We start from the raw sequence: 56,523 nt of genomic DNA, 5'->3' as shown, positions 1-56,523 counted from the left end.
GCCGCCGGCGCGACCGAGCGGCTGGTCGAATTGCTGCAGTCCAGTGACGCGGTGCAGGACCCGGCCGATCCCCTGCCGGCCCCCGCCGCCCGCCGCGGCGAGATCGCCTTCGACGGGGTCACCTTCAGCTACCCCGCGCGCCCCGAACAGAGGGCTCTGGACGGCGTCGACCTGACGGTGCACCCCGGCGAGACGGTGGCGCTGGTCGGGCCCTCGGGGGCGGGCAAGACGACGATCATCCAGCTTCTCCTGCGGTTCTACGATCCCGACGGCGGCGCGGTGCGCCTTGACGGAACCGACCTGCGCGCGATGGCCCGCGCCGATTTCCGCCGGCATATCGCCCTCGTGCCGCAGGACCCTGTGATCTTTGCCGAGACCGCGCGCGAGAACATCCGCTTCGGCCGCCCCGAGGCCACCGACGCCGAGGTCGAGGCCGCGGCCCGCGCCGCCGCCGCCGACGACTTCCTGCAGGCCCTGCCGCAGGGGTACGACAGCTATGTCGGCGAACGCGGCGTGATGCTCTCGGGCGGGCAGAAACAGCGCATCGCCATCGCCCGCGCCATCCTGCGTGACGCGCCGGTGCTGTTGCTGGACGAGGCCACCAGCGCGCTGGACGCCGAAAGCGAACGCGCGGTGCAGCACGCCGTCGATACCCTGTCGCGGGATCGCACAACGCTGATCGTCGCCCACCGGCTCGCCACGGTAAAGAAGGCCGACCGCATCGTCGTCTTTGAGGCCGGGCGCATCGTCGCCCAGGGCACGCATGACCAGCTGGTGGCCCAGGACGGGCTGTACGCGCGGCTGGCCCGGCTGCAATTCACCGAGGGCATGGCGGCCGAGTGAACCGCTCAGGCGGCCAGCAGCCAGAGCGCCACACCGATCAGCAGCAGGCCAAAGCCGAAATTCAGGATCCTGGCGGAAGTGTCCTTGCGGAACCAGCGCCCCAGCACGTCGCCCGCCAGCGTCCAGACCATGAACGCTACGAAATTGTTGAGCGTGAAGACCGAGGTGATGAGCAGCGTCGCGCCGGGGACATCGGCCGTTAGGGGCGCGAACTGCGTGAACATCAACACGATGATGACATAGGCCTTGGGGTTCAGCACAAGCAGCAGCGCACCGTCCCACAGGCTGGCCGGGCGGGCATCGCCCGCGCCCTCCAGCGCCCCGGCCCGCAAGAAGCGTAGCGCCAGCCAGCCAACATAGACGGCCCCGGCCCATTGCAGCGCCCGCGCCAGATCCGGCGCAGTGGCCAGGGTGCCGATCAGCCCGAGGCCGATGGCCAGCGTCACCAGCCACGTCGCAAGGTGGTAGCCGAGAAAGGCGGGCAGGGTGGCCCGAACCCCGAAGCGCGCGCCGTTGGCCGCGAAGAACAGGTTTCCGGGTCCCGGGCTGTAGGCCAGCGGGAAAAGAAACAGCACAAGGGCAACGGTCAGTTCGGTCATGGCGCGTCTCCTGCGCCGGAGCATGCGCCGGCGGTTCGCCCCGAGCGACCCGGAACATGCGCATAGCGCGGGCGCGAATTTCGCCGCGTCACTCTTGCGTTGTCGCGGCGGCGCGCTCATCCTTTCTGCCAACCGATCACGGGCCGGACGCGGGTTCGGCGGTCTTTCAGGGAGGAGACGACCATGAGCTTTGCCTCGATGGCCGATCGCGACGCGATCGAACAGGAAATGCCGTGGGAGGCGCGCGACGTGCCGGTGACGCTCTATGAGTTGCTGTCACGCACCGAGGCCGCGCACGGCCGGCGCAACGCCTTCACCTTCCAGATGTTTTCCGACCCCAAGGCGCCCGCCGAGACGCTGACTTGGACCGGGCTCAAGGACCGGGTCAGCCAAGCGGCGAACATGTTCCGCGGCCTCGGCGTGGGCGAGGACGATGTCGTCGCCTTCCTTCTGCCCAACTGCACCGAGGCGGCGCTGACCTACCTCGGCGGGGCCGTCGCGGGCATCGTCAACCCGATCAACCCGCTGCTCGAGCCCGAGCAGATCGCCGCCATCCTGCGCGAGACCGACGCCAAGATCCTGGTCACGCTGAGGGCCTTTCCCAAGACCGACGTCGCCCAGAAAGCTGCCGAGGCCGTGGCCCTCGCGCCCAACGTGGAAACCGTGCTCGAGGTCGACCTTCTGCGCTACATCACCGGGCTGAAGAAATTCATCGTCCCGCTGGTGCGGCCCAAGAACCCGGCCAGTCACAAGGCCAGGGTCATCGACTTCAACACCGAGCTGGACCGCCACGCGCCGGTCCTGGCCTTTGACGACAGCCGCGCCGATCGCGTCGCCGCCTATTTCCACACCGGCGGCACAACCGGCATGCCCAAGGTCGCCCAGCACCGCTATTCGGGGATCATCTACAACGCCTGGCTGGGCGAGCGCTTGCTGTTCACAGAGACGGACGTGCAGATGACGCCGCTGCCGATGTTCCACGTCTTCGCGACGACCGTCTCGCTGGGGGCCTCGCTGAGTTCGGGCGCGCATATCGTCTTTCCCACGCCGCAGGGCTATCGCGGCGACGGGGTCTTCGACAACCTCTGGAAGCTGATCGAACGCTACAACGCGACCTTCCTGATCGGGGTGCCCACGGCGCTCTCGGCGATGATGCAGCGCAAGGTGGACGCGGACATATCCTCGCTTCAGCTGGTGTTCTGCGGCTCCTCGCCGCTGCCGCTGGAACTGTACCGCCGCTTCGAGGAGGCCGCTGACGTGACCATCTGCGAGGGCTACGGCCTGACCGAGGCGACCTGCCTGGTGTCGATCAACCCGCCCGACGGGGAAAAGCGCGTCGGCTCCATCGGGCTGCCGTTTCCCCATTCGGACGTGCGCATCCTCAACCATACCTCGGACGGGCCGGCCGAGGCCCGCGTCAACGAGATCGGCGAGATCTGCGTCGACAGCCCCGGCGTCTACGAGGGCAAGACCTATACCCAGACCGAGAAGAACAACGGCCTGTTCCACCACGACCGCTATCTGCGCACCGGTGATCTGGGCCGCATCGACGAGGACGGCTATCTCTGGATCACGGGCCGCGCCAAGGACCTGATCATTCGTGGCGGCCACAACATCGACCCCGCCGAGATCGAGGAGGCCCTGGCCGGGCACGAGGCCGTGGCCTTTGCCGCCGCCATCGGCCAGCCCGATGCCCACGCCGGCGAACTGCCCTGTGCCTATGTCGAGCTGGTCGAGGGGGCAGAGGTCACCGAGGCCGAGCTGATGCTGTTCGCCAACGAGCGTATCCACGAGCGCGCCGCCCACATCAAGCACCTGGACATCCTGCCGGAACTGCCCAAGACGGCCGTCGGCAAGACCCTCAAGAACGAGCTGCGCAAGCTGGCCATCGCGCGGGTCTACGGCGCGGCGCTGGCGGCGGCCGAGGTTGCCGCCGAGGTGGCCGAGGTGGAAGAGGACAAGAAACTGGGCTTGGTGTGTTACCTGCGCAAGACCGGCACCGTCACCGACGCGGACGTCCAGACGGCGCTGGGCGCCTATACCCGGCCCTGGGCCTGGGCCGGGTGAGAGCACGGCGGGCCGGTTCGGCAAAACGGGCATGCACGTCGATAACCATCACAGGCTGGGACGGACCTTGACGGGCGCGGACAGGCGACGACGAGTCTTCTACTTTCGGGCGACTGGGTGGTTGTCCGCAAAACGTCCGGCAAACGCCACACCGAAGGCCCTGCGGTCACGGGGACGGGCCGCCGCTGTGCACCTTCGGACTGACTGCGCCCCCGACCGCCGGGCGGCGCTCAGGCCCGGGTCCCGGCGAAACGTTCCTGCCACGCGTCGCGCTGGTCGTCGGTGATCTTGCCGAAAAGGTTGTCGGGCACTGTGAAGACGTGGCCGGCCTCGAGCACCGTCAGCGCCGCGGGCAGATCATCGGGCCAGGCGGCATCGGGGGTGTTCAGCGCCCGCAGCATGGTCGCCGACGCCCCGGGGATGAACGGGGCCGAGAGCACGGCGTAAAGCCGGATCAGGTTCAGCGCCAGGCGGATCTGCATGGCGGCCCTGTCCGGGTCCTCCTTGACGGTGGCCCAGGGCGCGGCCTCTTGCAGGTATTCGTTGCCCACGGCCCAGATGGCGCGCAGCTCGGCGGCCGCCTTGCGCACCTCGATCGCGTCCATCTGCGCCTCGTAGCTGCGCACCCGGGCGCTCAGGTCGGCGATCAGGGCCTCTTCGGGGGCGCCCGGCGCGCCGCCCGCGGGCACCGCCTCGCCGAATTTCGAGCGGCAGAACTTTGTCACGCGGCTGACGAAATTGCCCAGCACGTCGGCAAGGTCCTTGTTGACGCCGGACTGGAAGCTTTCCCAGGTGAACTCGGCATCCGCCGATTCCGGCGCGTGGGACAGCAGCCACCAGCGCCAGTAATCTGCCGGCAGGATCTCCAGCGCCTGGTCCATGAACACCCCGCGCCCGCGCGAGGTGCTGAACTGCCCGCCGTCGTAATTCAGGTAATTGAACGACTTGATGTAATCGACCAGCTTCCACGGCTCGCCCGAGCCGAGGATCGTCGCCGGAAAGGACAGCGTGTGGAAGGGCACGTTGTCCTTGCCCATGAACTGGGTGTAGGTCACCTCCTCCGCGCCCTTGTCCGTGCGCCACCAGCGCTCCCAATCCGCGCCCTTGCCGGCCTCGACCCATTCGCGGCCGCAGGCGATGTATTCGATGGGCGCGTCGAACCAGACGTAGAAGACCTTGCCCTCCATGCCCGGCCACGGCTCATCCCCGCGCTGAACCGGGATGCCCCAGTCCAGATCGCGGGTGATGCCGCGGTCCTGCAGCCCGTCGCCGTCGTTGAGCCATTTCTTCGCGATCGAGGTGGTCAGCACCGGCCAGCCCTCGCGGGTGTCGATCCACTCCTCCAGACGATCCTTGAGCCGCGACTGGCACAGGTAGAGGTGCTTGGTGGTGCGCATCTCCAGATCAGTGGCGCCCGAAATCGTCGAGCGCGCGTCGATCAGCTCCACCGGGTCCAGTTGCTTGGTGCAGTTGTCGCACTGGTCGCCGCGGGCGGAGTCGAACCCGCAGTTGGGACAGGTCCCCTCAATGTAGCGGTCGGGCAGGAAGCGGCCGTCGGCGGGGGAATACATCTGCGTCTCGCTGACCTCGCGGATCAGCCCGGCCTCGTCGAGCTTTTTGGCGAAATGCTGGGTCAGGCGGTGGTTGGCCTGCGAGGACGACCGTCCGAAATGGTCGAAAGACAGGCCGAAGCCGGCGGCGATATCGCTTTGCACCTGCCACATCTCGGCGCAGTAATCGGCCACCGGCTTGCCGGCCTTGGCCGCGGCCAGTTCGGCCGGGGTGCCGTGTTCGTCGGTTGCGCAGAGAAACAGCACCTCGTGGCCGCGCCCGCGCTGGTAGCGCGCGAAAAGGTCGGCCGGAAGCTGGCTGCCCACCAGGTTGCCGAGGTGCTTGATCCCGTTGATGTAGGGAATCGCCGAGGTGATGAGGTGCCGGGCCATGGGGTCTGCCTGTTGCTGGATTTGCCGCCGGTGTAATCGCTCCGGGCGCGAAGGACCAGAGGCCGGCTGGCGGCTCACCGACGCCTTATCGGGCGTGTGCCCCCTTGTTGCTGCCGGTCAGGCGGTTATCGTCGCGCCCAACAGACAGCAAAGGGGTTGGCGCATGAACAGGCTGGAACTGGGCCGCACGGGGATCGAGGTCAGCGACTGGTGCCTGGGCACCATGACCTTCGGGGCGCAGACCCCGCAGGAGGATGCCTTCGCGCAGATGGACATGGCGCTCGAGGCGGGAATCGACTTTTTCGACACCGCCGAGATGTATCCCGTCAACCCGGTGCGCCGGGAAACCGTGGGGCAGGGCGAGGAAATGATCGGCCGCTGGTTCGCCGACACCGGCAAGCGCGACCACGTCGTTCTGGCCACCAAGGCGGGCGGCGACAGCCGCATGATCCGCGACGGCGAGGGCTACGGCCCCGGCAACATCGAGGCGTTGATCGACGCCTCGCTGCGCCGCCTGGGCACCGACTGGATCGACCTCTACCAGTTGCACTGGCCGATGCGCGGCTCCTACATGTTTCGCCAGAACTGGACCTACGATCCCTCGGGACAGGACCGCCAGCAGACAATGGACCACATGGCCGGCGTGCTGGAGGGGCTGGAACGCGCCCGCACGGCCGGCAAGATCCGCGCCTTCGGCATGTCCAACGAAAGCGCCTGGGGCTGCACCCGCTGGATCGACATGGCCGACAGGGTCGGCGCGCCGCGCATGGCCAGCGTGCAGAACGAATATTCGCTGCTCTGCCGGCTTTACGACACCGACATGGCCGAGATGGCGGTTAACGAGGACGTCACCCTGCTGTCCTATTCGCCGCTGGCCGCGGGGCTTCTGACGGGAAAATACCAGGGCGACGTGACGCCGCCCGGATCGCGCCGGGACGGGGCCAACACCAGCCTGGGCGGGCGCATGACACCGCGCGCGCTGCCGGCGGTGCAGGCCTACCTCGACGTGGCGGAAAAACACGGGCTGGACCCGGTGCACATGGCCCTGGCCTGGCAGCGCAGGCGGCCCTTCCCCGTTTCGGTGATCGTCGGGGCGACGACGCGGGCGCAACTCGTGCACCTGCTGGCGGGCGACGCGGTGACCCTGTCGGACGCGGTGCTGGAGGATATCGACGCCGCCCATCGCGCTCATCCCATGCCCTACTGAGGCGACATCTGCCGCCCGGCGGGCTACCATGGCGGGCGAGTCGGGCAAGAAACGGAGGTGCGCGATGCGCGGTGCAGTCACGGTGGTGGCAGGGTGTCTTGCGCTGGGTGCCTGCGACGAGGCGGCCCTGCAAAACGGCGCCGGGGTGCGCGAATACATGGTGCTCGGCGGCGGCATGAGCTTCGAGCAGTGCCGCGCCCGCGGTGGTCTGATCATCCGCGACCGCGGCAGCCTCATGGTGGCTTGCGACCCCAGCGTGCGGGGCGAACCGGCACCGCCGGACGAATTCGACCATCCCGACAGCTCGGTGCCCCAGCCCGCCGGTGGCGAGACGGGCGACGCGACAGGGTGATCACGCGGCCTGCGTGGCCCCGTCGCCGGTCAGCTCCGTCCAGGCGGCATACTGCGTCAGGAAGACCTTGCCGCCCAGCTCGTCGAGGAAATGCGACCGGCGCAGGCGGTCCATCACCGGGCCCTTGACCTCGGTCAGGTGCAGCCGGATGCCCAGATCCTTGAGGCGGGTGTTGATCGCCTCGAGGCTTTCCAGCGCGGACATGTCCACCTCGTTGATCGCGGTGCACTGCAGGATCACGTCCGACAGCGCGTCATCCCCGGCCACGCGGTCGTAGAGGTAATCCTCGAGGAACCGCGCATTGGCGAAATAGAGACTTTCGTCCACGCGAAGGGTAATGACGCGCGGATGTGTCTCGACCTGGTGACGGCGGATGTTGCGGAAATGCTCGGTCCCCGCGACGCGGCCCACCTCGGCCACATGGGGTTTCGAGGTCTTGTAGAGATGCAGCGCGATAGACAGGACCACGCCCGCGGTCACGCCGGTTTCGACGCCGAACCCGAGGGTCAGCAGGATGGTGGCCAGCACCGCGGCGAAATCGGCGCGCGAATAGGTCCAGGCGCGCTTGAGGATGCCCAGGTCGACAAGGCTGAGCACCGCGACGATGATCGTGGCCGCCAGCGTGGCCTTGGGCAGGAAGTGGATCAGGGGGGTCAGCGCCACCGCGGCGATGGCCAGCCCCACGGCGGTAAAGGCCCCGGCCGCGGGTGTCTCGGCCCCCGCGTCGAAATTCACGACCGACCGGGCGAAGCCGCCGGTGACGGGATAGCCGCCGGTAAAGGCCGCGCCGATGTTGGCCGCGCCCAGCCCGATCAATTCCTGGTCGGGGTCGATGCGTTGGCGCTTCTTGGCGGCCAGGGTCTGGGCGACGGAAATCGACTCGACGAACCCGATGATCGAGATCAGCAGCGCGGGCAGGAACAGCGCGCGGATCAGCTCCATCGAGGTGTCGGGCAGGGTGAAGGGCGGCAGCGCCTGCGGCACCGCACCGACGATCTGCACACCGGCGTTGTCGAGCCGAAACACCCCGGCCAGCAGGGTGGTGACGACCACGGCGGCGACCGGCCCGGCCTTTGTCAGGATGTCGGCGAGCCGCGGGCCGAGGCCCGCGCGCAGCAGCAGCGGTTTCAGGCCCTTGCGCACCCAGAACAGGAACGCGGTGGCCGCCGCGCCGATCGCCAGGGTGATCCAGCTGATCTGCGACAGGTTGTGGAACAGGCTTTCCAGAAGATGCGGCAGGGTATGGCCCGAGGCGTCGATGCCGAGGATGCTCGACAATTGGCTGGTGGCGATTAAGATGCCGCTGGCGGTGATGAACCCCGCGATCACCGGGTGCGACAGGAAGTTGGCGAGGAACCCCAGCCGCAGCACCCCCAGGGTCAGCAGCATCGCGCCGGACAGCCCCGCCAGCGTCAGCGCCGCGGCGGCATAGCCGGCGGTGCCCTGCTCGGCGACCTCGCCGATGGCGGCGGCGGTCATCAGCGACACGACGGCGACCGGCCCCACGGCCAGCGCGCGGCTGGTGCCGAAAACGGAATAGAGCATGATCGGCACGATCGAGGCGTAGATCCCCGCCTCGGGCGGCAGCCCGGCCAGCAGCGCATAGGCCAGCGACTGCGGGATCAGCATGATGGTGACGATCACCGCCGCCACCATGTCGTTGGACAGGGCGGTGCGGTCATAGGTGCGACCCCAGGTCAGGATCGGCAGGTATCTGGACAATGCGCGCATCACGCGGGACCTTTGCAATTGGACACCGGGCCGACAGGGCAGGGGCGCCTGCCAGCCCGCGGAGCCGGCGAAACCGGCGCCCGGCGGGGGCTGGGATCAGCTGGCGCTGACCTTCTCGGGGCGGGCCATCCATTCGCGGCCCCGCAGCATGGCACGCCAGTAGACAGGCGGCAGCACCTGTTCCTTGAGAAGCCAGGCCAGGCGCGATGGTTTCTGCCCGTTGATCAGCCACTTGGGAAAGGACGGTTGCAGAGCCCCGCCATAGCCGAACTCGGCCAGGACGATCTTGCCCTTTTCCACTGTCAGCGGGCAGGAGCCGTAGCCGTTGTACTGCACCTGCGGCCCGCGCCCGTCGATGTCGGCCACGAGGTTGTCGGCCACCACCGGGGCCTGCATCCGGGCGGCGGCGGCGGTCTTGGCGTTGGGGGCGTTCATCACGTCGCCCAGCGCCCAGATGTTGTCGAACGCCTTGTGGCGCAGGGTGGCCTGGTCCACGTCGACCCAGCCGGCGGCATCGGCCAGCGGTGAGACCTTGATGAAATCCGGCGCGGTCTGCGGCGGCGTGACGTGCATCATGTCGAAATCGACGGTGACTTCGCGCCCCTCCGCCTCCGGCGGGCTGACCTTGAAGGTCGCCTGTTTGGCGGGGCCGTCAACCGCGATCAGGTTGTGGTGGAAATTGAGGGTCGCGCCGTAGCGTTCGACGTAGCTTTCCAGGGCCGGCACGTAGTCCTTGACCCCGAAGAGCACGCCGCCGGCATTCATGAACTGGATGTCGATCTTGTCCAGAACGCCCATTTCCTCCCAGTTGTTGGCCGACAGATACATCGCCTTCTGCGGCGCGCCGGCGCACTTGATCGGCATGGGCGGCTGGGTGAAGAGCGCGCGGCCCTGTTTCAGGCCCTTGACCAGTTCCCAGGTGTAGGGGGCCAGGTCGTAGCGGTAGTTCGAGGTCACGCCGTTCTTGCCGAGCGTCTCCACCAGCCCGTCCACGGCGCCCCAGTCGAGCTTCAGCCCCGGGGCCACGATCAGCCGGTCGTATTTCACCACACGGCAGCCATCGAGGACCACGGCGTTGTCCTTGGGCTCGAAGGCCGCGACGGCGGACTTGAGCCAATGCACGCCCTTGGGGATCAGGCTGCCCATGGTCTTGGCAGTGGTCGCGGCATCGAAGACGCCGCCGCCGACCATGGTCCAGCCGGGCTGATAGTAATGGATGTCGGCGGGGTCGATCAGCGCGATCTCCAGCCCCTGCCGGCGCTGCAGGATCGAGGCCGCCGCGGCGATGCCCGCCGCGCCGCCGCCGACGATCACCACGTCGTACTTGGCATCCCCCGTATCGGTGGGCGTCTTGCCGCCGTTGACGATGCGGCGCACCACCCCGGCCATGTCATAGCCCGCGGCCTTGGTCCTGGACAGGATCTCGCTAGGGTCCAGCCGGTTGGCGCTGGCCAGCGACCACAGTGTCGCCGAGCGGGTGCCGGTCCGGCAATAGGCCAGGACCGGCCCGGGCAGTTCTGTCAGCGCGGCCTCGAACGCCGAGGCGTCTTCGTCGCTGACCTTGCCGGCGACGATGGGCAGGTAGCGCGCCTCGAGGCCGGCCTTGTTTGCGGCCGCCTCAATCTCCTCGAAGGTGGGCTGGTCGGCCGCCTCGCCGTCGGGGCGGTTGCAGATGACGGCGCGATAGCCCGCCTCCCTGATCGCCGTCAGGTCATCGGGGCAGACCTGCGGGCTGGCGGTGACCGCCTCGGTGATGGTGTTGAATTGCATTGTCGTCTCCTGTGCTCTCGGGGGCGGGGTCGCGGGGCTCACAGCCCGTTGACCGGCACCTTGAGCATCGGGTTGCCGTCCTTGTCGGTCGGGATCTCGCCCGCGCGCATGTTCACCTGCAGCGAGGGGATGATCAGCTTGGGCATGCCCAACTGCGCGTCGCGCTCGGTGCGGAACTTGACGAAATCCTCTTTCGTCTTGCCGCCGCCGACGTGGATGTTGTTGGCCTTCTCTTCGCCCACGGTGGTTTCCCAGGCGATGTCGCGGCCACCCGGGCCGTAGTCGTGGCACATGAACAGGCGCATCTCGTCGGGCAGGGCGAGGACCTTCTGGATGCTGTCATAGAGCGTGGCCGCGTCGCCGCCGGGAAAATCCGCCCGAGCCGAGCCGCCGTCGGGCATGAACAGCGTGTCGCCGACGAAGGCCGCATCGCCCATGACATGCACCATGCAGGCCGGGGTGTGGCCGGGCGTGTACATGGCGAAGACGGGCATGTTGCCGACCATGTAGGTGTCGCCGTCCTCGAACAGGGCGTCGAACTGGCTGCCGTCGCGCTGGAACTCGGTGCCCTCGTTGAAGACCTTTCCGAAGGTGTCCTGCACGACCATGATCTTGGCGCCGATGCCGATCTTGCCGCCGATCTTTTCCTGGATGTAGGGCGCGGCGGAGAGGTGGTCGGCGTGGACGTGGGTCTCGATGATCCACTCAAGCTGCAGGTCCTGGGCCTCGATCTGGCGGATCAGTTCGTCGGCGTGATCGTAGGTGATGCGCCCGGCGGCATAGTCGATGTCCATGACGCTGTCGACGATCGCCGCGCTGTTCGAGGTCGGGTCCTTGACGATATAGGAAATCGTGTTGGTGGCGTCGTCGAAGAACGCCTGGACCTCGGGCTTGATGTCGGTGTTGACGGGATAGTGGGTCATGTCCTGTTCCTTTGGGTCGGGGTCAGGCCGCGGCCGAGCCGGCGCGGCGCGCGGTCAGGGTCTGGGTGGCCTTCGCGGTGAAGATGCCGGCGATCAGCGCGGCGGTGAATGTCAGAACGGCCGGGTTGAGCGTGCCGACGGCGGGCAGGGCGCCACCGGGGCAGAAGCCCGCGATCCCCCAGCCGACGCCGAAGGTGGCCGAGCCGGCTATCAGGCGGGTGTCCAGCTTGCGGTTCTGCGGCACGTGAAACGCCGTTCCCATCAGCGGCTTGCCCGCCGGGCGCGCCACCACCAGCCAGTAGCCCGGCGCGGCCACCAGGATGGCCCCGCCCATCACGAAGATGAGCGACGGGTCCCAGGTGCCGAAAACGTCGAAGAAGTTCAGAACCTTGGCGGGGTTGGCCATGCCGGACATCATGATGCCGATGCCGAAGATCAGGCCGATAAGGTAGGTCGAGACGATGCGCATCATGAGCTTAGACTCCGATTACGTGACGGACCACGTAGACCGTGATCGCGGTGAAGATCATGAAGGTGACGGTCGCGGCGATCGAGCGCGGCGAAAAGCGCGCCATGCCGCAGACGCCGTGGCCGCTGGTGCAGCCCGCGCCGTAGGTGACCCCGATGCCGACGATGAAGCCGCCGAGGACCATCATCAGCGTGCTCACCGGCACCTGGATGGTCGGCTGCTGGCCGGTCACCAGCGTCATCAGGGCGGGGGCCGTCACCATGCCGGCCAGCAGCGCCGCGCGCCAGGACCAGTCCGAGGCCGAGGCCGGTTGCAGGAACCCGGCCAGAACGCCCGTGGCGCCCAGGATGCGGCCCAGGGTCAGCATCAAAAGCACGGTCGAACTGCCGATCAGCAGCCCGCCGAACAGCGACAGGAAGGGTGTGAATTCCGTGGTCATCGGTCTGTCGGTTCCCCAGCGGGGGCGGCGCCGTTGCAGCGGCGCGCGCCCGGTTTCGTGTTGCAGGTTTCCGCAGCACGGTCGGCTGCTTGGAGCAATACATATGTAAAAAACTTAATATGTGCAAGTGTTGTGATGTATTCCCCGCTGCGAAACGGCGTCGGGTTCGCCAGGCCCCCGTTTTCGCTTGATAAAAATCAGATCGGGTTGCGGTAGCGCATGCGCCGGACCGACCCGGTCTTGGACCGCATGAGAATCGTCTCGGTGGTCAGGCTGTCGGGTTCGCGCTGGATGCCGGGCAGAAGCGAGCCGTCGGTTACGCCCGTGGCCGCGAAGATCACGTCGCCGGTGACCATGTCGTCGCGGCTGTAGACCCGGTCGAGGTCGGTGATCCCGGCGGTGTCGGCGCGCGCGCGTTCGGCCGCATCACGGAACACCAGCTGGCCGTACATCTGCCCGCCCATGCATTTCAGCGCGGCGGCCGCCAGAACGCCCTCGGGCGCGCCGCCCTGACCCATGTAGAGGTCGATTCCCGTGGCCGGCTCGGCGCAGTGCATCACCCCGGCGACGTCGCCGTCGGTGATCAGCCGCACCGCCGCGCCGGTGCCGCGCAGTTCGGCGATCATGTCCACGTGGCGCGGGCGTTCGAGCACGCAGACGGTGATGTCCTTGCTCTCACAGCCCTTGGCCGCGGCCAATGCTGCGACCCTCTCGGCCGGCGACATGGCCAGGGTGACCACGCCGGGCGCGTAGCCCGGCCCCACCGCCAGCTTGTCCATGTAGGTGTCGGGCGCGTGCAAAAGCGTCCCGCGTGAGGCCATGGCGATCACCGTCAGCGCATTAGGCATGTCCTTGGCCGTCAGGGTCGTGCCCTCCAGCGGGTCCAGCGCGATGTCCACGTGCGGGCCCTGGCCGTTGCCGACCTCTTCGCCGATGAAGAGCATCGGCGCCTCGTCACGCTCGCCCTCGCCGATGACGACGGTGCCCTGGATGTCGAGCATGTTGAGCTGGTCGCGCATGGCGTTGACGGCGGCCTCGTCGGCGGCTTTCTCGTCGCCGCGGCCGATCCAGTCGGCGCTGGCGATGGCGGCCTGTTCGGCGACCCGGGCCAGGCCCAGCGACAGCATGCGGTCATTGAAATCGGTGGGCAGGGACATCGGCACGGGTCCTTTCGGGAAATGGCATTAGCTGCCGCCTAGCGTGCCCCGGCCGACCTCACAAGCCTGTGCGCGCTAACAGCCGGGCCCGCAGCGGCCCCCGTGCCTAAAAGCTGTCCAGCCTGTCCTGGATCACCGAGATGGCCTGCCCCAGGTGCGCCCCGTCGGCAATGGCGTGGTGCACCTCGGCGGTGAAGGCGCAGGTACTGCGCCCGTTCTCGTCGGTCACGAATTTTCCCCAACTCAGGCGGGGGATGCAATCCTGCGCGTCGGGCATGGCATTGGTCAGCCCGGTGAAATCCACCCAGGGCAGGCAGGACAGGTAAAGCAGGTCGTCGCGTTCACCGGTGTTGGGCACGCGCGCGGCCCCTTCGCGGACCGCCGCGATCTCGGCCGCGGCGGCGGCGTCGAAGGCGGACCAATCGTCGGTGAAGTCGATGTAGCCGAAGCGGAAGCTGCCATCGGGCAGGGCGATGGTGGGCGAGAGCGTCAGCCGATCATGTTCGACCACCGTGTCCGCCCCGCGAAAGCGGGTGCGCAGGTCCGGCACCGCGTGGAACCCGGCCGAAAGCGCGTAAAGGCAGGCCCGGAAGGGCGAAATGCCGTCGGCCTTGCGCGCCATCAGGTGGGTCACGTCCAGCCGCGCCGTCAGGGCGAAATGCGGCCGTTCGTAGCCGCGAAACAGGCGAAAGGCCCCGGCCCGGGGCCAGATCGCGAGGTCGATCACCCGCTCGGCCATGGCCTCAGACCTCCTCGATGCGGATGGCGACGGGGTCGGCCAGTACCACGTCGGTTTCGCGTACCGCGGCAAGCGCGGTGTTCAGGTCGGCGCGGGTGGTCTTGTGGGTGACGATCAGCACCGGGGCCGAGGTGTCCTGATGGCCGTACTGGCGCATCCGGTCGATGGACACACCCGCATCCCCGAGGATCGCGGTGATCTTGGCCAGCGCGCCGGGCTTGTCGATCAGTTGCAGGCGCAGGTAATAGGCCGCCGGAACGGTGGAATTGGCGGGCCGTGCCGCGGCCAGCGTCCCCGCTGGCTGGCCGAAGACCGGCAGCCGCAGCCCCCGCGCGATATCCATCACGTCGCCCATGACGGCACTGGCGGTCGGGCCCTCGCCCGCGCCGGGACCGCGCAGCACGATCTGCTCGACCGCGTCGCCTTCGAGGACGACCATGTTGGTGCCCCCTTCCAGCTGGCCGAGCGGCGAGGCCGCGGGCACCAGGCAGGGCGACATGCGCTGTTCAAGCCCGCGCCCGGTCATCTGCGCCACGCCCAGCAGCTTGATGCGATAGCCCATGTCGGCGGCCTGGCGGATGTCCTCGATGGTGATGGCGCCGATGCCCTCCAGCTCGACCGCGTCGAAGTCGCAGCGCGTGCCGAAGGCCAGCGCGGCCAGGATCGCCAGCTTGTGGCCGGCGTCGATGCCGCCCACGTCAAGCTCGGGGTCGGCCTCCAGAAAGCCCAGGGCGTCGGCCTCGGCAAAGGCCTCCTCGTAGGTCAGGCCCGCGTCCTGCATCCGGGTCAGGATGTAGTTGCAGGTGCCGTTCATCACGCCCATGACGCGGGTCATGCCGTTGCCCGCCAGCCCCTCCATCAGGGTCTTGACGACGGGGATGCCGCCGGCCACGGCCCCTTCGAAGCGCAGGGCGCAGCCGTTGGCCTCGGCCCGGTCGGCCAGGGCCTGTCCGTGATGGGCCAGCATCGCCTTGTTGGCAGTGACCACATGCTTGCCGGCGGCCAGCGCGGCCTCGGTCGCGGCCTTGGCCGGCCCGTCCGAGCCGCCCATGAGTTCGACGAGGACATCCACGTCGTCGCGCCGGGCCAGCGCGACCGGGTCGTCCTCCCAGTCGTAGGGCGACAGGTTGACGCCCCGGTCCTTGTCGCGGGTGCGCGCCGAGATGGCCACGATCTCGATCGGGCGCCCAGCGCGCGCCTCTAGCAGTTTCGCCTGCTGGCGCAGGATGCGCACCACGCCGACGCCGACGGTTCCGAGGCCTGCGATCCCGAGGCGGAGAGGGCTGGTCATCTGGGCGGTCCTTCGCTGTGATCCTGCGCGCCTGTTAGCCCGGATGGGCGGCTACTGCAACGCGGGCGCGCGCCGCTGCAGGCGAGCGCGGTCGGCCGGATCGATCACCGGTGCCTGGCGCAGGCGCGCCGCCCGCGCGGTCAGCGCCGTCAGTCGCGCGGCCAGGGCTGCCGTCGGGTCCGGCCCGGTCCGTGCCGCGGTGTCCAGCGCCGCCGCCCGGGCCAGTGTATCGTCCAGCGGCGCGAGCGCGGGGCCGTCCCCGACCGGTGCCCGGTCAGCAGGCAGGTCCAGGTCGGGAAAGGGGGCACAGGCGGCAAGCCCGCCCAGCAGGACAAGGATCATCAGGCGCATCATACTGACAATAGGGCCGGGCCGGCACCGGGGGCAAGCCGCCCGGGCCGGTTTGTCCACGGCGACGGCGTGCCCTGTCACGGCTCGCACCGGGGGATCTCGCCCTGCTGCGGCGGAGCGCGGGCCTCTGAGGGCTTTCCGCTGCCGTCCGCGCGCGCTATGCCAGCGCCAGCAACAGGAGGCCGCCGTGACCGAAGATGCCCCCATCGCCGTGCTGCGCGCGGCCCCCGGCCGCCGGGTCTTTGCCGTGGCCGTGTTGCTGGCGCTGGCGGGGCTTCTGATCGTGTCGGCCGTGACGCGGCCGCCGGCACCGGGCTGGCAGGCCGTCCTCGTGGTCTTTGCCGGCCTGGCTCTGCTGGGGGCCGAGGCCCTGCGCCGCGCGACGCGGCCGGCCCTGCACCTGCACGCGGATGCGCTGCGCGACAGCAACGGCACCCTGCTGGCCCGGCTGGAGGACGTCACCCGGGTCGAGCGCGGCGCCTTCGCCTTCAAGCCCTCGAACGGCTTCGTGCTGCACTTGCGCGCGCGCCAGCCACGGGCCTGGCAGCCGGGGCTGTGGTGGCGCATGGGCAAGCGGCTCGGCGTGGGCGGCACGGTCTCGGCGGGGGCGTCGCGGGTCATGGCCGACCAGATCGCACTGCGCCTTGCCCAACGCGGCGACTGACACGGCGCACGGCCCGTTCCGGGCAGGGCGCGGTCGGACCCGCCGTCGGGCGGTCAGAAGCAGGACACCGCGCCGTTGTCGCTGCCGTTGCTGCTCCATTTCAGCTGGGCCGAAAAGCGCGGCGATGAGACGACCATGTCCTCGAACCACATCGCCAGGTCACCCCCGGCCGAGAAGATCGGCTCGTGCGCGACGCGTGTCTCGACCATGATAAGGGCCTCGCCGGCGGGCAGGTCCGGTATGCGCTCGGCGGCGACATAGCCGTCCAGGCCCGCGTCGGTCAGGGCGTTCTGACCCCCCCGCGCCTGCGACCAGCAGACATAATACTCCTCGTCGTCGGGGTCCCAGCCGATCACGCTTACACGCAGGTCGGTGTCATGGTTCGAGTCGGTGACGAAGCGGTGCAGCTTCCACATGCTGTCCATGTAAGTCTCGGTGACGTAGTCGCCGCCACGCCGGCTCAGGGCGTCCGAGACCGTATAGGCCGCCTTGACGTTGATCGACTGCGCGCGGAAGGCCTGGAAGAAAACCCAGGTGCCCAGCACGGCGAAGAACAGCAGGGGCAGCACGAATACCGCCTCCACGACGACGCTTCCCGCCTCATTCCGCCTGTGCCGACGCAGCCTTGATGCAATACGACTGATCATGGGTCAACGCGGCTCCATGACGAAGGCGGAGGTCGCGTAGAGCCGGTAGTGCTGATCGTCATACATCCGCGACAGGGTCCAGCCGAGGGCGAAGTCGGGCAGCATCGGTTCGAACTTTCCGCAGGCCCGGAGCAGCATCAGGTGGTTCTGGTTCCCGTTCTCGAAGTTGCGCGCCGGCTCGAAGGGTTCGCTCAGGTTCGCGCAGGACGCCTGGGCGGGCGGATCGGTCCAGTTGTCGGGCTCGATCCGCAGCATCTCGAGCCGCACCTTCGTCATGCAGTCCTGAATGATGCCCGCGCCGTTGCAGATCGACCGGCGCAGGTCCGTCTCGGCGTAGTCCTGGCCGGTGTTCAGGCGCACCTCACGCACGGCAATGTCCATGCCGCGTTCGAGCATCACCTGTCGTGTCATCAGCAGGCCCAGCTCGAACCCCGAGACCGAGAGCACGAACATCGGCAGGAACATGAGGACGAACTCGATGGTGGCGACCCCGCCCGCGGTGCGGCGGCGAAAGCGGCGGAAGCGTCCGAAGGGGGACTGCAAGGTACATCTCATGTCCGGGCGGTCCTTATTGCGTCAGCTTCAGCGCCCGGATGTCCGAGGCGATCGCGCTGAAGGCTTCCGAGATTTCGACACCGTCGACGTCGAAGTAGTGGTTGGGCGAACTGGCGCAGTCGCGCAGGGCGTTCCGCCCCCGCGAGGGCGCCTCGAAGGCGACCGAGTAAATGACTATGTTGCGGTCGCGCGCCGCGGCACAGACCTGGGACAGCCGGGTGTCCGCCTTCGACCCGTTCACGGCCTCTTCGAGCGCGTAATAGGTGGCAACGTAGGTATTGTAGCTGATCTCGCGCTCTTGATATGGTTCCCGGAAGAATTCGCGGTAGATCTCGGTGCGGACCCAGCCCGAGAAAATGTCTTGCCAGGAGGCGTGGTAGACATCGTTGTCGTAAGCCTGTCCGCGCCCCGGCGACTGGGGGTTCTGCGCATCGGCGCTGGTCTCGGACTGGTAGTCGGGATACCCGCGCGGGTGGTCGCCCTCGTCGTCCCAGTAGGGGGCGTCGAGGTGAAAGAACCAGTCGTCCGAGCGCCAGGACGTGCCTTGCCCGCGTGTCTGTATCGAGATCTGGTCCTGGTCCACGTCCCAGAGGGCTTGACCAGCATTGTCCTTGGCGAACCAGATCGACGACAGGCCGCTCTTGTAGGGTTCCCCGAGATCGTATTCGGTGGTGTTTGCTCCGTCGCTCATGAGTACGATCACCTTGAGAACGCCGTTGGGGTCATCCCAGTCCAGCGGGCGACCGTGCACCGGCGTGGCCGGGTCGAGCACAGCGTTCATCGCCGGGCGAATGGCCGGGTCCAGTAGCCCGACCCCCCATTTCACGCCCAGGTCGATGGCGGTGTTGCCGAAATTCGTCATGGCCGAGACGGCATTCTTCAGGGTTTGACGATCGGTTTCGAAGGGCAGGATCGCGTTCTCGGTGCCGGGAAAGCACCAGGGCCTGTCGATGGGGTGGGCCCAGGTGCGGGTGTCGGCTCCGTAGTCGAAATGCGACAGCCGTGTGTAGCCGGCCCCCGCCGTGCCGTCTGGATCCGGTGGCAGGGCGGTCTGGTCGAACATCGAGTCGGGCACGAGGATGCAATTCGACTCGTCGTGGTGATCCGTCATGTCGAACTGGCCGCCCAGCGCAGGGCCGGGGTTGACCACGGCCGAGTAGGGCACCGTCGATATCGAGATCAAGCCTTCGGCGGTTTCGCCGTTGTTGTCGAGGACTGCGTCGATGAAGTCATGCGCCGCCGGGACGAGATTGGCGAAGCGATTGTTGCGCTGCATCGACGACGACACGTCCAGCACCAGCGATACCTCGACGTTGGTCACGCGCTCTTCGGCGGTGGAGGTGCCGCTGACCTTGAGTGTGCGGTCCATTTCTTCGCCCGATTGCAGGAAGGCGCGGGGAAACCCGACGAAGCGCATGGGCAGCTTCACTTCCGCCCCGGCATTGACGATGCGGTAATTCAGCCCCTCCTGCACGCTGGGATCCCCCGACAGGAAATCGGACATGCCCGCGGTTTCGAAGTAGTTGCGTACGACGTCGGCGGGCGGCTGTTCCTGGTCGAGGTCGGCCGCGGCGAGGACGGCCCGGTCCAGCGTGCCCTGCATCTTGGCGCGGGCGGTTTCATACCGCATGAAGTCCACGGCCATGCCGCCCAAGCCGAGGATCAGGACGAACAAGACGAGTCCGAAAAAGGTCACACCGCCGGACTCGTCGCGCCGGAAACGGCCTCGCCGCCCGGCGTAACCCTTGCGGGTAAGCGCTGGTGTGGTGTTCACTGACATTTCCAACCTTTCCCACTTCAGAACCGTGGCGGCCATCCGTGACCGCATTACCCCGACATCAATGGAGCAGGCCGCGGTGGCGAAAATGAGGCACGAAAGCGGCCATGAGGCAGCGAATGTCGCTGCCATGGAAACCGTCCGGTGCTGGCGCACCGACTGTTGTGTCACGCCTGCCAATCGGTCGTCGCGGGCGTCGGAAGGGGCGCGGCGCGGCCTGCTGAAGGAAGTGTTCAAATTTTCAGCGAATCGGCGTTAGGGTCACCCGAGGGCGGCAGCAGACCGTCCGCCAATACTGCAAGGAGGGACCCCCGATGAACATCATGCCCCAGAACGAGCCGACATTCCGCGAAAGCGTGGACATCATGTACAACCGGGCGGTGGCCCTGATGGATCTGCCCCCGGGGCTGGAGGAGAAGATCCGGGTCTGCAACGCCACCTACACGGTCCGGTTCGGCGTGCGGCTGCGGGGCAAGGTCGAAACCTTCACCGGCTATCGGTCCGTGCATTCGGAACACATGGAGCCGGTCAAGGGCGGCATCCGATTTTCGCTGGCCGTGAACCAGGACGAGGTCGAGGCGCTGGCGGCGCTGATGACCTACAAGTGCGCCGTGGTCGAGGCCCCCTTCGGCGGCTCCAAGGGCGGGCTCTGCGTCGATCCCAACCAGTGGGAAGAACACGAGATGGAGCAGATCACCCGCCGCTTCGCCTATGAACTGGCCAAGCGCGACCTGATCAACCCCTCCCAGAACGTGCCTGCCCCGGACATGGGCACCGGTGAACGGGAAATGTCCTGGATCGCCGACCAGTATCGCCGCATGAACACCACCGACATCAACGCCGCGGCCTGTGTCACCGGCAAGCCGCCGCACGCGGGCGGCATCCAGGGCCGGGTCGAGGCGACGGGCCGCGGTGTCGAATACGCCCTGCGCGAGTTCTTCCGCGAACCCGAGGACGTGAAGAAAGCGGGCCTGTCGGGCACGCTCGACGGCAAGCGCGTGGTCGTCCAGGGCCTGGGCAACGTGGGCTACCACGCCGCCAAGTTCCTGTCCGAGGAGGACGGCTGCAAGGTCATCGGCATCATCGAGCGCGACGGCGCGCTGTTCAACGAGGCCGGCATCGACGTCGAGGCGGTGCGCCAGTGGATCGTCAAGCACGGCGGCGTCGCGACTTACCCCGATGCAACGCATCACGCCGACGGCTCCAAGGTGCTGGAAGCCGAGTGCGACATCCTGGTGCCGGCGGCGCTGGAGGGGGTCATCAACCTGCAGAATGCCCCGCGCATCAAGGCCCCGCTGATCATCGAGGCGGCCAACGGCCCCGTCACCGCCGGGGCCGACGAGTTGCTGCGCGAGCGCGGCACCGTGGTCATCCCCGACCTTTACGCCAATGCGGGCGGTGTCACCGTGTCCTACTTCGAGTGGGTCAAGAACCTCAGCCATATCCGCTTCGGCCGGATGCAGCGCCGCCAGGAAGAGGCCCGGCACGAACTGATCGTCAACGAGCTGGAGCGGCTGGACGCGATGCTGGGCGATGCCTGGTCCATGTCGCCCGACTTCAAGCGGCGCTACATGCGCGGCGCGGACGAGCTGGAACTGGTGCGCTCGGGGCTGGACGACACCATGCGCGCCGCCTTCCAGGCCATGCGCGAGACTTGGCACGGGCGCAGCGACGTGCACGACCTGCGCACCGCCGGCTTCATCACCGCGATCGAGCGCGTCGCGCAAAGCTACGCGGCCAAGGGGCTGTGACCGGCGGGGCGGGCCGCCGCGCGGCAGCGCGCGGGAACAACGGTTTACCGAAATGATACCAAATTTGTGCCACTGTGTCCTGAAATGGGGGTGAAGATTGTAGAAAGACGATAGCCGGGACGTCGCATGCCGAGCATACAGATGATCAGCGCCGCGGGGATCACTGCGATGGACACGAGCGGCAATCCGACGACGCTGGGGCAGACATCGCAGGGTGAGGGGTCGCATCTGGGCTCAATCACGCTGGATTCGGCCGCGGATTTCCAGGAGGTCGCGCTCGAAGACACTGCCGGGCGCCCCGACTACTTCGAGGACAGCGAGGCCCAGACACTTTCCGGCGAAACGACAATCGATGGCACCACCTACAGTGCCGGCACGAATGTCGAAGCCGAGTACCGGATCACGCTTCAGGACTCGGGCGGCAACAATTACTTCGCCTGGGCGGTCGAGGTGGAGGATGGAGACGGCACCGGCTATGAGAACGTCGTCGGCCTGACCTTCGAGGGCGGCAGCGTTCCGCCGCGGGGCGAGGAACTGGAGGTCGTCGCCAACACCGACCTCTTCAACCTTCCCGGCGACAACACGCGGGAGCTGAAGTATTCCGATGGCGTGCCCTGCTTCACGGCGGGCACGCAAATCCTGACGCCAGGCGGGCCGCGCCCGGTCGAGGACCTGGCACCCGGCGACCTGGTGGTGACCCGTGATGCCGGGCCGCAGCCGATCCGCTGGGCGGGACGGGTCGAGGTCGATGCCGCCCGCTTGCGCAATGACCCGGCGTTACGGCCCGTGCGCATCGCCGCGCATGCCTTCGGCCCGGGACGCCCGGCGCGCGACCTGCGGCTGTCGCAACAGCACCGCCTGCTCGTCGCGGGGCCGTGGGTGCCGCTGTATTTCGGCCACGACCAGGTGCTCTGTGCCGCGGTGCACATGGTCAACGGGCGGACGGTGCGCCTCGACCGTGCGGAACGGCGCGTGGTCTATCACCATTTCCTGTGCGACGCGCATCAGGTCGTCTATGCCGACGGGCTGGAGGCGGAAAGCTTCCTGCCCGGCGACGTGGGGCTGAACGGTGTGCCGGTCGCAGCGCGTGACGAATTGCTGCGCCTGTTCCCCGAACTGTCCGCCGCGCCAGAGGTGCCCGCGTTCGAGGCCGCCCGCCCGATCCTGCGCTGGCACGAGGCCGCGTTACTGGCCTGAGCCGAAGCCAGGGTTTACCTCTGCCGGCAGGAAAGTCGCCGCTTGGCCAGCCTTTGTCGCGCAAATCCAACCGACGGCGGCGCAAGGCATTGAAACCTGCGGCGGCGGGCGCTTGACTGGCGTGGCGCGACGAAAGGGCAAAGCATGGGTGTCTCGGGCGGCTATTCGGGGTTTCGCGTTCTCAAGGAAGGGGTGTTCGGCCAGAAAGGCTGGAAACCCGTCTGGCGCGATCCCGACCCCAAACCGGACTACGACATCGTCATAATCGGTGGTGGCGGGCACGGGCTGGCGACAGCCTATTACCTGGCCCGCGAACACGGGCTGACCAATGTCGCCGTTCTGGAAAAGGGCTATATCGGCGGCGGCAACGTCGGCCGCAACACCACCATCGTGCGGGCCAACTACTTCCTGCCCGGCAATTCCGAGTTCTACAGCCATTCGCTGAAACTCTGGGAAGGCATGGAGCAGGAGCTCAACTACAACGTCATGCATTCGCAGCGTGGGCTGATCAACCTGTTCCATTCCGACGGTCAGCGCGATGCCTTCGCCCGGCGCGGCAATGCCATGGTCAACCAGGGCGATGACGCCATCCTGCTGGACCGCGAGGGCGTGCGCGCCCATCTGCCCTACCTGGATTTCGACACGGCGCGGTTCCCGATCTACGGCGGGCTGTATCACCCGCGCGGGGGCACGGCGCGGCACGATGCCGTGGCCTGGGGCTATGCTCGCGGGGCCGACCGGCGCGGCGTCGACCTGATCCAGAATTGCGCGGTCACCGGCATCGACATCGAGGCCGGCCGCGTGCGCGGCGTGCAGACCACGCGCGGCGCGATCCGGGCGCGCAAGGTCGCCATCGTCACCGCCGGGCGCTCGGGGCAGGTGGCGGAAATGGCCGGGATGCGCCTGCCGATCGAAAGCCACGTGCTGCAGGCCTTCGTCACCGAGGGGCTGAAACCGGTCATCGACCACGTTGTCAGTTTCGGCATGGGGCACTTCTACATCAGCCAGTCCGACAAGGGCGGGCTGGTCTTCGGTGGTGACCTGGATTTCTATGCCTCCTACGCCAGCCGCGGCAACCTGCCCATGGCCGAACACGTCATGGAGGCAGCGATGACCCTGATGCCCGCCATCGGCAAGGCGCGCGTGCTGCGCAGCTGGGGCGGGATCATGGACATGACGCCGGACGGCAGCCCGATCATCGACAAGACCGAGACCGAGGGCCTCTTTCTCGATTGCGGCTGGTGCTACGGCGGGTTCAAGGCGGTGCCCGGCTCGGGCTTTGCGCTGGCGCACCTGATCGCGACGGGCCGGCATCACGAACCGGCTGCGAAATTCCGGCTGGACCGGTTCCGCACCGGCCGCGGCCTGATGGACGAAGAGGGCACCGGCTCTCAGCACAACCTGCACTGAGGACACGAAATGCGTATCCCTTGCCCCCTCTGCGGACCCCGTGACCGGCGCGAGTTTGCCTACCAGGGCGCGGCCGTGATGCTCGACCGTCCAGCCCCCGACGCGGGCGACGCCGCCTGGGACGACTACCTGCACAATCGCGCCAACCCCTGTGGCGAAACCCGCGACCTGTGGTTTCACGAGGCCGGCTGCGGCGCCTGGCTGGTGGTGACGCGCGATACCGCCACGCATGAGGTCACGGGCGCCGAGCTGGCCGAGACGGTGGCGTCGTCATGAGGATTGCGGGCCGCGGGCTGGACCAGGGCACAACCTCCGTGCCCTTCACCTTCGACGGCGAACGCCTGACCGGGCGGGCGGGCGACACGCTGGCCGCGGCGCTGATCGCCAATGACAAGCGCGTCGTGGCCCGGTCCTTCAAGTATCACCGCCCGCGCGGCATCCTGACCGCCGGGTCCGAGGAGCCCAACGCGCTGGTGACCGTGGGCCACGGACCGCAGGCCGACCCCAACGTGCGCGCCACCGTGCAGGAGCTGTACGAGGGGCTCGAGGCGCGCAGCCAGAATGCCTATCCGTCGGTGGATTTCGACCTGATGGCGGTCAACGACCTGATGTCGCCCTTCCTGGGGGCGGGGTTCTACTACAAGACTTTCATGTGGCCGAAGAGCTTCTGGGAAAAGCTCTACGAGCCGGTCATCCGCCGCGCCGCCGGGCTGGGCGCGCTGTCGGGGCTGGCCAACGAGGATACCTATGAGAAGGCCTTCGCCCATTGCGATGTGCTGGTGATCGGGGCCGGCGCGGCCGGGCTGATGGCCGCGTGGGCGGCGGCGCGCGCCGGGGCCGATGTGATCCTGGCCGACGAGGATGCCCGCATGGGCGGCCGCCTTCTGGCCGAGACCGAGGAGGTGAGCGGCCAGCCGGGCCATGCCTGGGCCGCGGACAGGGTGGCCGAGCTGGCGGCGATGGACAACGTCCGCCTGATGCCGCGGACGGCCTTGACCGGTGCCTACGATCAGGGCACCTTCGGGGCGCTGGAACGGGTGGGCCGGCACCACCCCCACCGGCCCGGCAAGCCGCTGGAGTGTTTCTGGCGCATCGTCGCCCGGCGCGCGATCCTCTGTGCCGGGGCGCTGGAACGGCCCGTGGCCTTCCCGAACAACGACCGCCCCGGCATCATGACGGCGGGCGCCGTGCGCGCCTACCTCAACCGCTGGGGCGTGGTCGCGGGCCGCAAGGTCGCGGTCTTTGCCAACAACGACGGGGCGCACCGCACCGCGCTGGACCTGATGGCGGCGGGCGTCGACGTCTCGGCGGTGATCGACAGCCGGGCCGAGGCGCAGGCGCTGGGCGATTACAAGCTCTTCGCCGGGGCGCGGGTCATCGGCACCCGGGGGCGCAAGGGGCTGGAAAGCCTGTCGCTGCGCCAGGGCGACCGGACCCTGCGGATCGAGGCCGAGTGCCTGGCCGTCTCGGGCGGCTGGAACCCCTCGGTCCACCTGGCCTGCCACATGAACGGGCGGCCCGAATGGGACGCGACCACGCTCAGCTTCCTGCCGCGGAGTGGCATGGTGCCGGGGATGGTGGCCGCCGGGGCCGCGCGCGGGCAGTTTTCCACCGCCGCCTGCCTGGCCGACGGCGCCCGCGTGGCGGCGGACGTGGCCGCCGAGTTGGGCCTGACGCCCGCTGACACCCCGGTGCCGGACGCCGAGGACCGTCCCTATCGCATCGAGGAGCTTTGGGCGGTCGAGGGCCGGGGCCGCAAATGGCTCGATTTCCAGAACGACGTGCACGTCAAGGATGTGCGGCTCGCCGCGCAGGAGAACTTCCGCTCGGTCGAGCACATGAAGCGCTACACCACGCAAGGCATGGCGACCGACCAGGGCAAGAATTCCAACGTCGCCGCGCTGGCCGTGCTGGCTGATGCCACGGGGCGCAGCATCCCCGAGACGGGTACGACCACCTTCCGCCCCCCCTACACGCCGGTCTCCATCGCCGCGATGGGGGCGGGGGCGCAGGGCATGGGGTTCGCGCCGCGTCGCCTGACCACCAGCCACAAGGCCAGCGTCGATCGCGGCGCGCCCATGATCGAGGCCGGGTTGTGGTATCGCCCCGCCTATTTCCCGAAACCCGGTGACGCGTCCTGGCAGGAGGCCTGCAACCGCGAGGTCACCACGGTGCGCACTGCCGTGGGGGTCTGCGACGTCTCCACCCTGGGCAAGATCGACATCCAGGGGCCGGATGCGGCGGCCTTGCTGGATTTCGTCTATGCCAACACCTTCAGCACGTTGAAGGTAGGGCGCGTTCGCTATGGCCTGATGCTACGCGAGGACGGCCATGTCATGGACGACGGCACCACCGCGCGGCTGGGCGAGGATCACTTCCTGATGACCACGACGACCGCCGCCGCCGGGCTGGTCATGCGCCACCTGGAATGGGTGGCGCAGACCCTGCGCCCCGAGCTGGACGTGGTTTTCACTAGCGCGACCGAGCACTGGGCGCAGTTCGCCGTGGCTGGGCCGAAATCGCGCGACCTGCTGGATGCTGTCGTCGACGGTGGCCTCGACCCCGCCGCCTGGCCCTTCATGGCCTGCGGTGCGGTCGACGTGATGGGCGTGCCGGGGCGGTTGTTCCGCATCTCGTTTTCCGGCGAACATGCCTACGAGGTCGCCGTGCCCGCCCGCCACGGGGCCGCGCTCTACCGTGTCTTGCTGGCGCAGGCCGAGGCGCTGGGCGGTGGCGCCTACGGGATCGAGGCGCTCAATGTTCTGCGCATCGAGAAGGGCCATGTCACCCATGCCGAGATCCACGGCCGGACCACGGCCTTCGACATCGGATGCGAGGGGATGGTCAGCAAGAAGAAGGATTGCGTCGGCTTTGCCACCTCGCGCCGTCCGGGCCTTCTGGAGGACAGCCGCGAACAGCTGGTGGGGCTCAAACCCGTCGATCCCGCGGGCCGGCTGACAGGCGGGGCGCATCTCTTCGCCGAAACGGCCGACCCCGTGCGCAGCAACGATCAGGGCTATGTCACCAGCACCTGCCATTCGCCGACGCTGGGGCATGACCTGGCGCTGGGGTTCCTTGCCAATGGCCGGGCGCGGCACGGTGAAACCATCAAGATGGTCGATCACCTGCGCGGGGTCACGACGCTGGCGCGGGTGTGCGAGCCGGTCTTTTTCGACAGGAAAGGTGAGCGTGTCCGTGGCTAATCTTGTCGTCCTTTCGCCCTGTGACGGGCTTTTGCCGGGCACCATCGGCGCGGTGTCGATCACCGAAACGACACCCGGTCGGATCACCGCGATCCTGCCCTTCAAGGGGCAGGACGACGCGGTGAGCGTGGCCCTGAAATCGGCCCTCGGCGTGGGCTTTCCGGCCCCCGGGCGCAGCCAGGCCGTGGGGGACGTGCGCACGCTCTGGGTCGGCCGGGGCGAGGCGCTGCTGATGGGGGCCGACTGCCCCGACCTGCCGGGGGCCGCCTGCGTGGATCAATCCGACGCCTGGGCCACGGTCGAAATCACCGGCACGCCAGTCGAGGAGGTTCTGGCGCGGCTGGTCCCGGTGGACCTGCGCGCGGCGACGTTCGACCCCGGCCACACGGCCAGGACCCTGCTGGGCCACATGACCGCGAGCGTGACGCGCACGGGGGCAAGTGCCTTCGAGATCATGGTGTTCCGGTCCATGGCCGAAACCCTGGTCGAGAACCTCGCCCATGCTGCAAGTGCCGTTGCCGCCCGAAGCTGAGGCGCAAGAATTTTCCGGAAAATTCTTCGCCCGCGTCAGCCGATACGCGCCAGCACCGAGGCCTGCGTGACCTTGCCGATGGGCCTGCCGGCCTCGGCCACGGTCAGGCTTGGGGCCTCCTGCAACCGCGCGATCAGGTCGGTGAGCGGCAGTTCGGCGTCCACCTCCGGCCCCTCGGCGCCCTCGATCATGACGTCGCGGGCGCGCAGCACGCCCAGCGGGTTCATGTTGGCCACGAAGTCGGCCACGTAGGCATTGGCCGGGCTGGAGAAGATCTCGCGCGGGGTGCCGCATTGCACGATGCGCCCGCCCTCCATGATGGCGATGCGATTGCCGATCTTGAACGCCTCGTCCAGGTCGTGGCTGACAAAGATGATGGTCTTGCCCAGCCGTTTCTGCAGGTCCAGCAACTCATCCTGCAGCCGCGTCCGGATCAGCGGGTCCAGCGCCGAGAACGGCTCGTCCATCAGCAGGATCGGCGCGTCCGTGGCAAAGGCGCGGGCGAGGCCCACGCGCTGTTGCATCCCGCCCGACAACTCGGCGACCAGCGCATCGGCCCGGTCATCGAGGCCCACCAGCGCGAGCTGTTCGGCGACCTTGGCGTGACGCTCGGCCTTGCCCATGCCGTCCAGTTCCAGGCCGAGGCCGACGTTGTCGCGCACGCTGCGCCAGGGCAGCAGGCCGAATTGCTGGAAGACCATGGCGATCTTCTTGCGGCGCAGGCGGCGCAGCGTGGCGGTGTCGGCATGGGTCACGCTGACCGTCTCGCCGCCTTCGGCGACCCGCACCTCGCCGCGCACCACAGGGTTCAGCCCGTTGACCGCGCGCAGCAGCGTGGACTTGCCCGACCCGGACAGGCCCATCAGGACCAGGATCTCGCCCTCTTGCACCGCGATGGAACAGTCGTGCACGCCCAGCACCTGGCCCGTCGCCGTCTGGATCTCGCCACGCTCCTGGCCGGCGTCCATCAGGGGCAGGGCGCGTTCAGGCTTGTCGCCGAAGACGATCGAGACCCGGTCGAATTCCACGGCACTCATTTGCGGTCCACCCTCAGGATCCTGTCGAGTATGATGGCGACGATCACGATCACCAGCCCGCTTTCGAAGCCCTTGGCGGTGTCCACCGTGTTCAGCGCGCGCACCACCGGTACGCCCAGCCCGTCGGCGCCGACAAGGGCGGCGATCACGACCATGGACAGCGACAGCATGATGGTCTGGTTCAGCCCGGTCATGATCTGCGGCAGGGCCGAGGGCAGTTCAATCTTCCACAGCTTTTGGCGCGGCGTCGCGCCGAAGGCATCCGCGGCCTCCAACAGCGCCAGCGGGGTCGAGGCGATGCCCAGTTGCGTCAGCCGGATCGGGGCGGGCACCACGAAAATCACCGTGGCCACAAGGCCCGGCACCATGCCGATGCCGAAAAAGACGATGGCCGGGATCAGGTAGACGAAGGGCGGCAGGGTCTGCATCAGGTCCAGCACCGGACGTATCCAGGCATAAAGTCGTGGACGGTGCGCGGCGGCGATCCCGATCGGCACGCCCACGGCCATGCAGACGACACAGGCCGACAGCACGAGGCTGAGGCTTTCGGCCGTCTCCTCCCAATAGCCCTGGTCAAGGATGAACAGGAACCCCAGCGTTACGAAGGCGGCCGTCGTCAGACGCCGGTGCAGGGCATAGACCAGCACGACAATAACCGCGACGATCACGAAGGGATGGGTCGCCTCGTTCCAGACCGCGACATAAGGCTCGAACCCGCGCCCGGTGATCCAGTTCGTTCCAGGCGGGCGCGACAGCAGCGCCAGCAGGACTTCGATCAGCATTTCGACGCTGTCGGAAAAAGCGTCCAGAAACCCCTGGGCGCCGTCGCGCACGTAATCGAACCCGCGGCTGGCCGTCTCGCCTACGGGCAGTTTTTCGTCGGTGACGCCGAGCAGCCGTTGCGGCAGCCATGTCAGAAACCACCACAACGCAGGGATCAGCCACCAGACGAAATCCCAAAGGGCAACGATGCACCACCAGAAGGCATTGGCGATGGCGGCCACCGCATCGAGAATGGTGTCGAGAAAGGACATCTGTCCGCCTATCGAAAACGGGCCGCCCCCGGACGGGACGGCCCGGTGCCGATCACATGCCCAGCGCGGCCGAGACGGCCTCGGCGGCTTCGCCGCCCTCGCGGGTCGTCACGCCGTCGAGCCAGCCCATCACGACATCGGGGTTGTCCGACATCCAGGTCATTGCGGCCTCGGTCGCGTCGGCCCCGTCATTGAGGATCGCGCCCATGATCTCGTTCTCCATGGCCAGCGTGAATTCCAGGTTGCTCAGGAAGGTCCCGAGGTTCGGGCAGGCCTCTGCGTAGCCGGCGGTGGTGTTGGTATAGACTGTCGCGCCCCCGAGGTTGGGGCCGAACCAGTCGTCGCCGCCTTCCAGGTAGGTCATGTCGTAATTGGCGTTCATCGGGTGCGGCTCCCAGCCCAGGAACACGACTGGCTCGTCACGCGCGCTGGCGCGGCCGACCTGCGCCAGCATCCCCGCTTCGGAGCTTTCGACAACCTCGAAATCGGCCGCGCCCAGCCCGAAGGCGTTGTCGGCGATCATGTCCATGATCAGGCGGTTGCCGTCGTTGCCCGGCTCGATGCCGTAGATCTCGCCGTCCAGCGCCGCGGCGTTGTCGGCGATGGCGTCGAAACTGGTGATGCCCAGCTCGGCCCCGGCGGCATTGGTGGCCAGAGTGTATTTCGCGCCTTCCAGGTTGGCGCGGATCGTGTCGACCGTGCCCGCCTCGCGGTAGGGGGCGATGTCGCCCTCCATCGTGGGCATCCAGTTGCCCAGGAACACGTCCACGTCGCCCTCGGCCAGCGAGGTGTAGGTGACGGGCACGGACAGCACCTTGGTTTCGGTGTCGTAGCCCAGCGCCTCGAGCACAGCGGTCGTCGCGGCGGTGGTGGCGGTGATGTCCGTCCAGCCCACGTCCGAGAACGTGACGGTTTCGCAGTCGGCCTGTGCGCTGGTGGCTGCCGTGGCCGCGCAGATGGCGAGAACGGAAAGCGAGGATTTCATGGAAGTCTCCCTGGTTTTGGTTGGCGTTTTCTTGATTGACGAGTCAATAAAGAACAGACTAGCTTTTGCAATGCAAGTCGTGACGAGGACAGGATGCCAAAGCTTGGCGCAGAGCCTATACGCAGGGAGGCGCTGGTAAAAGCCACCATCGCCGAGATCGGGGCCAGCGGCAGCCTTGACGTGACCGTGTCGCGCATCGCGCGGCGGGCGGGCATGTCCAGTGCGTTGGCGCATCACTATTTCGGCGGCAAGGAGGACATCTTTCTCGCCGCCATGCGACACACGCTGACGGTCTACGGGGCCGAGGTGCGCGGCGCGCTGGCCATGGCCGGCCCGCCGCGCGAACGTCTCGAGGCGATCGTGCGCGCCAGCTTCGCGACATCGAATTTTCACAAGGAAATCATCGCCGCTTGGCTGAATTTTTACGTTCTTGCGCAGAAAAATGAAAGCGCTGCGCGACTTCTGACCGTGTATCAGCGGCGGCTGCGATCGAACCTCTTGCACGATCTGCGCCCGCTGGTCGGTGCGGCCGCCCCGGCGGCGGCCGACCGTCTGGCGGCGCTGATCGACGGTCTCTACCTGCGCGCGGGGTTGTCCGACGATGCCGACCTCGCCGCCGAGGCAACCGCGCTGGCCCTGGGCCAGATCGCCACGGACGTGCCCCCAGCCGCGACCGTCTGAGCCCCGCGCGGCACCGGCCGGCGCGGAATCAACGCGCCACGAAAGGAAAGTCTCATGATCGACCCGCAACCCGAGGGCAGCCATTTCATCGATGGGGCGCATGTCGAGGATGGCACCGGCGCCGAGATCCCGGTGATCTACCCGGCCAATGGCGACCGCATCGCGACGCTGCACGCGGCCACCGACGCGGTGGTCGAGCAGGCGCTGGCCGCCGCGAAACGCGCCCAGCCCGAATGGGCCGCCCTGAGCGGTACCGAGCGCGGCCGGGTGCTGCGCCGGGCCGCCGACATCATGCGCGACCGCAACCGCGAGCTGTCGGAACTGGAGACCCGCGACACCGGCAAGCCGCTGCAGGAAACGCTCGTTGCCGATGCCACCAGCGGGGCCGACGCGTTGGAATACTTAGGCGGCCTCGCCGCCAGCCTGACCGGCGATCACATCCCGCTGGGCGCGGATTTCGCCTATACCCGGCGTGAACCGCTGGGTGTCTGTGTCGGGCTGGGGGCCTGGAACTATCCCACGCAGATCGCCTGCTGGAAGGCCGCGCCGGCGCTGGCCTGCGGCAATGCGATGATCTTCAAGCCGTCGGAAACAACCCCGCTTTCGGCGCTGCAGGTGGCCGCGATCCTGCACGAGGCGGGCCTGCCGCCGGGCGTTTTCAACGTGGTGCAGGGCCGGGCAGGGGCCGGGTCCCTGCTGGTCAACGATGACCGGGTCGACAAGGTCTCGCTGACCGGGTCGGTGCCCACGGGGCGCAAGGTCTACGCCATGGCCGCGGCGGGCATTAAGCACGTCACCATGGAGCTGGGCGGCAAGTCGCCGCTGGTAATCTTCGACGACGCCGACCTGGAAAATGCCGTCAGCGGCGCGATCCTCGCCAATTTCTATTCCTCGGGCCAGATCTGTTCCAACGGCACGCGGGTCTTCGTGCAAAAGGGTATAAAGGACGCGTTTCTGAAACGTCTGACCGAACGGTTGGACGGCGTGAAGATGGGCGACCCGCTGAACGAGGCGGTCAACTACGGCCCCCTTGTCAGCGCCGGGCAACTCGAGATCGTCGAGGGCTACATCGCCAAGGGGATCGCGGAAGGCGCCCGCCTCGTGGCCGGTGGCAAGCGGGTGGGCCGTGCGGGATATTACCTGGAACCCACCGTCTTTGCCGAGGTCACCGACGACATGACCATCGCGCGCGAGGAAATCTTCGGCCCCGTGCTGTCGCTTCTGGACTTCGACACCGAGGACGAGGTGCTGGCGCGCGCCAATGACACCGAGTTCGGCCTGTCCGCCGGGGTGTTCACCCGCGACCTGGCCCGCGCGCACCGCATGGTCGCCGGGTTCGAGGCCGGGACCTGCTACATCAACAGCTACAACGACGCGCCGGTCGAGGCCCCCTTCGGCGGCACCAAGATGTCCGGCCTGGGCCGCGAGAACGCCCGCGACGCGATCGAGCACTACAGCCAGAAGAAGTCCGTCTACGTCCGCATGGGCGATGTCGAGGCCCCGTTCTAAGGAAAACCGAATGCAGGCTGACTACGTCATCGTCGGGGCCGGCTCGGCGGGCTGCGCCATGGCCTATCGGCTGGCCGAGGCCGGCAAATCCGTGCTGGTGATCGAATACGGCGGCTCGGACGCGGGGCCGCTCATCAACATGCCGGGCGCGCTGTCGTTTCCGATGAACATGCGCCGCTACGACTGGGGCTACCGGACCGAGCCTGAGCCGCACCTGGGCGGGCGGCGGCTGGCCTGTCCGCGCGGCAAGGTGATCGGCGGGTCATCGTCCATAAACGGCATGGTCTACGTGCGCGGCCATGCCCATGATTTTGACCACTGGGCCGACAGCGGCGCCGAGGGCTGGGGGTATGCCGACGTCCTGCCCTATTTCCGGCGCATGGAGGACTGGCACGACGGCGGGCGCGGCGGCGACGCGGCCTGGCGCGGGCAGGGCGGACCGCTGCATGTCACCCGCGGGGCTGGAAAGAACCCGCTGGTGCAGGCCTTCATCGAGGCGGGCGCGCAGGCGGGTTACGCGCGCACCGACGATTACAACGGCGAAAAGCAGGAGGGCTTCGGCCCCTTCGAGGCGACGATCTGGCAGGGCCGGCGTTGGTCCGCCGCCTCGGCCTACCTGCGGCCGGCGCGAGCCACCGGGCGCTGTGACGTGGTGTCGGGGCTGGCGGCGAAACTTGTCATCAAAGAGGGCCGTGCGACGGGCGTGAAACTGACCGACGGGCGGGTGATCTCGGCCCGGGCCGAGGTCATCGTCGCCGCCTCGGCGATCAATTCGCCCAAGCTGCTGATGCTGTCCGGCATCGGCCCGGCGGCGCATCTGGCCGAGCACGGCGTCGCGGTCGTGGCCGACCGCCCCGGCGTGGGCCGCAACCTGCAGGATCATCTTGAGCTTTACGTGCAGATGTCGGCCCGGGGCCGGGCGAGCCTATACAAGTACTGGAACCTTGCCGGCAAGGCCTGGGTCGGGGCGCAATGGCTGTTCGGCCGTCGCGGCCCCGGGGCCAGCAACCAGTTCGAAAGCTGCGGGTTCATCCGAAGCCGGGCGGGCGTGGCCTACCCGGACATCCAGTTCCATTTCCTGCCGCTGGCCGTGCGCTACGACGGCAAGGGCGCGCAAGAGGGGTTCCAGGCGCATGTCGGGCCGATGCGGTCGAAATCGCGCGGGGCGGTCACGCTGCGTTCAAGCGATCCGCAGGCGGACCCGCGCATCCGGTTCAACTACATGTCCCATCCCGACGACTGGGCCGAGTTCCGCACCTGCATCCGGCTGACCCGCGAAATCCTGGGGCAAGCGGCGTTCGACCCCTGGCGGGGCGAAGAACTGGTGCCGGGGCCGCAGGCCCGGACGGATGCCGCCCTCGACGCGGCGATCCGCGAGCATGCCGAAAGCGCCTATCATCCCTGCGGCACCTGCCGCATGGGCCGGGCCGACGACGCGGAGGCCGTGGTCGATCCGCAGGGCCGGGTGATCGGGGTCGAAGGCCTGCGCGTGGCCGACAGTTCGATCTTTCCGCGCATCCCCAACGGCAACCTCAACGCGCCCTCGATCATGGTGGGCGAGAAAATCGCCGATCATGTCCTCGGTCGCCGCCTGCCGCCGGCCAACGACCGGCCCTGGGTGCATCCCGACTGGCAGACGGCGCAGCGATAGGCGCGGCCCTTTGATCCCTGTCAATGTGGCCCTGACCGACGGCCCCTAGGCTCGACGCGTAATGTCGCGAACGGAAAAGGAAATCACATGTCGCATACCCCGCACGAGCTGGCCGAGGAATTCCCCGACCACGTCGAGACGATCCATCGGCTCAAGGTCGAGGACGCGCATTTCGCCAAGCTCTTCGACGACTACCACGAGGTCAACCGCGCGGTGCATCGTGCGGAAACGGACGTGGAACCCACCGACGATCTGCACATGGCCGAATTGCGCAAGCAGCGCCTGGCCCTGAAGGACGAGATCTGGACCGAATTGCAGAAGGCCTGACCGGGCCGGGCGGCGCGCTCAGGCCGCGTCGCCCGGGTCGTCCCCTCGGGGGCCTTCGACCTGCGCCTTGAAGTTCTCGAAGAACGAATCCGCCATCTTGCGCGCGAAGCCGCCCACCACGCGGTTGCCCAGTTGTGCCAGCTTGCCGCCGACCTTGGCCTCGACGACGTAGGACAGTTCGGTGCCCGCCTCCACCTCCGCCAATGACACGTCGGCCGATCCCTTGGCAAAGCCCGCGACACCGCCCTTGCCCTCGCCCACGAGGGTATAGCTGTCCGGCGCGGCGACGTTTTCCAGCGTGACATGGCCCTGGAAGGTCGCCTTGACCGGGCCGACCTTCTGCTTGACCGTGGCCTGGAACCCGTCTTCGGGGGTGCCGGTGAGGTCCTCGCAGCCGGGGATGCAGGCCTTGAGCGTCTCGGCATCGTTGAGATGGGTCCAGACCGTGTCGCGGTCGGCCGCGATGACCTGTGTGCCGCTCAGTTCCATGGCGCGCTCCTCCTGCGTTCTGCCGGGTCCATCTGTCCCGAAAGCCGCGCCTGCGTCAATCGACCTGATAGGGCAGCATCCCGCGATGGTTCGGATCGACGCGCAGCGGCCGTTCCAGCGGCGGGACCGAGCGTTGCGGGCAGTTGCGCCGCTCGCAGATGCGGCAGGAAATGCCGATGGGTTCAAACGCCTCGGCGTGACCTGTGGGCATGTCGTCAGCATAGGTCAGCGCGCCCGCGTGCTTGACCTCGCAGCCCAGCCCGATGGCATAGCGCCGGGTCGGGATGCCCCAGGCGCCGCCGGGCTTGGACACGTCGCGCGCCAGGCAGAAATAGCGCACCCCGTCCGGGGTCTCGGCCAGTTGCCGCAGCCAGCGGCCCGGCGTCTCGAAGGCGCGGTGCACGTTCCACAGCGGGCAAGCCCCGCCGAAGCGGGCGAATTGCAGTGTCGTGGCCGAATGGCGCTTGGTGATCGTGCCCGCCTGGTCCACGCGCACGAAGAAGAAGGGGATGCCCTTGGCGCCGGGGCGTTGCAGGGTGGAAAGTCGGTGCGCCACCTGTTCCAGCGAGGCGCCGAAGACGTCGGCAAGGCGTTCCAGGTCGTGGCGCGTCTCCTGCGCGGCCTCAAGGAACGCGCGGTAGGGCATCAGCGCGGCCCCAGCAAAGTAGTTGGCCAGCCCGATCTTGGCGATGGAGCGGGCCTGTTCGCTCTGGAAGCGGGCGAAGTCCAGCGTCGCCTCCAGCAGCTTGTCCCGGTCGAGCAGGGCCAGTTGCAGCAGCATTTGGAACACCTGCGTCGCCGGCGCGGCGGTGCGCGCCAGCGTCAGGGTGCGGGTTTCCTCATCATAGCGGCGCAGCTCCGGCGCGCGGCTGCGGGTGATCGTGACGCCGTGGCGCGCCAGCGCCGCCTCGGCCGCGGCGGCGATGTCCGGCCCGGCGCGGCCGGCAAACCCTTCGGCGGCGCGGTCGACGGCGTCGATGTAGTTGTCGCAGTAATGGAAAAAATCGCGGACCTCTTCCCAGGGGCTCGGCTGCAGGCGGCTGTCCTCGCGGCCCAGCGCCTCGTCGAGGCTGGCCAGGCGCTCGTGCGTCTGGCGATAGGCGGTGTGCAGGTCGAGAAAAGCGCGCGCCAGTGCCGGCGCGTTCGAGGCGGCGAGCCGCAGGTCCGAGGGCGGCGGCGCGGGGCCGGTGAAGACAGGGTCGGCCAGCGCCTCGCGCATGTCCGAGACCAGCCGCGCCTCGTCGCCCGATTGCAACTCGGTCACGTCGAAGCCGAACTCCTGCGCCAGCGCCAGCACCACCGTGGTCGAGACCGGGCGGTTGTTGTTCTCCATCTGGTTGAGATAGGGTAGCGAGACGCCCAGCTTTTCGGCAAAGGCCTTTTGCGTCAGGCTGATGCGTCCGCGCAGCTCGCGCAGCTTGGCCCCGGCATAGAGTTTCTGGGTGGACATGGGTGTGCCTTTGCAGATTAGCTTGGCGCAAGCCTAGCCTTTGCAAATGACACGCGCAACGATCAGCGCCCCAGCCGCGCCGTGCGCCGCATGACCAGCCCGATCGCGGCCATGGCCAGCAGGGAGGTGACGAACATGATCGCCTGCAGGGGCAGGGCGCCGGTTTCCTTGGTCAGCAATGTGCCCGCCGCCGCCGAGAGCAACGCCCCGCCGCCGATCATGATCGCCCCGCCCAGTCCGCTGGCCGTGCCCGCCAGGTGCGGGCGCACCGACAGCGACCCGGCGGTGGCATTGGGCAGCATCAACCCGTTGCCCAGCCCCAGCGTGGTGCAGAAGCCGAAGAACAGCAGCGGATGCGACAGCCCCGCCAGCGTCAGGACCATCGACAGCCCCATGCCCGCGCTGGCCACGCCGGTGCCGATCAGGATCATCCGGTCGATCCCGAGGCGGACGGAATAGCGCCCCGACAGCCCGTTGCCCAGCGCGTAGCCGATGGCCGGCGAGCCCAGCGCGATCCCGGTCCAGAAAGGTGACAGGCCAAAGACCGCGCCGGCCACGAAGGAGGCCCCGCCCAGCAGCGCGAAAAAGGCCCCCGATCCGAAGGCGGCGCAGGCGACATAGCCCCAGAACCGCGGCGAGGTCAGAAGCTCGGGGTAGGTGCGCATCTGGGCGCGGAAATCCATGCCGGAGCCGGCCACGGTCTCGCCCAGGTCATGATAGGCCAGCGCCAGAACGCCCAGCCCAGCCAGCGCGAGAAAGGCGAAGGAGGCATGCCAGCCAAAGGCCTGGTCCAGCGCCCCGCCAATGGCCGGGCCGATCATCGGCACCAGCGCCATGCCCATGGTGACATAGCCGATCATCGAGGCGGCCTGGTCGTCGGGCACCATGTCGCGCACGATGGCGCGCGATAGCACCATGGTCGTCACCACCGCCGCCTGAAGCAGGCGGAAGGCCAGGAAAACCTCGACCGTGGGGGCCATCACGGCCCCCAGCGTGGCCAGCACGAAGATCGCCAGCGCGCCCAGCACCATGGGGCGGCGCCCGAACCGGTCGGCCAGCGGGCCGACGAAGATCTGCAGCACCGCGGTGGCCGCGAGGTAGCCCGAGACGGCCAGCTGCATCACCGCGTAATCCGTGCCGAAATAGACCGTCATGCCGTTCAGCGACGGCAGGAAAATCGACATGTTCAGCGCGGCAATCCCGGCCAGCAGGATCAGCGTGACGAGATGCGGCGCGGTCCGACGGTCGAGGAACCGGACGAGGGGTTTCGTTGTCATGAGGGCGAGCTAGCGGGCGTCGGGGGGCCTGTCCATGCACAGTTTGGCGGCAATCAGTGCACAGGGGTAGCGTCAGCGGGGATTTTGCGGATTTGCCGAATGCCGAACTGGCAAATCATGACATTTGCAAATTTGCCAATCGGGACTCGGATTTTGCCCTGCACCCGGATAGAAGCGGCGCAACCAAGGCGAGGGGCAAGACGCATGACCGATATTCTCCAGCAACTGGAAGACCGCCGCGACGCGGCCCGCATGGGCGGCGGCGCCAAACGGGTCGACGCCCAGCACGCCAAGGGCAAGCTGACCGCGCGCGAACGCATCGAGCTGCTGCTCGACGAGGGCAGCTTCGAGGAATACGACATGTTCGTTGCCCACCGCTGCATCGATTTCGGCATGCAGGACAACCGCCCCTACGGCGACGGCGTTGTGACCGGCTGGGGCACGATCAACGGCCGGCAGGTCTATGTCTTTTCGCAGGACTTCACCGTGCTGGGCGGATCGGTCAGCGCGACCCATGCCCAGAAGATCTGCAAGATCATGGACATGGCCATGCAGAACGGCGCGCCGGTCATCGGCATCAACGACTCGGGCGGCGCCCGCATCCAGGAAGGCGTCGACAGCCTGGCCGGCTACGGCGAGGTTTTTCAGCGCAACATCGAGGCCTCGGGCGTGATCCCGCAGATCAGCGTCATCATGGGGCCCTGTGCCGGCGGCGCGGTCTATTCCCCGGCCATGACCGATTTCATCTTCATGGTGAAGGACAGCTCCTACATGTTCGTCACCGGCCCCGACGTGGTGAAAACCGTGACCAACGAGCATGTCACGGCCGAGGAACTGGGCGGCGCGGGCACCCATACCAAGAAGTCCAGCGTCGCCGACGCGGCCTTCGAGAACGATGTCGAGGCGCTGGCCGAGGTGCGCCGCCTCGTCGATTTCCTTCCCTTGAACAACCAGGAAAAACCGCCCCGGCGGCCCTTTTTCGACGACGTGGGCCGCATCGAGGACAGCCTAGACACGCTGGTGCCGGAAAACCCCAACATGCCCTATGACATGAAGGAGTTGATCCACAAGATCGGCGACGAGGGCGATTTCTACGAGGTCCAGTCGGAGTTCGCCAAGAACATCGTCACCGGCTTCATCCGGCTGGAGGGCCAGACCGTGGGCGTCGTGGCCAACCAGCCCATGGTGCTGGCCGGCTGCCTGGATATCGACAGTTCCCGCAAGGCCGCGCGCTTCGTGCGGTTCTGCGATGCCTTCGAGATCCCGCTGCTGACGCTGGTGGACGTGCCCGGCTTCCTGCCCGGGACGGGGCAGGAATACCGCGGCGTCATCAAGCACGGCGCAAAGCTTCTGTTTGCCTATGGCGAGGCGACGGTGCCCAAGGTGACCGTCATCACCCGCAAGGCCTATGGCGGGGCCTATGTCGTGATGAGTTCCAAGCACCTGCGCGGCGATATCACCTATGCCTGGCCCACCTCCGAGGTGGCGGTGATGGGCGCCAAGGGCGCGACCGAGATCCTTTATCGCTCGGAACTGGACGACGCCGAGAAGATCGCGGCGCGCACTGCGGAATACGAGGACCGCTTCGCCAATCCCTTCGTGGCCGCCGAACGCGGGTTCATCGACGAGGTGATCCAGCCCCATTCGACCCGCAAGCGGTTGTGCCGGGCGTTTGCGGGGCTACGGGGCAAGCAGCGCAAGATGCCCTGGAAGAAACACGACAACATCCCGCTCTGAGTTGACGCAGGGGCAGGGGGCGCTGCCCCCGTCGCGCAAGCGCGACTCCCCCGCGGTATTTTCCACCCAAAGAAGCACGGTCGCCTTTCGATGATCCGCCCTCTCCTGTCCGCCCTGATGCTCGCGGCCGCACCGGCGGTCGCCGCGCAGGACCTTGCTGTGCCCTCGGGCCAGCCGCTGGAGCTGATGGAACGCCGGATGGAGGAGGCCCCGGCGATGGCCCGGTTCCGGTTCCTCGCGCCCGAACTGGAGGCGCGGGGCTTCGCGGCCGTCGCGGAGGATTTTGCCGCGCTCTGCGACGGCTACGCCCGCCCGACGCTGGCCGCCGAGGGGGTCGCGGTGGACAGGGTAGTGATCTCGCTGTCCGCCCAGGAGGTCCCCTTTGGCGAAAGTGCGCCCGAGATCACCCAGTTCTTCGAGGTTTTCCGGCTGTCGGAGGACGGCTGCATCTGGGAGTATTTCTGATGCGGTGCCAGTCCCTTGCACGTCGGCTGTGGAGCCCGGCCTGCCGCTGGACGATCACGCGTTCGCTGACAACAGGGGTTGCGTGATGGAAAAGCATCGGGGCTTTCCCGGCCGGCTGCCCGGCACAGATTACCAGTTCACCCTGCGCCGCCCGGCCAAGGGCACGCCGCCCGCGCTGAAGCGGCGCGAACGCTACGCCGATCGCCGCCCGGCCGATCGCAAGGCCGACGCGGGGTTCCTCTGGGCGCTGATCGAACATTTCGGCGAGGCGCCCTTCGTGCGCGGCAACCTGGATGCCGGCCGGATCAACTGGCTGTTCGGGCGCGAGGTTGTTCCGGCGGAAGACCCCTTCGACCCCGAGAGCTACGACGCGCTGCTGCGGGTCGATCTGGCGGCTGCCCGGGCCGCATACCCCGAGATTTTCGAACCCGGGTGGGCGCCATGATCGGCGGCTTTTGGCGCAGCGGAGCACAATCCTGGCGGGAATTGGCCGAAATGCCCGCCCCTTTGCAGCGGGGTGGTGACGGATCGGGACTGAAGTGGGACGATTGGACTGCGGGCGGCCCCCAACTGTCCGAATATTGTCAAGACCATTGCCCTTCCCCTCGTCGGCTCGATCGCCCCGCGATCGGGCCGACACTCTTTTGCTGCCGGGCGGCGACGGCGGCGGAGCAATTCCGCCTGATCCCCGGCCGCGCGCAGATCACAGTTGTATTTTTGCGCAAAAAGTCCGAGTCTGCCGCGTACCGGGCAAACAAGGAAAAGGGCAGTTCCCCATGTTCAAACTCCGTCTCGTTCTCGCCTGTCTGGCGGTGGCCGGTCTGTCGGCCTGCCTCGACAACGATCTCGAACGCGGCCTCGCCGGGGCCGCGGGTGGTGCGGTTGTTGCCGACGCGGTCGGCGGCGATCCCGTCACCGGTGCCGTCGCCGGCGGTGCCGCGGGCGCACTGTGCGACGAATTCACCTATCGGTGCCGCTGACCTGACCGCGCCCGGTCCGGGCGCCCGACCCCAACCCACCGCCGCTCCGGGTGTCCCCCGGGGCGGCGGTCTTGCGTTTGAAGGACCGTAGCCATGTTCAAGAAGATCCTGATCGCCAACCGGGGCGAGATCGCCTGCCGCGTCATCAAGTCCGCCCGCCGCATGGGGATCGCCACGGTGGCCATCTACTCGGACGCGGACAAGCACGCGCTGCATGTCCGCATGGCCGACGAGGCGGTGCATGTCGGCCCGGCCCCGGCGAACCAGTCCTACATCGTGATCGAGAACGTCCTGCGCGCGATCCGCGACACCGGGGCGGAGGCGGTGCATCCCGGCTATGGCTTCCTGTCCGAGAACGCGCGCTTCGCCGAGGCGCTGGCGGCCGAGGGCGTCGCCTTCATCGGTCCGCCAAAGGGCGCGATCGAGGCCATGGGCGACAAGATAACCTCCAAGAAGCTGGCCAAGGAGGCCGGGGTGAACACCGTGCCCGGCGTCATGGGCCTGATCGAGGATGCCGAGGAGGCGGTGAAGATCAGTCGCGACATCGGCTATCCGGTGATGATCAAGGCCAGTGCCGGCGGCGGCGGCAAGGGCATGCGCATCGCCTGGGACGACGACGAGGCGCGCGAGGGCTTTCAAAGCTCGAAGAACGAGGCGGCCGGGTCCTTCGGCGACGACCGCATCTTCATCGAGAAATTCGTCACCCAACCGCGCCATATCGAGATTCAGGTGCTGTGTGACACCCACGGCAACGGCATCTACCTGGGCGAGCGGGAATGCAGTATCCAGCGGCGCAACCAGAAGGTCATCGAGGAGGCGCCCAGCCCCTTCCTCGATGCGGCCACGCGCAAGGCCATGGGCGAACAGGCCTTGGCCCTTGCCCAGGCGGTGGATTATGCCAGCGCCGGCACGGTGGAATTCATCGTCGATGGCGACAAGAACTTTTATTTCCTGGAAATGAACACCCGCCTGCAGGTGGAGCACCCGGTGACGGAACTGATCACCGGCGTGGACCTTGTCGAACAGATGATCCGCGTCGCGGGGGGCGAGGTTCTGCAACTGGCACAGGACGACATCACGCTGACCGGCTGGGCCATGGAAAGCCGGCTCTACGCCGAGGACCCCTATCGCGGTTTCCTGCCCTCGATTGGGCGGCTGACGCGCTATCGCCCGCCCGAGGAGGTCGCCCAGGCCAAGCGCGCCGTGCGCAACGATACCGGCGTGTTCGAGGGCGGCGAGATTTCGATGTATTACGACCCGATGATCGCCAAGCTTTGCACCTGGGCGCCGGATCGCGCCACGGCGATCGAGGAGATGCGCATCGCGCTGGACAGTTTCGAGGTCGAGGGGATCGGCCACAACATCCCCTTCCTCGCCGCCGTCTATGACCACCCGAAGTTCACCAGCGGCGAGATGACCACCGCCTTCATCGCCGAGGAATACCCGGAGGGGTTCGAGGGCGTGACCCTGCCCGAGGCCGAGTTGCACCGCGTTGCCGCGGCCGCGGTCGCCATGTACCGGGTTTGCGAGATCCGCCGCGCGCGTATCTCGGGGCGCATGGGCAACCATGAACGCCAGGTCGGGCAGGACTGGGTGGTGACCCTTCAGGGCGCGGCCTTCTCGGCCCGGGTCACGGCTGACCGCGCGGGCGCCGATGTCACCGTCGAAGACAGGACCTGCCGCGTCGAGGGCGACTGGACCCCGGGACAGTCGCTCGCGCGGATGACGGTCGATGGCGCGCCGTTGGTCATGAAGTCCGAGCTGATCTCGGCCGGGTTCCGCCTGCGCTATCGCGGTGCCGACCTGCGGGTGAACGTGCGCACCCCGCGCCAGGCCGAACTGGCCGCGCTGATGCCGGAAAAGCTGCCGCCCGACACCTCGCGGATGCTGCTCTGCCCGATGCCGGGCATGGTCGTTAAGGTCGATGTCGAGATCGGCCAGCAGGTTCAGGAGGGCCAGGCGCTGTGCACCGTCGAGGCGATGAAGATGGAGAACATCCTGCGCGCCGAGAAGACCGGCGTGGTGGCGCAGATCAACGCCGGGCCGGGCGACAGCCTGGCCGTCGATGACGTGATCATGGAATTCGAGTGATCCCGTGACGCGACGCCATCATATCGCGCTGGTCTACCTGTTGGCCTACGTGGCCGGGGTGGGCACAGCATTTGGCGTGATGCGGGTGCAGGCCGGGGCCGGCCCGGTTCCGCCGGGGCTGTGGCTGCTGGCCGCGCCCATGGCCGGGCTGGCCGCCTTTGCCGCCGTTTTCGGGCTGGGCCGGGGCCGGGCGCTGCGCGCGGCATTCTGGACGTTTGCCCTGCTCGGGCTGGCGGCGCTTTGGCTTCTGGCCTTCCTGTTGATCCGGCTGGGCGTGGCGCCGGTGCCGGTGCTGGGCCTGATCGTTATCGCGCTTCTGCCCGGCGGCATGGCGCTGGCGCTACGTGGCGGGGGCCGCTGATGTCGCCTCAGATGCCGCGTTCCGCGTCGATCTCCTGTTGCCGCAGCGGCATCTTGTCGATGGAGCGGGAAATCTCGCGCGCGGGCCAGGGGGCCGGCTTGCGCAGTTCGACCTCGCCGTCCTTGCCCATGATGACCAGCATGAAATCGCGCGGGCGCAGGCGCTCGCGCAGGGGCGACAGCGTGTCGGGGTCGGTGTCGGTGATGATGACGACCTCTCGTTCGATCAGCGCGTCGGGCCGCTGGGACAGCAGGTCGAGCTGCTGGCGCAGGCGCGGATCGTTCGGGCTGTTGGCAAAAATCACTAGCGGCCGCGCCAGCCACTCGAACTCCGTCACGTCCACCTCGCCGGCCTCGAAGACGCGCATCGGGTCGTCTTTCCAGAGCTCGACGGCCGAGGGGGCCCCGTCCTCCTGCGCGATGGCCCCCGTGGCGAGGAACCCCGCGATCACAATAGCGAAAATCCGTGGCATGCCGTCTCCCTTCGAACCAGACATAGTCGGTCCGGGCGCGAAATCGAAGGCTTTGCACGCCGCTGCCCGTAACAATTTTACCATTAAGGCGATTGTCAGACCGCGCCTTCATTGCTGTCCCCGGGCTGGCGCGCCGCAGGCGCGTCCGGTCGGTGACATGATGAAAGGACCAAGGCACATGGATATCCTGCTCCATTTGGGCGCCCACCGCACGGCAACCACCGGGTTCCAGGCGTTTCTCTGGGCCAACCGGGCGGCGCTGGCCGCTTCCGGGCTGACACCCTGGACCCCGCGGCGCACCCGCGACGGATTGCTCGACGGGCTGATCCGCCACCCGATGCGCGTGACCCTGACCGACGACAGGCGCGCGGCCCGCGCCGTCGGGCGGTTGCGGCTGGAGTTCGACAGGCTCGACCGCGCCGGCCAGTCGGCGCTGCTGATCTCCGAGGAGAACCTGCTGGGCACGATGATGAACAACATCGAGGATCGCGGGCTCTATCCGTTCCTGCTGGACCGGATGGCGCGTTACGCGGCCGCCTTCGACGGGCGGGGCCTGCATGTCGGGCTGGGCATTCGCGACTATGCCGACTACTGGGCATCCTGCCTGGGGTTCGCCATCGGTCGGGGCCATCCCGCGCCCGACCGCGCGCTGCTGGATTGCCTGGTCACGCAGCCGCGCCGCTGGCGCCACCTGGTGCGCGAGATCGCCACCGTCTTTCCTGCAGCCCGTATCACTGTCTGGACCCACGAAGCCATGGCAGGACGCGCCCGCGATGTCACCGCCGCGCTTTGGGGGCAGGGGGGGCCGGCCGGGCTGACCGACCCGCGCGACCGGCACAATCGCGGCCCCGGCTATGACGCGGTGGTCGAGGCGCTGGCCCTGCGCGGCGAGACCCTGCCCGAGGCCGTAGACCGCCAGAGCGCCGGGCGCTGGATGCCCTTCGACGCCGACCAGCACGCGGTGCTGCATGCGCAATACCGCCGCGACCTGGCGTGGCTCGACGCCGGGGCCGAGGGGCTGGCGGTTCACCTCGACGGGCGGACACCGCCCGCGACACCGCACAGGCCGGGCCCGCCCGGCGAAAGGACCCTGCGCGTGGTGCCGGCACCCGGCCCCGCGCCAAACGGAGGACAGAAACATGGGATCGAAAAAGGAGTGGGCTGACCGCGCCGAAAAGGAACTGCGCGGCCGCCCGCTGGACGAGTTGACCTGGAAGACGCTGGAAGGCATCGAGGTCCAGCCGCTCTATACCGAGGCGGACACCCGCGACCTGCCGCACATGGGCACCCTGCCGGGCGAGGAGCCCTTCACCCGCGGCGTACGCTCGACGATGTATGCCGGCCGGCCCTGGACGATCCGGCAGTATGCCGGCTTTTCCACGGCCGAGGAATCCAACGCTTTTTATCGCAAGAACCTCGCGGCCGGGCAGCAGGGCGTCTCGGTCGCCTTCGACCTGGCCACCCACCGCGGCTATGACAGCGATCACCCCCGGGTCGAGGGCGATGTGGGCAAGGCCGGCGTGGCCATCGACAGTGTCGAGGACATGAAGGTGCTGTTCGACGGCATCCCGCTGGACAAGGTCAGCGTCTCGATGACGATGAACGGCGCGGTGATCCCGGTGCTGGCCAGTTTCATCGTGGCGGGCGAGGAACAGGGCCACGACAAGGCGGCGCTGGCCGGGACGATCCAGAACGACATCCTCAAGGAGTTCATGGTCCGCAACACCTATATCTACCCGCCGGACCCCAGCATGCGGATCGTGTCCGACATCATCGCCTATACCAGCGCCGAGATGCCGCGCTTCAACTCGATCTCGATCTCGGGCTACCACATGCAGGAAGCCGGGGCGAACCTGGTGCAGGAACTGGCCTTTACCCTGGCCGACGGGCGCGAATACGTCCGCGCGGCCATCGCCGCGGGCATGGACGTGGACAGTTTCGCGCCGCGGCTGTCGTTCTTCTTTGCCATCGGAATGAATTTCTTTATGGAGGCCGCGAAACTGCGCGCCGCGCGCACGCTCTGGCACCGGATCATGACCGAGCTGGGCGCCGAGGCCGAGAAATCCAAGATGCTGCGCACGCACTGCCAGACCAGCGGCGTGAGCCTGCAGGAACAGGACCCTTACAACAACGTCGTGCGCACCGCTTACGAGGCCATGTCGGCGGTGCTGGGCGGCACACAGTCGCTGCACACCAACGCGCTGGACGAGGCCATCGCACTGCCCACCGAATTCAGCGCCCGGATCGCGCGCAACACCCAGTTGATCCTGCAGGAGGAAACCGGCGTGACCAACGTGGTCGACCCGCTGGCGGGGTCCTACTACGTCGAGAAGCTGACCCACGACCTGGCCGAACAGGCCTGGGCGCTGATGGACGAGGTCGAGGAGATGGGCGGCATGACCCGCGCCGTGGCCAGCGGCATGCCCAAGCTGCGCATCGAGGAAACCGCCGCCACCCGCCAGGCCATGATCGACCGGGGCGACGAGGTCATCGTCGGGGTCAACAAGTATCGCAAGGATCACGAGGACCCCATCGACATCCGCGACGTCGACAACGCCCGCGTGCGCGACTCGCAGGTCGCCGCGTTGCACCGCATCCGCGAGAGCCGCGACCAGGACGCCTGCGACGCCGCCCTGGCAGAGGTGACGCGCCGCGCCCGCGAGGGGGGCAACCTGCTGGCCGCGGCGGTGGAGGCCGCGCGCGCCCGCGCAACCGTCGGAGAGATCAGCATGGCCATGGAAAAGGAATTCGGGCGCCACCGCGCCGAGGTGAAGACGCTCGCCGGAGTCTACGGCGCCGCCTACGAGGGGGACGCGGATTTCGCCGCCATCCAGGAAGCGGTCGATGCCTTCGCCGCCGAGGAGGGCCGCCGCCCGCGCATGCTGGTGGTCAAGATGGGCCAGGACGGCCACGATCGCGGCGCCAAGGTCATCGCCACCGCCTTTGCCGACATCGGGTTCGACGTGGACGTCGGCCCGCTGTTCCAGACCCCGGAGGAGGCCGCGCAGGATGCCGTGGACAACGACGTGCACGTCATCGGCATCAGCAGCCAGGCGGCAGGGCACAAGACCCTTGCACCGCGGCTGATCGCGGCGCTCAAGGCGGCCGAGGCCGAGGAGATCATCGTGATCTGCGGCGGGGTGATCCCGCAACAGGATTACGACTTCCTGAAAGAGGCCGGGGTCAAGGCGATCTTCGGGCCGGGCACCAACATCCCCGAGGCGGCCAAGGATATCCTGCGGCTGGTCCGTGCGGCGCGGGGGTAGGCGGCCGGGGCGGCCCCGCCGGCTGGCGCCGAGCGTGCCCGCCCGGCCGTTGCCCTTTCGGGCGCGCACCGCCACTGTGGCGCGAGGAGGCCGCCATGCAGCTTGACCATCTTGCGATATGCGCCGCCGACCTGGACGCGGGGGTGGCCTGGGCCGAGGACTGGCTGGGCGTCGCGCTGGGCCCCTTCGGCCGGCATGCGCGCTTCGGCACGTACAATCGGCTGCTGGGCCTGGGCGCAGGGCTTTACCTGGAGGTGATCGCGCCCGAGCCCGGCGCCTCGGTGAACTGCCCGCGCTGGTTCGGGCTGGACGCGCCGCCTGCGACACCCCGCCTTGGCAACTGGATTTGCCGGGTCCCGGACCTTGACGCGGCGCTGGCCGCGTTTCCCGAATGCGGCCGCGCGGTGGACCTGGCCCGCGACGCCCTGCGCTGGCGCATATCGGTGCCCGAGGATGGCCGCCTTCCCATGGACGCGGCCCTGCCCACCCTGCTGCAATGGCAGGTCGCACCGCCCCCGGGCGAGAGCCTGCCCCCGAGCGGTGTGCGTTTCCTGGGGCTGGATGTGACGCACCCGCAGGCCGCGGCGCTGGCCCGCCGCGTGCGCGTTCCGGGCGTGAGTTATCGCACCGGGCCGGGGCCGCGGTTACGCGCCCGGCTGGACACGCCACGCGGGCCGGTCATTCTGTAGCGCCGGGGCAAAATCGGCTCTGACATTCCGCGCCTTGGCGGCTAGGATCGGCCCATGTCGATCTGGACCCGCATATCCGATGCCATCGCCGCACTGCGCAAGGGCGACAGCCTGTCGGACGTATTCGGCAAGCTGCGCACGCCGCCCGAGCGCCGCGTGGCCTTTGCCATCGCCGTGATCGCGCTGGGGGCGAAGATGGCCAAGGCCGATGGACAGGTCACGCGCAACGAGGTTGCCGCCTTTCGCGAGGTCTTTCACATCCCTGCACGGGAAGAGAAGAACGCCGCGCGGCTGTTCAACCTCGCCCGCCAGGACGTGGCCGGCTTCGAGGACTACGCGCGCAAGATCCGCCGGATGTACGGCGACGATCAGACGGCCCCGCTGTGCGAATTGCTGGAGGGGCTGTTTCACATCGCCGTGGCCGACGGCGAATACCACCCGCGCGAGGATGACTTTCTGTCGCGTGTGGCCGAGGTTTTCGGCTTGGAGGAGCGCCGCTTCAAGGCGGTTCGCGCGCAGTTCGTGCCCGGTGCGGACCGGGACCCCTATGATGTCCTGGGCGTCGACCCGGAGATGCCGCTCGATGAAATCCGCAAGCAGTGGCGGCGGCTGGTGCGCGAGACCCACCCCGACGCCATGATGGCGCGCGGCGTGCCCGAAGAGGCCGTCAAGCTGGCCGAGAAGCGCATGATCGCCATTAACGAGGCCTGGGATGAAATTTCGCGGCAAAGCTGAGCCGCGGGCGCGGGCGGGCCTTTGGGACCCGGCCCGGCGGGCCTATATTGGCCGCATGAGACAGTTTGTCCTTGCCGGCTTCATCGCCCTGGCCCCGCTGAGCGCCACCGCGCAACCCGACACCGACCCGTCCGAAGGCGCCGGGTCGGACGAGATCGGAGAGGGGTTCTCGCTCATGGAGGAGGGCGCGCAGATGATGATGCGTGGCCTTCTGCGCGAGATGGACCCGGCGATGGAGGATGTCGCGGGCATGGCGCGCAGGATCGGCCCGGCGCTCGACATGTTGGCCAGCGAGATGGGCCCGGCCTTGATCGACCTGATGGGCAAGCTGGACGCCGCGCGCCACTATACTGCCCCCGAGGTGCTGCCCAACGGCGATATTATCATCCGCCGCCGCGAGGATGCCCCGCCCTATGACCCCGACAGCCCGATGTATGAACCGGGCGACGAGATCGAGCTTTAGCTGCGTCGCGCGAAAGTGGGAACCGGTTTTGCCCTGCTCGGACATGCGTCATCAAAAAGCGAGAGTGTGGCGGGTGAATGCGAATGAACGCGACACACTCTAGCCGCGCCGCGCGCCCTTGATCCGCACGGAATGGGCCACGCCCAGCGATTGGGCCAGCGATTTCAGGCGCGCCGCGGCAACCTCGCCGAACAGCGGCCCGGCCTGCGCGTGCAGCACCAGTTCCAGCGTCTTGTCCCGCGGAGACAGGCGCAGCGTGCCCGGCGGCGCGCTGGCATCCTCGAGCCAGAGCATAGCGCCCAGCCGCATGGCCTTGCCCAGCACCTCGGCATCGCGCCGGTCGCGGTCGTCCAGCAGATCGTAGAGCGGTTCGAACCGCGTGCCCTCGCGCTTGTTGGAATAGCGGTGCAGCAGCGCCAGCCCCAGAAACACACGCTCGGAATGCTTCAGCCCGCCCAGGTTGGCGCGCGTGGCATTGTCGAAGACGACTTCGTGGCGGTAATCGGGATGCGCGCGCCAGCTGACATCGTGCAGTAGCGTGGCGGCCTTGATGAGGCGTTTCCTTTGCCAGCCGCAGCGCGGGAACAGCGGCATGACGAAGTCGAAAAGCGTCTTGCCGTAGCCGGGCAGGCGGGCGTCCTTGGCCTCGGCAAAGCGGCAGGCCTCGATCAGCGGGTCACGCTCGCGCAGGTCCTGCGGCATCTGCTCGTAGAGCATCCCTTCGCGGATGCCGTAGGCCGACAGGGCGATGTCCTTGGGCCTGAACCGGGCCACGACCTCGCGCAGGACATGGACTGCCAACGGGACAAGCTCCATCCGGCGGGCGGAGATGCCGCAGCGTGCGCGCAACTTGTCGAGGTCGCTTTTCTCTATGTATTGCAGGGTCTTGGACACCCGGCGCGGGGTCATGCGGTATTCGTGCAGCACGAACAGCGGATAGCCGCGGCGTTCCATGTCGATCCGGGCGATGGCCCGCCAGGACCCGCCGACAAGGAAAAGGCGCTGGCCGGTCTGTTCGCCCATGTCCTCGAACAGCGCCCTGACGGTGTCCTTGATGAAGGCCCTGCGACCTTTCTTGCCGCCCTTGACCTCTTGCAGCTTGAGCGGCCCCAGCGGCGAGGTCACGCGCTTGCCGACCCGGCCGTCCTGCAGATCGGCCAGTTCCATGGAGGACCCGCCGATGTCGCAGACCAGCCCGTAGGAGCCGGGCCAGCCCAGCAGCACGCCCTGCGCCGACAGGCGCGCCTCTTCCTGGCCGTCGATCACCCAGAGCTTGAGGCCGGTTTCGTGCTCGATCTCGGCCTGGAAGGCGGGGCCGTCAGTGGCGTCGCGCACTGCAGCGGTGGCGACGGCCGTCAGCGGCGAGATGCCCAGCCCGTCGGCCAGCGCCACGAAGCGGCGGATCGCGGCCTTGGCGCGTTCGCGCCCCTCGGGGTTCAGGTGGCCGGTGCGGGACATGCCGGCGCCGAGCCCGGCCATGATCTTCTCGTTATAGAAATAGGCGGGGCTGCGCGCCGCCCCGTCGAAGACCACCAAGCGAACCGAGTTCGAGCCAACGTCGATGACCCCCACGCGCGACAGGGCGCGCGCCTTGGGGTCGTCGAAAAGCGGCCGGCCGAAGGGGCCATGATCGCCCCCCGCTGCGCCGGGCGCGGTGTCCGATGTGCCGTCCATTGGCCCCCCTGCCGGATCGTCCCCGCGCGTTTATGGCCCCGGCGCGGGGCGGGGTCAATCGCGCGTCCCGCGGGGCGGTCAGTCCTCGGCGTGGGTCAGCTTGGGCACGTCCGAAGCCCCGGCCGAGCCGCGCCCCGAAAGCGAGGGGTTTTCCATGAAGAAACGGTGGCAGTTAAAGGCAAAGGCGCCCTCGGTCTTTTCGGCGCGCACGAAATGGCCATCGGGCTTCATCACCCAGCTTTGCGCGATGTCGGCCAGGTTGGCGGCCATGATCTGGCCGACGATCTGCGATTTGACGGTCGGGTTGGTGATCTCGACCAGCGTCTCGACCCGGCGGTTGAGGTTGCGCCCCATCCAGTCGGCCGAGGAGATGAAGACCCGCGCGCGGTCGTGCGGCAGCCCCGCGCCGTTGGCAAAGCAGACGATGCGCGAATGTTCCAGAAAGCGCCCCACGATGGACTTGATGCGGATGTTGTCCGACAGCCCCTCGATGCCGGGGCGCAGGCCGCAGATGCCGCGCACGACAAGGCTGATCTTCACGCCGGCCTGGCTGGCCTCGTAAAGCGCGTCGATCACGTCCTCCTCGATGAGCGAGTTCATCTTGGCCCAGATCGCAGCCGGTTTGCCCTGCCGGGCGTGCTCGGCCTCGGCGCGGATCATCTCGATCAGGCGCGGCTTGAGCGTAGTGGGCGAGATGGCGAGGTTTTCCAGGTTTTCCGGCTGGACGTAGCCCGACAGGTAATTGAACACCTTGGTCGCGTCGCGCCCCAGCGCGGCGTCGCAGGTGAACAGGCTCAGGTCGGTGTAGATCTTGGCGGTGATGGGGTGGTAATTGCCGGTGCCGTAATGGGTGTAGGTGACCAGCTGGTCCCCCTCGCGCCGGACCACGGTGGAAATCTTGGCGTGGGTCTTGAGGTCGAGAAAGCCGTAAACGACATGCGCACCGGCGCGTTCCAGCCGGCGCGACTGGCGGATGTTCGCCGCTTCGTCGAAGCGCGCCTTGAGCTCGACCAGGGCGGTGACCGACTTGCCGTCCTCGGCCGCCTCGCAGAGCGCCTCGACGATGGGCGAGCGTTTGGAGGTGCGGTACAGCGTCTGCTTGATCGCGACGACGTCCGGGTCGCGCGCGGCCTGCGTCAGAAAGCGCACCACCATGTCGAAGGTCTCGTAGGGGTGGTGCAGCAGCATATCCTTCTGCCGGATCGCGGCGAACATGTCGCCGTCGAAATCCGTCACCCGTTCGGGCACGCGCGGCGAAAAGGGTTTCCACAGAAGGTCGGGGCGGTCGTCCAGCACAAGTTCGCTCAGGTCGCCGATGCCGATGACGCCGTCGACCTCGACGACCTCGCCCTCGGTGACGTGCAGCTCGCGCATGATGAGCGATTTCAGCGTCGCCGGCGCGCCGGCCGACATCTTCATGCGCACCACCTCGCCGCGGCGGCGGCGTTTCAGCGCGACCTCGAATTCGCGCACGAGGTCCTCGGCTTCGTCCTCGACCTCCAGGTCGCTGTCGCGCAGAACACGGAACGCGCAGGACCCCTTGAAGCTGTAGCCGGGAAACAGGCTGGCCAGGTTTTCCAGCAGCACCTCTTCGAGCGGCAGGAACCGGTGGCCGTCCTCGGCCGGCAGGGCCACGAACCGGTCGATCTGGTGCGGCACCGGCAACAGCGCGCGCAAGGGGCGCTTGTCGGCGTCGCGTTCCAGCTCCAGCGCGAGGGCAAAGCCCTCGTTGGGCAGAAAGGGGAAGGGATGCGCGGGGTCGATGGCCAGCGGCGACAGCACCGGAAACACCTTGTTTAGGAACACGTCGCGCAGGTAGGTGCGGTCGGCCTTGGTCAGGTCGGTGCGCGACAGGATGGCGATCTTCTCGGCCTCCATCTCGGCGCGCAGGCCATCGAGCACCTCCTGCTGACGGGCCAGAAGGCGGCGGGCGTCCATGTCGATCAGGGCCAGTTGTTCGGTCGGGCTCAGCCCGTCCACCGACGGGGTCTGATGGCCGTTGCGCACCAGTTCGCGCAGGCCGGCCACGCGCACGGTGTAGAATTCGTCAAGGTTGGTGGCCGAGATCGACAGGAACCGCAGCCGTTCCAGCAGCGGCACGCGCAGGTTCTCGGCCTCTTCCAGCACGCGCCAGTTGAAGCCCAGCCAGCTGAGCTCGCGGTTGAAGAACCGGTCGGGGCCGGTCACCGCGCCTTCGGGGGTGACGGGGGCGGGAAAGTCGGAGCGAAGGAAATCTGCCTGTGTCATGCGCGCCTTGTGACGGGTCGGGGTTACAGAAGAGTGACACTCTCACCCCGGCCGGGGGGCGATGTCCAGAACCCGCCGGACCAGCGCGCGGTTGACCGCGCGCCCTTCCGCCATGGCCGCCCGGTCGAGCGCCGCCACCGCTTCGATGGCGCCCTCGAAGGACCGGTCGATGTGCCTGCGCAGCAGGGTCAGCGCCTCGGGCGTGGGCGCGATCTGGCGATCCTGGAACTGCTTCATCAGCACCGCGTCCAGCAGCCGATCGTCAGGGTCGGCGATCGCCACGCAGGTTGAGGCCGCCAGGCGCGAGGCCAGGTCGGGCAGGGCGAGCGGCCATCGGTTGGGCGGTGTCTGCCCCGTCAGCAGCAGCGGCAGCGCGCGCGTCCGCATGTGGTTGTGGGCGTGAAACAGCCATTCCTGGGCCGCTTCTGGCAGGCGCTCGCCATCCTCGATCACCAGCGGGCCGTCGGGCAGGGGGGCGGCCGGGGCGATCCCGGCGGCGTTCAGCACCCGCGCTCCGGTGCGGTCGGCAAAGAGCCGCGCGAGGTGCGTCTTGCCCGCCCCGCGCGGGCCGGTCAGGGCCAGTTTGGCCTCGGGCCAGGCGGCGGGGGCCATGACCAGCGCATGGGCCTCGGCATTGGCTGCGGAGACGAAGAAGGTCTCTTCGCCCATGCGGTCATGGCGGGGCCAGTCGAAGGCGAGCTGTTCGGCCATCACTCGCCCTTGCCCGACAGCCCCCGGTAGAGCCGGCCGTCCTTGTATTCCGCGATCAGGAAGCGCGCCACCACGCCCAGCATGGCCGCCAGCGGCACGGCCACGAGCATGCCGACGAAGCCGAAGAGCGAGCCGAAGATCGACAGCGCCAGGATCAGCCAGACCGGGTGCAGCCCCACCGACTGGCCCACCAGGTTCGGTGTCAGGATGTTGCCCTCGAAGAACTGGCCGAACATGAAGATCGCGGCAACAATGGCGATGCGCAGCCAGTCGATCCCGGTCTTGACGGTCTCACCGTCCACCACCTCGGTGCCCGACCACCACTGGATCATCGCCACGCCGATGGCCAGAACCCCGCCCACCAGCGCGCCGACGTAGGGGATGAAGGAAATCAGCCCGGCCACGAAGCCGATGATCAGCCCGTAGTTCAACCCTGCCAGCATCAGCGCCACGGCGTAATAAGTGCCCAGCACCAGGCAGACCGTGCCCTGCCCGCGGATGAACGAGGCCAGCGTGCTGTCGATCTCGCCGGCCAGCCGGCGCACGACCGGCGCGTGGTCGCGCGGCAGCAACTCGTCGATCCGCGCGACCATGTGGTCCCAGTCCATCAGCAGGTAGAAGGTCACCACGGGCACGATGACCACCAGCACCGCCAGGTTGATGAGGTTGAGCGCCGAGGACAGGATCGAGTTGAGCACCACCCCGCCCGAGGCCTGCACCGCGTCGCCGAGGTTGCCCAACTGCTGGCGCAGGGCCTCGGAATCCAGGTCGATGGCAGGGAACTGCGTGGTCAGCCAGCCCTCGAAGCGGTCGAACATCTGCGGCGCGCTCTGGATCAGCTGGCCGATCTGCTGAATCAGCTGGCCGGCCTGGTTGACCAGCGAGGGCAGGATCAGAAGCAGCCCCACCACGAAGATCAGTACGCCGACAAGCGTGATGAGGATGGTCGCGGCGATCCTGCTCAGCCCCGCGCGCTGCAGCCGGTCGGCGATGGGATCGAGGCAATAGGCCACCGCGCCGCCCAGCACGAAGGGCAGCAGCACATCGCCGAGAAACCACAGGATGGCGATGAAGACCGCGGCGGCGATGCTCCAGTATTTGACCTGTTCGCGGGGGGCGAGCGCCATTGCAATGTCCGTTCATGATCCGCAAGGATATCGGGATACTTGGCGGTTCATGCGCGGCGTTGCAAGGAAAAGGCCCCGGCGCGGGCGGCGCGCCGGGGCCGATCAGGCGTCAGTGGCAGGCGGGGCGCTCGCCCGGCAGCAGCACCTTGTCGATGACGTGGATCACGCCGTTGTCGGCGGCGATGTCGGCGGTGACGACGTTGGCCGCCTCACCGGTGCCGTCGGCGATGGTCACCCCGTCGGCGCCGGGCGTGATGCACAGCCGCTCGGAGGTCAGCAGCGGCTTGTAGTAGTTCGGCCCGGGCGCGAAGCCCGAGGACCGCAGGTCGCGGTCGTCGACGTGATAGAGCAGGACGTTGGTCAGCCGGTCCTTGTTCTCGGGCTCCAGCAGGGTCTCGACGGTGCCCTCGGGCAGTGCCTCGAAGGCGGTGTTGGTCGGGGCGTAGACGGTGAAGGGGCCGGGGCCCGACAGCGTCTCGGCCAGGTCGGCGGCCTGCACGGCGGCGACGAGCGTGGAAAAGCGGTCGTCGCCGGCGGCGATATCGACGATGGACTGGGCGCTGGCAGTGGCGGCGAGGCCGAGGGCGGCCACGGCGCTCAGGGCGGTTGTCTTGAGAAATGTCATGGTATCGGTCCCTTTGGTTGGTCGCTGCCTTGGTGACAACGCCCCGGATACGCGGGGTGCGGCGTTCCGGCTCACCCCGCTCGCGCAGCCGTCAGACCGCGTGATCGCGCGGGTCAGTCCCCGGGCGGTGACGGCGGGGTGTAGCCCGCGGTATGCGCGCCAAAACACCGAGCCATGATTACATCCGCGGCTTGCAGCTGACTTGCCCGAAGATCTGCGTATTCCGCCACGACCGACACAAAGTTTGCCCCGCACATCTGCGCCGAGTGTAAATCCGCTGCTGGCATGGAGGTTTGGCTCAAGTCCGCTCCTTTCATCTTGGCGCAACGTAAACTGGCCGCCTCCAATTGTGCACCTATCAGTGTTGCGCCATCGAGTTGGGCAAAGTCGAGTCGGGAACCCAAGCCGCTGACCTGCCCGAGGTATGCTCCCGGTAGTTTCGCTCCGTATAAGTCTGCGCCATCCAGACGCGAATGAAAGAGCAGGGCACCTGACAGGTTCGCGTGTCGCAAGTCAGCGCCTTGCAGGTTGGTTCGGCGCAGGTCGAGGCGATATCCCTCATAAACGCGCAGGTCAGTTTTCCATTTCTCCAAGTCGGTTTTGAACTGTTCCCTAACGGATTTGTCGATGGGGGTGTTGTCGACATAACGCTCGGGAAGGGACGGGCAGGGTGTGTCGAAGACCCAGGCAGCATCGGGCGCTGCCGTCGGCCCCCACTGCGCCTCGACCTGCAGTTGCTCGTGGCTGCGGCGGCCGATGATCTGCAGGGCGAGGGCGATGTCGGCACGAGGCTTGGGTAGGCTGCGCGCCCATTCCCGGGCAT

Annotated in this window: 53 protein-coding genes (2 of these 53 running past the window's edge); 26 read left to right on the top strand and 27 right to left on the bottom strand. The window is 68.0% G+C overall.

Annotated elements, in window-relative coordinates:
• Nucleotides 1-843, top strand: partial view of an ABC transporter transmembrane domain-containing protein gene (locus tag BU124_RS05080; RefSeq protein WP_084861372.1) — the 3' end only. The gene continues 951 nt to the left of window position 1, outside the view; only the last 843 of its 1,794 coding nucleotides appear in the window; the start codon falls outside the window, past its left edge; its stop codon occupies nt 841-843.
• A 5-nt stretch (nt 844-848) separates the two neighbouring features.
• Here BU124_RS05080 and BU124_RS05075 read toward each other — a convergent pair whose 3' ends face one another.
• Nucleotides 849-1,442, bottom strand: coding sequence for a LysE family translocator (locus BU124_RS05075; RefSeq protein ID WP_084861371.1), 594 nt, complete (start codon nt 1,440-1,442; stop codon nt 849-851).
• A gap of 183 nt (nt 1,443-1,625) precedes the next feature.
• On the opposite strand from BU124_RS05075, the gene BU124_RS05070 reads away from it, so the two are divergent.
• Complete coding sequence (locus tag BU124_RS05070; protein ID WP_084861370.1) at nt 1,626-3,509, top strand: acyl-CoA synthetase; 1,884 nt, start codon at nt 1,626-1,628, stop codon at nt 3,507-3,509.
• 230 nt (nt 3,510-3,739) lie between these two features.
• Here the strand turns inward: BU124_RS05070 and metG are convergent, their stop codons facing one another.
• Nucleotides 3,740-5,473 (bottom strand): methionine--tRNA ligase, encoded by a 1,734-nt coding sequence (metG, locus tag BU124_RS05065; protein WP_281250892.1) that lies wholly within the window; start codon nt 5,471-5,473, stop codon nt 3,740-3,742.
• A gap of 142 nt (nt 5,474-5,615) precedes the next feature.
• Here metG and BU124_RS05060 point away from each other — a divergent pair, with 142 nt between their 5' ends.
• Nucleotides 5,616-6,659, top strand: coding sequence for an aldo/keto reductase (locus tag BU124_RS05060; protein ID WP_084861368.1), 1,044 nt, complete (start codon nt 5,616-5,618; stop codon nt 6,657-6,659).
• 64 nt (nt 6,660-6,723) lie between these two features.
• Complete coding sequence (locus BU124_RS05055) at nt 6,724-7,011, top strand: hypothetical protein (protein ID WP_084861367.1); 288 nt, start codon at nt 6,724-6,726, stop codon at nt 7,009-7,011.
• On the opposite strand, the gene BU124_RS05050 is transcribed toward BU124_RS05055, so the two are convergent.
• The 9 genes from BU124_RS05050 to BU124_RS05010 all read right to left on the bottom strand — a co-directional run bounded on the left by BU124_RS05050 (nt 7,012) and on the right by BU124_RS05010 (nt 15,884).
• Nucleotides 7,012-8,742, bottom strand: a complete 1,731-nt coding sequence (locus BU124_RS05050; RefSeq protein WP_084861366.1) for a SulP family inorganic anion transporter — start codon at nt 8,740-8,742, stop codon at nt 7,012-7,014.
• Between the two features lie 96 nt (nt 8,743-8,838).
• Complete coding sequence (locus BU124_RS05045) at nt 8,839-10,512, bottom strand: bifunctional protein tyrosine phosphatase family protein/NAD(P)/FAD-dependent oxidoreductase (RefSeq protein WP_084861365.1); 1,674 nt, start codon at nt 10,510-10,512, stop codon at nt 8,839-8,841.
• Nucleotides 10,513-10,550: 38 nt separating this feature from the next.
• Nucleotides 10,551-11,435 carry an MBL fold metallo-hydrolase gene (locus BU124_RS05040; RefSeq protein ID WP_084861364.1) on the bottom strand — a complete coding sequence of 295 codons (885 nt, stop codon included), beginning with the start codon at nt 11,433-11,435 and terminating at the stop codon, nt 10,551-10,553.
• 22 nt (nt 11,436-11,457) lie between these two features.
• Nucleotides 11,458-11,904: a DUF6691 family protein gene (locus tag BU124_RS05035; protein ID WP_084861491.1), complete on the bottom strand. Its 447-nt coding sequence runs from the start codon at nt 11,902-11,904 to the stop codon at nt 11,458-11,460.
• 7 nt (nt 11,905-11,911) lie between these two features.
• Nucleotides 11,912-12,343, bottom strand: coding sequence for a YeeE/YedE family protein (locus tag BU124_RS05030; RefSeq protein WP_084861363.1), 432 nt, complete (start codon nt 12,341-12,343; stop codon nt 11,912-11,914).
• A 197-nt stretch (nt 12,344-12,540) separates the two neighbouring features.
• A complete protein-coding gene (glpX, locus tag BU124_RS05025; protein WP_084861362.1) occupies nt 12,541-13,500 on the bottom strand; it encodes a class II fructose-bisphosphatase in 960 nt (319 codons plus the stop codon).
• A gap of 106 nt (nt 13,501-13,606) precedes the next feature.
• Entirely contained in the window at nt 13,607-14,239 is a 633-nt protein-coding gene (locus tag BU124_RS05020; protein WP_084861361.1) for a CatA-like O-acetyltransferase, read from the bottom strand.
• Between the two features lie 4 nt (nt 14,240-14,243).
• The gene (locus tag BU124_RS05015) at nt 14,244-15,530 is read right to left on the bottom strand and encodes a homoserine dehydrogenase (protein WP_084861360.1); all 1,287 of its coding nucleotides are present in this window, start codon (nt 15,528-15,530) and stop codon (nt 14,244-14,246) included.
• A gap of 51 nt (nt 15,531-15,581) precedes the next feature.
• The gene (locus tag BU124_RS05010; protein ID WP_084861359.1) at nt 15,582-15,884 is read right to left on the bottom strand and encodes a hypothetical protein; all 303 of its coding nucleotides are present in this window, start codon (nt 15,882-15,884) and stop codon (nt 15,582-15,584) included.
• Nucleotides 15,885-16,068: 184 nt separating this feature from the next.
• On the opposite strand from BU124_RS05010, the gene BU124_RS05005 reads away from it, so the two are divergent.
• Nucleotides 16,069-16,545, top strand: a complete 477-nt coding sequence (locus BU124_RS05005; RefSeq protein WP_084861358.1) for a hypothetical protein — start codon at nt 16,069-16,071, stop codon at nt 16,543-16,545.
• Between the two features lie 53 nt (nt 16,546-16,598).
• On the opposite strand, the gene BU124_RS05000 is transcribed toward BU124_RS05005, so the two are convergent.
• From BU124_RS05000 to BU124_RS04990, 3 genes are all read right to left on the bottom strand, one after another.
• The gene (locus BU124_RS05000; protein ID WP_084861357.1) at nt 16,599-17,129 is read right to left on the bottom strand and encodes a TadE/TadG family type IV pilus assembly protein; all 531 of its coding nucleotides are present in this window, start codon (nt 17,127-17,129) and stop codon (nt 16,599-16,601) included.
• A gap of 66 nt (nt 17,130-17,195) precedes the next feature.
• On the bottom strand, nt 17,196-17,747 hold the full coding sequence (locus BU124_RS04995; protein WP_084861356.1) for a TadE/TadG family type IV pilus assembly protein: 552 nt from the start codon (nt 17,745-17,747) through the stop codon (nt 17,196-17,198).
• A gap of 13 nt (nt 17,748-17,760) precedes the next feature.
• The gene (locus tag BU124_RS04990) at nt 17,761-19,521 is read right to left on the bottom strand and encodes a TadE/TadG family type IV pilus assembly protein (protein ID WP_179141865.1); all 1,761 of its coding nucleotides are present in this window, start codon (nt 19,519-19,521) and stop codon (nt 17,761-17,763) included.
• A gap of 317 nt (nt 19,522-19,838) precedes the next feature.
• Between BU124_RS04990 and BU124_RS04985 the strand changes: the two genes are divergently transcribed.
• From BU124_RS04985 to BU124_RS04960, 6 genes are all read left to right on the top strand, one after another.
• Nucleotides 19,839-21,275: a Glu/Leu/Phe/Val family dehydrogenase gene (locus BU124_RS04985; RefSeq protein WP_084861354.1), complete on the top strand. Its 1,437-nt coding sequence runs from the start codon at nt 19,839-19,841 to the stop codon at nt 21,273-21,275.
• A 126-nt stretch (nt 21,276-21,401) separates the two neighbouring features.
• On the top strand, nt 21,402-22,472 hold the full coding sequence (locus BU124_RS04980) for a Hint domain-containing protein (RefSeq protein ID WP_084861353.1): 1,071 nt from the start codon (nt 21,402-21,404) through the stop codon (nt 22,470-22,472).
• Nucleotides 22,473-22,616: 144 nt separating this feature from the next.
• Nucleotides 22,617-23,882, top strand: coding sequence for a sarcosine oxidase subunit beta family protein (locus BU124_RS04975; protein ID WP_084861352.1), 1,266 nt, complete (start codon nt 22,617-22,619; stop codon nt 23,880-23,882).
• Nucleotides 23,883-23,891: 9 nt separating this feature from the next.
• The gene (locus tag BU124_RS04970) at nt 23,892-24,158 is read left to right on the top strand and encodes a sarcosine oxidase subunit delta (RefSeq protein ID WP_084861351.1); all 267 of its coding nucleotides are present in this window, start codon (nt 23,892-23,894) and stop codon (nt 24,156-24,158) included.
• On the top strand, nt 24,155-27,085 hold the full coding sequence (locus BU124_RS04965; protein WP_084861350.1) for a sarcosine oxidase subunit alpha family protein: 2,931 nt from the start codon (nt 24,155-24,157) through the stop codon (nt 27,083-27,085). Before BU124_RS04970 ends, BU124_RS04965 begins: the two co-directional genes overlap by 4 nt.
• The gene (locus BU124_RS04960; protein ID WP_084861489.1) at nt 27,078-27,617 is read left to right on the top strand and encodes a sarcosine oxidase subunit gamma; all 540 of its coding nucleotides are present in this window, start codon (nt 27,078-27,080) and stop codon (nt 27,615-27,617) included. Before BU124_RS04965 ends, BU124_RS04960 begins: the two co-directional genes overlap by 8 nt.
• A 35-nt stretch (nt 27,618-27,652) precedes the next feature.
• Here BU124_RS04960 and choV read toward each other — a convergent pair whose 3' ends face one another.
• From choV to choX, 3 genes are read right to left on the bottom strand one after another with little or no spacing between them, the layout of a single operon-like run.
• Entirely contained in the window at nt 27,653-28,654 is a 1,002-nt protein-coding gene (gene choV / locus BU124_RS04955; RefSeq protein ID WP_084861349.1) for a choline ABC transporter ATP-binding protein, read from the bottom strand.
• Nucleotides 28,651-29,688 carry a choline ABC transporter permease subunit gene (choW, locus tag BU124_RS04950; RefSeq protein WP_084861348.1) on the bottom strand — a complete coding sequence of 346 codons (1,038 nt, stop codon included), beginning with the start codon at nt 29,686-29,688 and terminating at the stop codon, nt 28,651-28,653. Before choW ends, choV begins: the two co-directional genes overlap by 4 nt.
• A gap of 52 nt (nt 29,689-29,740) precedes the next feature.
• A complete protein-coding gene (gene choX / locus BU124_RS04945) occupies nt 29,741-30,673 on the bottom strand; it encodes a choline ABC transporter substrate-binding protein (protein ID WP_084861347.1) in 933 nt (310 codons plus the stop codon).
• Between the two features lie 93 nt (nt 30,674-30,766).
• On the opposite strand from choX, the gene betI reads away from it, so the two are divergent.
• From betI to BU124_RS04925, 4 genes are all read left to right on the top strand, one after another.
• Nucleotides 30,767-31,354: a choline-binding transcriptional repressor BetI gene (betI, locus tag BU124_RS04940; protein ID WP_084861346.1), complete on the top strand. Its 588-nt coding sequence runs from the start codon at nt 30,767-30,769 to the stop codon at nt 31,352-31,354.
• A gap of 54 nt (nt 31,355-31,408) precedes the next feature.
• On the top strand, nt 31,409-32,863 hold the full coding sequence (gene betB, locus BU124_RS04935) for a betaine-aldehyde dehydrogenase (protein WP_084861345.1): 1,455 nt from the start codon (nt 31,409-31,411) through the stop codon (nt 32,861-32,863).
• A gap of 10 nt (nt 32,864-32,873) precedes the next feature.
• Nucleotides 32,874-34,514: a choline dehydrogenase gene (gene betA, locus BU124_RS04930; protein ID WP_084861344.1), complete on the top strand. Its 1,641-nt coding sequence runs from the start codon at nt 32,874-32,876 to the stop codon at nt 34,512-34,514.
• Nucleotides 34,515-34,601: 87 nt separating this feature from the next.
• Nucleotides 34,602-34,841 carry an HP1242/YdcH family protein gene (locus BU124_RS04925; protein ID WP_084861343.1) on the top strand — a complete coding sequence of 80 codons (240 nt, stop codon included), beginning with the start codon at nt 34,602-34,604 and terminating at the stop codon, nt 34,839-34,841.
• 18 nt (nt 34,842-34,859) lie between these two features.
• Here the strand turns inward: BU124_RS04925 and BU124_RS04920 are convergent, their stop codons facing one another.
• The 3 genes from BU124_RS04920 to BU124_RS04910 form a co-directional block, all read right to left on the bottom strand.
• Nucleotides 34,860-35,330 (bottom strand): SRPBCC family protein, encoded by a 471-nt coding sequence (locus BU124_RS04920; protein ID WP_084861342.1) that lies wholly within the window; start codon nt 35,328-35,330, stop codon nt 34,860-34,862.
• Nucleotides 35,331-35,385: 55 nt separating this feature from the next.
• Nucleotides 35,386-36,780, bottom strand: a complete 1,395-nt coding sequence (locus BU124_RS04915; protein WP_084861341.1) for a helix-turn-helix domain-containing protein — start codon at nt 36,778-36,780, stop codon at nt 35,386-35,388.
• A 62-nt stretch (nt 36,781-36,842) separates the two neighbouring features.
• A complete protein-coding gene (locus BU124_RS04910; RefSeq protein ID WP_084861340.1) occupies nt 36,843-38,057 on the bottom strand; it encodes a multidrug effflux MFS transporter in 1,215 nt (404 codons plus the stop codon).
• A 204-nt stretch (nt 38,058-38,261) separates the two neighbouring features.
• Here BU124_RS04910 and BU124_RS04905 point away from each other — a divergent pair, with 204 nt between their 5' ends.
• From BU124_RS04905 to BU124_RS04880, 6 genes are all read left to right on the top strand, one after another.
• Nucleotides 38,262-39,794, top strand: a complete 1,533-nt coding sequence (locus BU124_RS04905; RefSeq protein WP_084861339.1) for an acyl-CoA carboxylase subunit beta — start codon at nt 38,262-38,264, stop codon at nt 39,792-39,794.
• Nucleotides 39,795-39,884: 90 nt separating this feature from the next.
• Nucleotides 39,885-40,259 carry a DUF6497 family protein gene (locus BU124_RS04900; RefSeq protein WP_084861338.1) on the top strand — a complete coding sequence of 125 codons (375 nt, stop codon included), beginning with the start codon at nt 39,885-39,887 and terminating at the stop codon, nt 40,257-40,259.
• An 85-nt stretch (nt 40,260-40,344) separates the two neighbouring features.
• On the top strand, nt 40,345-40,704 hold the full coding sequence (locus tag BU124_RS04895; protein WP_179141864.1) for a hypothetical protein: 360 nt from the start codon (nt 40,345-40,347) through the stop codon (nt 40,702-40,704).
• A gap of 331 nt (nt 40,705-41,035) precedes the next feature.
• A complete protein-coding gene (locus BU124_RS04890) occupies nt 41,036-41,239 on the top strand; it encodes a hypothetical protein (RefSeq protein ID WP_084861336.1) in 204 nt (67 codons plus the stop codon).
• Nucleotides 41,240-41,332: 93 nt separating this feature from the next.
• Nucleotides 41,333-43,330, top strand: coding sequence for an acetyl-CoA carboxylase biotin carboxylase subunit (locus tag BU124_RS04885; protein ID WP_084861335.1), 1,998 nt, complete (start codon nt 41,333-41,335; stop codon nt 43,328-43,330).
• A 4-nt stretch (nt 43,331-43,334) separates the two neighbouring features.
• Complete coding sequence (locus tag BU124_RS04880) at nt 43,335-43,691, top strand: hypothetical protein (RefSeq protein ID WP_084861334.1); 357 nt, start codon at nt 43,335-43,337, stop codon at nt 43,689-43,691.
• A 7-nt stretch (nt 43,692-43,698) separates the two neighbouring features.
• Here BU124_RS04880 and BU124_RS04875 read toward each other — a convergent pair whose 3' ends face one another.
• Nucleotides 43,699-44,163 (bottom strand): DUF4174 domain-containing protein, encoded by a 465-nt coding sequence (locus tag BU124_RS04875; protein WP_084861333.1) that lies wholly within the window; start codon nt 44,161-44,163, stop codon nt 43,699-43,701.
• A 178-nt stretch (nt 44,164-44,341) separates the two neighbouring features.
• On the opposite strand from BU124_RS04875, the gene BU124_RS04870 reads away from it, so the two are divergent.
• The 5 genes from BU124_RS04870 to BU124_RS04850 all read left to right on the top strand — a co-directional run bounded on the left by BU124_RS04870 (nt 44,342) and on the right by BU124_RS04850 (nt 49,316).
• On the top strand, nt 44,342-45,328 hold the full coding sequence (locus BU124_RS04870; protein ID WP_084861332.1) for a hypothetical protein: 987 nt from the start codon (nt 44,342-44,344) through the stop codon (nt 45,326-45,328).
• Nucleotides 45,303-47,429, top strand: a complete 2,127-nt coding sequence (gene scpA / locus BU124_RS04865; RefSeq protein ID WP_084861331.1) for a methylmalonyl-CoA mutase — start codon at nt 45,303-45,305, stop codon at nt 47,427-47,429. Before BU124_RS04870 ends, scpA begins: the two co-directional genes overlap by 26 nt.
• A 95-nt stretch (nt 47,430-47,524) precedes the next feature.
• A complete protein-coding gene (locus tag BU124_RS04860) occupies nt 47,525-48,118 on the top strand; it encodes a VOC family protein (protein ID WP_084861330.1) in 594 nt (197 codons plus the stop codon).
• A gap of 54 nt (nt 48,119-48,172) precedes the next feature.
• Nucleotides 48,173-48,853 carry a molecular chaperone DjiA gene (locus tag BU124_RS04855; RefSeq protein WP_084861329.1) on the top strand — a complete coding sequence of 227 codons (681 nt, stop codon included), beginning with the start codon at nt 48,173-48,175 and terminating at the stop codon, nt 48,851-48,853.
• Between the two features lie 55 nt (nt 48,854-48,908).
• Nucleotides 48,909-49,316: a hypothetical protein gene (locus tag BU124_RS04850; protein ID WP_084861487.1), complete on the top strand. Its 408-nt coding sequence runs from the start codon at nt 48,909-48,911 to the stop codon at nt 49,314-49,316.
• A gap of 99 nt (nt 49,317-49,415) precedes the next feature.
• On the opposite strand, the gene BU124_RS04845 is transcribed toward BU124_RS04850, so the two are convergent.
• From BU124_RS04845 to BU124_RS04820, 6 genes are all read right to left on the bottom strand, one after another.
• Nucleotides 49,416-50,990, bottom strand: coding sequence for a Ppx/GppA family phosphatase (locus BU124_RS04845; protein WP_084861328.1), 1,575 nt, complete (start codon nt 50,988-50,990; stop codon nt 49,416-49,418).
• A gap of 78 nt (nt 50,991-51,068) precedes the next feature.
• Nucleotides 51,069-53,237, bottom strand: a complete 2,169-nt coding sequence (locus BU124_RS04840) for an RNA degradosome polyphosphate kinase (protein WP_084861327.1) — start codon at nt 53,235-53,237, stop codon at nt 51,069-51,071.
• Nucleotides 53,238-53,279: 42 nt separating this feature from the next.
• Nucleotides 53,280-53,948, bottom strand: coding sequence for a P-loop NTPase family protein (locus tag BU124_RS04835; RefSeq protein WP_084861326.1), 669 nt, complete (start codon nt 53,946-53,948; stop codon nt 53,280-53,282).
• Nucleotides 53,948-55,075, bottom strand: a complete 1,128-nt coding sequence (locus tag BU124_RS04830) for an AI-2E family transporter (RefSeq protein ID WP_084861325.1) — start codon at nt 55,073-55,075, stop codon at nt 53,948-53,950. The genes BU124_RS04835 and BU124_RS04830 overlap by 1 nt, the downstream gene beginning before the upstream one ends.
• A gap of 109 nt (nt 55,076-55,184) precedes the next feature.
• Entirely contained in the window at nt 55,185-55,700 is a 516-nt protein-coding gene (locus BU124_RS04825; protein WP_084861324.1) for a fasciclin domain-containing protein, read from the bottom strand.
• Between the two features lie 113 nt (nt 55,701-55,813).
• Nucleotides 55,814-56,523, bottom strand: partial view of a pentapeptide repeat-containing protein gene (locus BU124_RS04820; protein WP_179141863.1) — the final stretch only. The gene runs 739 nt beyond the window's last position; 710 of the gene's 1,449 nt are visible here — the last part of the coding sequence; its start codon lies beyond the right edge, outside the window; it ends in the stop codon at nt 55,814-55,816.

This window comes from Salibaculum halophilum (assembly GCF_002094885.1).
GTDB classification, from domain to species: domain Bacteria; phylum Pseudomonadota; class Alphaproteobacteria; order Rhodobacterales; family Rhodobacteraceae; genus Salibaculum; species Salibaculum halophilum.
Note: the sequence above shows the minus strand (reverse complement) of the source record. Positions and strands in the feature narration are given on the sequence as shown.

Bases quoted from the DNA above. Each gene is read 5' to 3' on its own strand.
- BU124_RS05050 (WP_084861366.1), bottom strand. From the start codon at position 8,742: ATGCGCGCATTGTCCAGATACCTGCCGATCCTGACCTGGGGTCGCACC.
- BU124_RS04830 (WP_084861325.1), bottom strand. From the start codon at position 55,075: ATGGCGCTCGCCCCCCGCGAACAGGTCAAATACTGGAGCATCGCCGCC.
- scpA (WP_084861331.1), top strand. From the start codon at position 45,303: ATGGGATCGAAAAAGGAGTGGGCTGACCGCGCCGAAAAGGAACTGCGC.
- BU124_RS05075 (WP_084861371.1), bottom strand. From the start codon at position 1,442: ATGACCGAACTGACCGTTGCCCTTGTGCTGTTTCTTTTCCCGCTGGCC.
- BU124_RS04840 (WP_084861327.1), bottom strand. From the start codon at position 53,237: ATGACACAGGCAGATTTCCTTCGCTCCGACTTTCCCGCCCCCGTCACC.
- choW (WP_084861348.1), bottom strand. From the start codon at position 29,688: ATGTCCTTTCTCGACACCATTCTCGATGCGGTGGCCGCCATCGCCAAT.
- BU124_RS04980 (WP_084861353.1), top strand. From the start codon at position 21,402: ATGCCGAGCATACAGATGATCAGCGCCGCGGGGATCACTGCGATGGAC.
- BU124_RS04900 (WP_084861338.1), top strand. From the start codon at position 39,885: ATGATCCGCCCTCTCCTGTCCGCCCTGATGCTCGCGGCCGCACCGGCG.
- BU124_RS04925 (WP_084861343.1), top strand. From the start codon at position 34,602: ATGTCGCATACCCCGCACGAGCTGGCCGAGGAATTCCCCGACCACGTC.
- BU124_RS04845 (WP_084861328.1), bottom strand. From the start codon at position 50,990: ATGGACGGCACATCGGACACCGCGCCCGGCGCAGCGGGGGGCGATCAT.
- BU124_RS04985 (WP_084861354.1), top strand. From the start codon at position 19,839: ATGAACATCATGCCCCAGAACGAGCCGACATTCCGCGAAAGCGTGGAC.
- BU124_RS04975 (WP_084861352.1), top strand. From the start codon at position 22,617: ATGGGTGTCTCGGGCGGCTATTCGGGGTTTCGCGTTCTCAAGGAAGGG.
- BU124_RS05020 (WP_084861361.1), bottom strand. From the start codon at position 14,239: ATGGCCGAGCGGGTGATCGACCTCGCGATCTGGCCCCGGGCCGGGGCC.
- betB (WP_084861345.1), top strand. From the start codon at position 31,409: ATGATCGACCCGCAACCCGAGGGCAGCCATTTCATCGATGGGGCGCAT.
- BU124_RS04970 (WP_084861351.1), top strand. From the start codon at position 23,892: ATGCGTATCCCTTGCCCCCTCTGCGGACCCCGTGACCGGCGCGAGTTT.
- betI (WP_084861346.1), top strand. From the start codon at position 30,767: ATGCCAAAGCTTGGCGCAGAGCCTATACGCAGGGAGGCGCTGGTAAAA.
- BU124_RS04965 (WP_084861350.1), top strand. From the start codon at position 24,155: ATGAGGATTGCGGGCCGCGGGCTGGACCAGGGCACAACCTCCGTGCCC.
- BU124_RS04910 (WP_084861340.1), bottom strand. From the start codon at position 38,057: ATGACAACGAAACCCCTCGTCCGGTTCCTCGACCGTCGGACCGCGCCG.
- BU124_RS04860 (WP_084861330.1), top strand. From the start codon at position 47,525: ATGCAGCTTGACCATCTTGCGATATGCGCCGCCGACCTGGACGCGGGG.
- BU124_RS04920 (WP_084861342.1), bottom strand. From the start codon at position 35,330: ATGGAACTGAGCGGCACACAGGTCATCGCGGCCGACCGCGACACGGTC.
- BU124_RS04905 (WP_084861339.1), top strand. From the start codon at position 38,262: ATGACCGATATTCTCCAGCAACTGGAAGACCGCCGCGACGCGGCCCGC.
- BU124_RS04855 (WP_084861329.1), top strand. From the start codon at position 48,173: ATGTCGATCTGGACCCGCATATCCGATGCCATCGCCGCACTGCGCAAG.
- BU124_RS04870 (WP_084861332.1), top strand. From the start codon at position 44,342: ATGGATATCCTGCTCCATTTGGGCGCCCACCGCACGGCAACCACCGGG.
- BU124_RS04895 (WP_179141864.1), top strand. From the start codon at position 40,345: ATGGAAAAGCATCGGGGCTTTCCCGGCCGGCTGCCCGGCACAGATTAC.
- BU124_RS05015 (WP_084861360.1), bottom strand. From the start codon at position 15,530: ATGACCAGCCCTCTCCGCCTCGGGATCGCAGGCCTCGGAACCGTCGGC.
- BU124_RS04890 (WP_084861336.1), top strand. From the start codon at position 41,036: ATGTTCAAACTCCGTCTCGTTCTCGCCTGTCTGGCGGTGGCCGGTCTG.
- BU124_RS04835 (WP_084861326.1), bottom strand. From the start codon at position 53,948: ATGGCCGAACAGCTCGCCTTCGACTGGCCCCGCCATGACCGCATGGGC.
- BU124_RS05055 (WP_084861367.1), top strand. From the start codon at position 6,724: ATGCGCGGTGCAGTCACGGTGGTGGCAGGGTGTCTTGCGCTGGGTGCC.
- BU124_RS04825 (WP_084861324.1), bottom strand. From the start codon at position 55,700: ATGACATTTCTCAAGACAACCGCCCTGAGCGCCGTGGCCGCCCTCGGC.
- glpX (WP_084861362.1), bottom strand. From the start codon at position 13,500: ATGTCCCTGCCCACCGATTTCAATGACCGCATGCTGTCGCTGGGCCTG.
- BU124_RS05030 (WP_084861363.1), bottom strand. From the start codon at position 12,343: ATGACCACGGAATTCACACCCTTCCTGTCGCTGTTCGGCGGGCTGCTG.
- BU124_RS04995 (WP_084861356.1), bottom strand. From the start codon at position 17,747: ATGAGATGTACCTTGCAGTCCCCCTTCGGACGCTTCCGCCGCTTTCGC.
- BU124_RS05060 (WP_084861368.1), top strand. From the start codon at position 5,616: ATGAACAGGCTGGAACTGGGCCGCACGGGGATCGAGGTCAGCGACTGG.
- BU124_RS05010 (WP_084861359.1), bottom strand. From the start codon at position 15,884: ATGATGCGCCTGATGATCCTTGTCCTGCTGGGCGGGCTTGCCGCCTGT.
- choV (WP_084861349.1), bottom strand. From the start codon at position 28,654: ATGAGTGCCGTGGAATTCGACCGGGTCTCGATCGTCTTCGGCGACAAG.
- betA (WP_084861344.1), top strand. From the start codon at position 32,874: ATGCAGGCTGACTACGTCATCGTCGGGGCCGGCTCGGCGGGCTGCGCC.
- BU124_RS04885 (WP_084861335.1), top strand. From the start codon at position 41,333: ATGTTCAAGAAGATCCTGATCGCCAACCGGGGCGAGATCGCCTGCCGC.
- choX (WP_084861347.1), bottom strand. From the start codon at position 30,673: ATGAAATCCTCGCTTTCCGTTCTCGCCATCTGCGCGGCCACGGCAGCC.
- BU124_RS05035 (WP_084861491.1), bottom strand. From the start codon at position 11,904: ATGCGCATCGTCTCGACCTACCTTATCGGCCTGATCTTCGGCATCGGC.
- BU124_RS05040 (WP_084861364.1), bottom strand. From the start codon at position 11,435: ATGACCCACTATCCCGTCAACACCGACATCAAGCCCGAGGTCCAGGCG.
- BU124_RS04850 (WP_084861487.1), top strand. From the start codon at position 48,909: ATGAGACAGTTTGTCCTTGCCGGCTTCATCGCCCTGGCCCCGCTGAGC.
- BU124_RS05045 (WP_084861365.1), bottom strand. From the start codon at position 10,512: ATGCAATTCAACACCATCACCGAGGCGGTCACCGCCAGCCCGCAGGTC.
- BU124_RS04875 (WP_084861333.1), bottom strand. From the start codon at position 44,163: ATGCCACGGATTTTCGCTATTGTGATCGCGGGGTTCCTCGCCACGGGG.
- BU124_RS05070 (WP_084861370.1), top strand. From the start codon at position 1,626: ATGAGCTTTGCCTCGATGGCCGATCGCGACGCGATCGAACAGGAAATG.
- BU124_RS04915 (WP_084861341.1), bottom strand. From the start codon at position 36,780: ATGTCCACCCAGAAACTCTATGCCGGGGCCAAGCTGCGCGAGCTGCGC.